This window comes from Nocardioides fonticola (assembly GCF_039536805.1).
Classification (GTDB): Bacteria; Actinomycetota; Actinomycetes; order Propionibacteriales; family Nocardioidaceae; genus Nocardioides; species Nocardioides fonticola.
Genome location: NZ_BAAAZH010000006.1, coordinates 1 through 51,004 on the forward strand (window position 1 = coordinate 1; position 51,004 = coordinate 51,004).

At 73.5% G+C, this 51,004-nt stretch carries 43 protein-coding genes; 12 read left to right on the plus strand and 31 right to left on the minus strand.

Annotated features, from left to right (window positions below):
* A partial coding sequence (locus ABD671_RS03260; RefSeq protein ID WP_486348164.1) for a coiled-coil domain-containing protein occupies positions 1-2,137 on the plus strand: 2,137 nt, incomplete at its 5' end.
* Here the strand turns inward: ABD671_RS03260 and ABD671_RS03265 are convergent.
* Positions 2,100-3,203: an alpha/beta hydrolase gene (locus tag ABD671_RS03265; RefSeq protein ID WP_344731789.1), complete on the minus strand. Its 1,104-nt coding sequence runs from the start codon at positions 3,201-3,203 to the stop codon at positions 2,100-2,102. The two genes, ABD671_RS03260 and ABD671_RS03265, sit on opposite strands and share 38 nt — an antisense overlap.
* A 74-nt stretch (positions 3,204-3,277) precedes the next feature.
* On the opposite strand from ABD671_RS03265, the gene ABD671_RS03270 reads away from it, so the two are divergent.
* From ABD671_RS03270 to ABD671_RS03280, 3 genes are all read left to right on the plus strand, one after another.
* Positions 3,278-5,434, plus strand: a complete 2,157-nt coding sequence (locus tag ABD671_RS03270; RefSeq protein ID WP_344731790.1) for an RNA degradosome polyphosphate kinase — start codon at positions 3,278-3,280, stop codon at positions 5,432-5,434.
* Between the two features lie 164 nt (positions 5,435-5,598).
* Positions 5,599-6,216: a DUF47 domain-containing protein gene (locus ABD671_RS03275; protein ID WP_344731791.1), complete on the plus strand. Its 618-nt coding sequence runs from the start codon at positions 5,599-5,601 to the stop codon at positions 6,214-6,216.
* A gap of 3 nt (positions 6,217-6,219) precedes the next feature.
* On the plus strand, positions 6,220-7,221 hold the full coding sequence (locus tag ABD671_RS03280; protein ID WP_344731792.1) for an inorganic phosphate transporter: 1,002 nt from the start codon (positions 6,220-6,222) through the stop codon (positions 7,219-7,221).
* A gap of 26 nt (positions 7,222-7,247) precedes the next feature.
* Here ABD671_RS03280 and ABD671_RS03285 read toward each other — a convergent pair whose 3' ends face one another.
* Together ABD671_RS03285 and ABD671_RS03290 are read right to left on the minus strand one after the other, a co-directional pair.
* The gene (locus ABD671_RS03285; protein ID WP_344731793.1) at positions 7,248-8,045 is read right to left on the minus strand and encodes a sugar phosphate isomerase/epimerase family protein; all 798 of its coding nucleotides are present in this window, start codon (positions 8,043-8,045) and stop codon (positions 7,248-7,250) included.
* A gap of 1 nt (position 8,046) precedes the next feature.
* Positions 8,047-8,982, minus strand: coding sequence for a Ppx/GppA family phosphatase (locus ABD671_RS03290; RefSeq protein WP_344731794.1), 936 nt, complete (start codon positions 8,980-8,982; stop codon positions 8,047-8,049).
* Between the two features lie 40 nt (positions 8,983-9,022).
* Between ABD671_RS03290 and ABD671_RS03295 the strand changes: the two genes are divergently transcribed.
* From ABD671_RS03295 to ABD671_RS03305, 3 genes are all read left to right on the plus strand, one after another.
* Complete coding sequence (locus tag ABD671_RS03295) at positions 9,023-9,790, plus strand: DUF3109 family protein (protein ID WP_344731795.1); 768 nt, start codon at positions 9,023-9,025, stop codon at positions 9,788-9,790.
* A 146-nt stretch (positions 9,791-9,936) separates the two neighbouring features.
* Positions 9,937-10,575 (plus strand): VOC family protein, encoded by a 639-nt coding sequence (locus ABD671_RS03300; RefSeq protein WP_344731796.1) that lies wholly within the window; start codon positions 9,937-9,939, stop codon positions 10,573-10,575.
* A 16-nt stretch (positions 10,576-10,591) separates the two neighbouring features.
* Positions 10,592-11,290 (plus strand): class I SAM-dependent methyltransferase, encoded by a 699-nt coding sequence (locus ABD671_RS03305; protein ID WP_344731797.1) that lies wholly within the window; start codon positions 10,592-10,594, stop codon positions 11,288-11,290.
* Positions 11,291-11,321: 31 nt separating this feature from the next.
* Here the strand turns inward: ABD671_RS03305 and ABD671_RS03310 are convergent, their stop codons facing one another.
* The gene (locus ABD671_RS03310) at positions 11,322-12,362 is read right to left on the minus strand and encodes a LacI family DNA-binding transcriptional regulator (protein WP_344731799.1); all 1,041 of its coding nucleotides are present in this window, start codon (positions 12,360-12,362) and stop codon (positions 11,322-11,324) included.
* Between the two features lie 295 nt (positions 12,363-12,657).
* On the opposite strand from ABD671_RS03310, the gene radA reads away from it, so the two are divergent.
* Together radA and disA are read left to right on the plus strand one after the other, a co-directional pair.
* A complete protein-coding gene (radA, locus tag ABD671_RS03315; RefSeq protein WP_344731800.1) occupies positions 12,658-14,139 on the plus strand; it encodes a DNA repair protein RadA in 1,482 nt (493 codons plus the stop codon).
* Positions 14,140-14,235: 96 nt separating this feature from the next.
* Entirely contained in the window at positions 14,236-15,321 is a 1,086-nt protein-coding gene (gene disA / locus ABD671_RS03320) for a DNA integrity scanning diadenylate cyclase DisA (RefSeq protein ID WP_344731801.1), read from the plus strand.
* 44 nt (positions 15,322-15,365) lie between these two features.
* On the opposite strand, the gene ABD671_RS03325 is transcribed toward disA, so the two are convergent.
* On the minus strand, positions 15,366-16,154 hold the full coding sequence (locus ABD671_RS03325; protein WP_344731802.1) for a hypothetical protein: 789 nt from the start codon (positions 16,152-16,154) through the stop codon (positions 15,366-15,368).
* 62 nt (positions 16,155-16,216) lie between these two features.
* Between ABD671_RS03325 and ABD671_RS03330 the strand changes: the two genes are divergently transcribed.
* Positions 16,217-17,119: an HhH-GPD family protein gene (locus ABD671_RS03330; RefSeq protein ID WP_425574875.1), complete on the plus strand. Its 903-nt coding sequence runs from the start codon at positions 16,217-16,219 to the stop codon at positions 17,117-17,119.
* A gap of 211 nt (positions 17,120-17,330) precedes the next feature.
* On the opposite strand, the gene ABD671_RS03335 is transcribed toward ABD671_RS03330, so the two are convergent.
* The 8 genes from ABD671_RS03335 to ABD671_RS03370 form a co-directional block, all read right to left on the minus strand.
* Positions 17,331-19,847, minus strand: coding sequence for an ATP-dependent Clp protease ATP-binding subunit (locus tag ABD671_RS03335; protein ID WP_344731805.1), 2,517 nt, complete (start codon positions 19,845-19,847; stop codon positions 17,331-17,333).
* Between the two features lie 307 nt (positions 19,848-20,154).
* Positions 20,155-20,493, minus strand: a complete 339-nt coding sequence (locus ABD671_RS03340; RefSeq protein WP_344731806.1) for a histone-like nucleoid-structuring protein Lsr2 — start codon at positions 20,491-20,493, stop codon at positions 20,155-20,157.
* A 126-nt stretch (positions 20,494-20,619) separates the two neighbouring features.
* Positions 20,620-21,396 carry a type III pantothenate kinase gene (locus ABD671_RS03345; protein WP_344731807.1) on the minus strand — a complete coding sequence of 259 codons (777 nt, stop codon included), beginning with the start codon at positions 21,394-21,396 and terminating at the stop codon, positions 20,620-20,622.
* Positions 21,396-22,301, minus strand: coding sequence for a carboxylating nicotinate-nucleotide diphosphorylase (gene nadC / locus ABD671_RS03350; protein WP_344731808.1), 906 nt, complete (start codon positions 22,299-22,301; stop codon positions 21,396-21,398). Before nadC ends, ABD671_RS03345 begins: the two co-directional genes overlap by 1 nt.
* On the minus strand, positions 22,298-23,953 hold the full coding sequence (locus ABD671_RS03355) for an L-aspartate oxidase (RefSeq protein WP_344731809.1): 1,656 nt from the start codon (positions 23,951-23,953) through the stop codon (positions 22,298-22,300). Before ABD671_RS03355 ends, nadC begins: the two co-directional genes overlap by 4 nt.
* Positions 23,954-23,962: 9 nt before the next feature.
* On the minus strand, positions 23,963-24,382 hold the full coding sequence (gene panD / locus ABD671_RS03360; protein ID WP_344731810.1) for an aspartate 1-decarboxylase: 420 nt from the start codon (positions 24,380-24,382) through the stop codon (positions 23,963-23,965).
* On the minus strand, positions 24,382-25,332 hold the full coding sequence (panC, locus tag ABD671_RS03365; protein ID WP_344731811.1) for a pantoate--beta-alanine ligase: 951 nt from the start codon (positions 25,330-25,332) through the stop codon (positions 24,382-24,384). Before panC ends, panD begins: the two co-directional genes overlap by 1 nt.
* Positions 25,333-25,337: 5 nt before the next feature.
* A complete protein-coding gene (locus ABD671_RS03370; RefSeq protein WP_344731812.1) occupies positions 25,338-26,267 on the minus strand; it encodes a Rossmann-like and DUF2520 domain-containing protein in 930 nt (309 codons plus the stop codon).
* Between the two features lie 372 nt (positions 26,268-26,639).
* On the opposite strand from ABD671_RS03370, the gene ispD reads away from it, so the two are divergent.
* Complete coding sequence (gene ispD, locus ABD671_RS03375; protein WP_344731813.1) at positions 26,640-28,067, plus strand: 2-C-methyl-D-erythritol 4-phosphate cytidylyltransferase; 1,428 nt, start codon at positions 26,640-26,642, stop codon at positions 28,065-28,067.
* A gap of 10 nt (positions 28,068-28,077) precedes the next feature.
* Here the strand turns inward: ispD and ABD671_RS03380 are convergent, their stop codons facing one another.
* The gene (locus tag ABD671_RS03380; RefSeq protein ID WP_344731814.1) at positions 28,078-29,217 is read right to left on the minus strand and encodes a hypothetical protein; all 1,140 of its coding nucleotides are present in this window, start codon (positions 29,215-29,217) and stop codon (positions 28,078-28,080) included.
* A gap of 189 nt (positions 29,218-29,406) precedes the next feature.
* Between ABD671_RS03380 and ABD671_RS03385 the strand changes: the two genes are divergently transcribed.
* Positions 29,407-30,321: a hypothetical protein gene (locus ABD671_RS03385; protein WP_344731815.1), complete on the plus strand. Its 915-nt coding sequence runs from the start codon at positions 29,407-29,409 to the stop codon at positions 30,319-30,321.
* A 37-nt stretch (positions 30,322-30,358) separates the two neighbouring features.
* Here ABD671_RS03385 and ABD671_RS03390 read toward each other — a convergent pair whose 3' ends face one another.
* The 17 genes from ABD671_RS03390 to dacB form a co-directional block, all read right to left on the minus strand.
* A complete protein-coding gene (locus ABD671_RS03390; RefSeq protein ID WP_344731816.1) occupies positions 30,359-31,372 on the minus strand; it encodes a sulfotransferase family protein in 1,014 nt (337 codons plus the stop codon).
* Positions 31,372-32,349, minus strand: a complete 978-nt coding sequence (locus tag ABD671_RS03395) for a sulfotransferase family protein (RefSeq protein WP_344731817.1) — start codon at positions 32,347-32,349, stop codon at positions 31,372-31,374. The genes ABD671_RS03390 and ABD671_RS03395 overlap by 1 nt, the downstream gene beginning before the upstream one ends.
* Positions 32,350-32,362: 13 nt before the next feature.
* The gene (locus ABD671_RS03400) at positions 32,363-35,917 is read right to left on the minus strand and encodes a bifunctional glycosyltransferase/CDP-glycerol:glycerophosphate glycerophosphotransferase (RefSeq protein ID WP_344731818.1); all 3,555 of its coding nucleotides are present in this window, start codon (positions 35,915-35,917) and stop codon (positions 32,363-32,365) included.
* A 158-nt stretch (positions 35,918-36,075) separates the two neighbouring features.
* Complete coding sequence (locus ABD671_RS03405) at positions 36,076-39,147, minus strand: CDP-glycerol glycerophosphotransferase family protein (protein ID WP_344731819.1); 3,072 nt, start codon at positions 39,145-39,147, stop codon at positions 36,076-36,078.
* 134 nt (positions 39,148-39,281) lie between these two features.
* Positions 39,282-40,373 carry a GNAT family N-acetyltransferase gene (locus tag ABD671_RS03410; protein WP_344731820.1) on the minus strand — a complete coding sequence of 364 codons (1,092 nt, stop codon included), beginning with the start codon at positions 40,371-40,373 and terminating at the stop codon, positions 39,282-39,284.
* Positions 40,374-40,559: 186 nt separating this feature from the next.
* Positions 40,560-41,213 (minus strand): hypothetical protein, encoded by a 654-nt coding sequence (locus ABD671_RS03415; protein WP_344731821.1) that lies wholly within the window; start codon positions 41,211-41,213, stop codon positions 40,560-40,562.
* A gap of 9 nt (positions 41,214-41,222) precedes the next feature.
* Entirely contained in the window at positions 41,223-41,729 is a 507-nt protein-coding gene (locus ABD671_RS03420) for a DUF3180 domain-containing protein (protein ID WP_344731822.1), read from the minus strand.
* Positions 41,730-41,736: 7 nt separating this feature from the next.
* Entirely contained in the window at positions 41,737-42,306 is a 570-nt protein-coding gene (gene folK / locus ABD671_RS03425) for a 2-amino-4-hydroxy-6-hydroxymethyldihydropteridine diphosphokinase (RefSeq protein ID WP_344731823.1), read from the minus strand.
* A 2-nt stretch (positions 42,307-42,308) separates the two neighbouring features.
* Complete coding sequence (gene folB, locus ABD671_RS03430) at positions 42,309-42,677, minus strand: dihydroneopterin aldolase (protein WP_344731824.1); 369 nt, start codon at positions 42,675-42,677, stop codon at positions 42,309-42,311.
* Positions 42,674-43,597 carry a dihydropteroate synthase gene (folP, locus tag ABD671_RS03435; RefSeq protein WP_344731959.1) on the minus strand — a complete coding sequence of 308 codons (924 nt, stop codon included), beginning with the start codon at positions 43,595-43,597 and terminating at the stop codon, positions 42,674-42,676. The genes folB and folP overlap by 4 nt, the downstream gene beginning before the upstream one ends.
* 90 nt (positions 43,598-43,687) lie before the next feature.
* Entirely contained in the window at positions 43,688-44,311 is a 624-nt protein-coding gene (folE, locus tag ABD671_RS03440) for a GTP cyclohydrolase I FolE (protein ID WP_344731825.1), read from the minus strand.
* Between the two features lie 173 nt (positions 44,312-44,484).
* Complete coding sequence (gene ftsH, locus ABD671_RS03445; RefSeq protein ID WP_344731826.1) at positions 44,485-46,557, minus strand: ATP-dependent zinc metalloprotease FtsH; 2,073 nt, start codon at positions 46,555-46,557, stop codon at positions 44,485-44,487.
* A gap of 198 nt (positions 46,558-46,755) precedes the next feature.
* Positions 46,756-47,307 (minus strand): hypoxanthine phosphoribosyltransferase, encoded by a 552-nt coding sequence (hpt, locus tag ABD671_RS03450; RefSeq protein WP_344731827.1) that lies wholly within the window; start codon positions 47,305-47,307, stop codon positions 46,756-46,758.
* Positions 47,308-47,325: 18 nt separating this feature from the next.
* Positions 47,326-48,126 carry an Ig-like domain repeat protein gene (locus ABD671_RS03455; RefSeq protein ID WP_344731828.1) on the minus strand — a complete coding sequence of 267 codons (801 nt, stop codon included), beginning with the start codon at positions 48,124-48,126 and terminating at the stop codon, positions 47,326-47,328.
* A 101-nt stretch (positions 48,127-48,227) separates the two neighbouring features.
* Positions 48,228-49,241 carry a tRNA lysidine(34) synthetase TilS gene (tilS, locus tag ABD671_RS03460; protein ID WP_344731829.1) on the minus strand — a complete coding sequence of 338 codons (1,014 nt, stop codon included), beginning with the start codon at positions 49,239-49,241 and terminating at the stop codon, positions 48,228-48,230.
* 7 nt (positions 49,242-49,248) lie between these two features.
* Complete coding sequence (locus tag ABD671_RS03465) at positions 49,249-50,307, minus strand: zinc-dependent metalloprotease (RefSeq protein ID WP_344731830.1); 1,059 nt, start codon at positions 50,305-50,307, stop codon at positions 49,249-49,251.
* A gap of 10 nt (positions 50,308-50,317) precedes the next feature.
* On the minus strand, positions 50,318-51,004 hold a 687-nt coding region (dacB, locus tag ABD671_RS03470; protein ID WP_344731831.1), incomplete at its 5' end, for a D-alanyl-D-alanine carboxypeptidase/D-alanyl-D-alanine endopeptidase.

Genomic DNA, 51,004 nt, shown 5'->3' on the forward strand with positions numbered 1-51,004 from the left:
CGAGCGCGCCGCCGAGGAGGCCATCGCCCGCGCCACCGCCGCCCACGCCTCCTACGCCGAGGCCAGCACCGCCGCCCTCGCCGCGGCCGTGGCCGCGCGCGCGGCCCACGAGGCGCGCCGCGACCTCGAGGAGGCCCTGCGCCAGCAGACCGCGGCCACCGAGGCCGCCACCCGGGCCCGCGAGGAGGCCGAGGCGGCCGGCATCCGGGCCCACGAGGCCGCCGCAGCCGCCCACGAGGGGCGGATGGTCGCCGAGGCCGCGGCCACCCAGGCCGCCGACGCCCGCGCCGAGGCCGAGCGCATCGCCGAGGAGCAGGCGGTCGCCCGACGACTCGCCGACGACCAGGCCTACGAGCGCACCGAGCAGGCCGCCCGGGCCGAGGAGGCGCGGGCCGCCGCCGAGGACGCCGTCCGCCAGGTCCGGGCCGAGCAGGCCCGCCAGCTGGAGGAGCACCGCTCGGCGCTGGCCGAGGCGCAGGCCGCCGTCGAGGCCCGCGTCGCCGAGCGCGCCGCCACCGAGGTCGAGGCCGCCGAGCTGGCGCGCCGCCTCACCGAGGCGCAGCAGGCCGCCGAGACCGCCCGACGCGAGGCCGAGGAGCAGGCCCGTGCCGCGGCCGCCGCCCACGGCGAGCGCGAGCAGGCCGAGCAGGCCGCCGCCGAGGCCCACCGCCTGCTCGCCGAGGCCGCCGACGAACGGCGCCGCACCGAGGAGTCCCTCGCCGGCGCCCTGGCCGCCCACCAGGAGGCCCAGACCGAGCTCGCCGCCCGCACCGCCGCCGTCGGCGCCGTCCAGACCGAACGCGAGGACGCCGAGCGGGCTGCCGCGGACGTCGTCCGCGAGCTCATCGCGGAGGTCGCTGCCCTGCGCGCGGAGACCGAGGCCGAGGACGCCCTGGCCGCCGAGCTCGCCGAGGCGCGCGCCGAGGCCGAGACCGCACGGCGCGAGACCGAGGAGCAGGCCCGCGCCGCGGCCGCCGCCCATGCCGCACGCGAGCAGGCCGAGCAGGCCGCCGCCGAGGCCCACCGCCTGCTCGCCGAGGCCGCCGACGAACGACGCCGCACCGAGGAGTCCCTCGCCGGCGCGCTCGCCGCCCATCAGGAGGCCCAGGCGAGCGTCACCGCGGCGGCCGCATCGGCAGCCGATGCCCACGGTGCCCGGGAGGCCGCCGAGGCCTCAGCGGCCGAGAAGGCCCGCGAACTCGCCGACGCCGTCGCCGCCCGCACCGCCACCGAGCAGGCGCTCGCCGAGGCGATCGAGGCCCGCCGCCAGGCCGAGGAGGCCGCCGAGCAGCGCGCCATCGACCGGCAGGGTGTCGAGGCGAGCGTGCGGCACGCCACCGAGCTCGTCGAACTCGCCACCCAGGAGCGGCTCGAGGCCGAGCAGCGGGCCGCCGATCTCGCCCACGAACTCGCGGCCCTGCGCGAGGGTCGCTTGGGCGAGGGTCGGTCGGGCGGGGAGATCCGCTCCGCCGACCGCGGGGTCGCCCCGGTCGCGCCGGCTCCGCTCACCCGGGCTCCCCTCGTGCCGGAGCCCGCGGACGCCGTCCCCGATGGGAGTGACGAGCCGGACCGGGCGCCGACGGTGCAGCCGGAGGAGCGTCCCCTGGCGGACGCCGTCCCGGCTCAGCGCGGCCCGGCTCAGCGCGGCCCGGCTCAGCGTGGCCCGGCGTCCGCGATCCCGGCCGCCCCCTCCACGGCCCGTTTCGAGTCCGCGGAGTACGCCGGCGGCGGAGGCCTGTGGGCCTCGACCGGCCGACTGCTGCTCGTGCTGGCCGCGCTCGTGCTCGTGGCCGGTGCGATCGGCTCGGTGGTGCGCACCGGTCCGGGCGTCGTCTCGGCCCTGCTCGGCGTCGCGGCGCTGGCTCTGCTGGTGGTGCTCGGCTTCACCGTGATGCGTCCGCGCACCCAGGTGCGCATCGACGACGCGGGCGTCGTCGAGATCGTCAGCGGCGACCACCGCCACCGCTTCGACCTCTACGCGCCGACCACCCAGATCGAGATCCGCGGGCACCCCGGGGACGCCGACTGGGCCGTGCTGTTCGTGCGGCGCAGCCTCCCGCCGGTGGTGGTCGACCGGCGGATGGTCGACCCCGAGGAGTTCACGCGGGAGTTGAGGCGGTGGCGTCCGGGCCCGTGACCCGGCCCGCCAGACCCCGCCGCAGCGCCGCGGCGATCTCCTCGACGGCCGACCGCGAGGTGCGGCCGACGCCGACGATGTTGAGGAACCCGTGGATCTGGTCGGGGAACCGCTTCATCTCCACCGGCACACCGGCGTCGGCGAGCTTGCGGGCGTAGGCCTCGCCCTCGTCGCGCAGCGGGTCGAACCCGGCGGTGCACAGGTAGGCCGGTGCCAGCCCGTCGGGCAGCTCGGCCAGGATCGGGGAGAGCCGCGGGTCGTCGAGGTCGGCGTCCGCGGGGATGTAGGTGTCGCTGGCCAGGTCCATGAACTGCTTGGTCAGGAAGAACCCCGCGGCGAACAGCCGCGCCGACTCGGTGGCGTGGTGGGCGTCGACCGTCGGATAGACCAGCAGCTGGAACGCGCAGGGCAGACCCTCGCGAGCCGCCTCGATCGCCACCCAGGCCGCCAGGTTGCCGCCCGCCGAGTCGCCGCCGACGGCGAGCCGGGCCGGATCGGCGTCCAGTTCGGCCGCATGCTCGACGGCCCAGCGGTAGGCCGCCACGCAGTCGTCGTGGGCGGCCGGGAAGACGTCCTCGGGAGCGAGGCGGTACTCGATCGAGAGCACCCGGACGCCGGCCCGCTCGGCCAGCAGCCGGCACGGTGCGTCGTGGGAGTCCAGATCGCCGTAGATGAACCCGCCGCCGTGCAGGAAGACCAGCAGCCCGGACGGCGTCCCGGGGCGCAGGCCGCGCGGGGTGTAGAGCCGCGCAGGCAGTCCGGCAGCCTCGAGGTCGCGGGTGGCGCCGATCGGCAGCGAGCCGCCGGCCAGCAGCGACTGGTGCAGCAGCGCGTCGCGGCCCTGGGGCACGATCGGCAGCGTCTCGACCGGCGGCAGTCCGCTGACCTTCTGCAGCCGCAGGGTCAGCTGGGTCTCGGTGGCCAGCGTCTGACCGTCGCGGACGACCGGCCGACCGGCCAGCATCCGCTGGATCCGCTCGGGCAGGGCGAGCAGACCGGTGAAGACGGCCTTCTCGGCGCGGGCGCGCACGGCGTCCACACGGGAGGTGCTCTGGGAGTGGCTCACGGTGCGCAACCTACGCCCTGACCCCCGGCCGCGAGATCACCTCTCGTTCACTGAGCGGTGGGAGGATGGGACCTATGTCCGCCGAACTGCACGCCGAGGCCGTCCACAACCCCGACGGGCCCCCGCACGAGAGCTTCGAGGTCGAGCCGCCTTACGAGCCCGACGTCGCCGCGGTGGAGGCCCTGGAGAAGTTCGACGACCGGTTCCTCGACCGCGAGCTCTCCTGGCTGCGCTTCAACGAGCGGGTGCTCGAACTGGCCGAGGACCCCGACCTCCCGCTGCTCGAACGCGCGCGCTTCCTGGCGATCTTCGCCAGCAACCTCGACGAGTTCTTCATGGTGCGGGTGGCCGGCCTCAAGCGGCGCATCGCCGCCGGCCTGGCGGTGCGGGCGGCGTCCGGGCTGATGCCGCGCGAGGTGCTCGACCGCATCTGGGAGACCGCCGGCGCGCTCAGCGCCCGGCATGCCCGGGTCTTCGGCGAGGCGATCGTGCCCGAGCTGGCCGAGCAGAACATCGAGCTGCTGCGCTGGAACGACCTGACCCCCGACGAGCAGCGCACCTGCAAGAAGCTCTTCAAGGAGCGCATCTTCCCGGTACTCACGCCGCTGGCGGTCGACCCCGCCCACCCCTTCCCCTACATCTCGGGGCTCTCGCTCAACCTCGCCGTCGTGCTGCGCAACCCGAAGTCGGGCAAAGACCACTTCGCCCGTGTGAAGGTGCCGCCGATCTTCAGTCGCTTCGTGCCGGTCGGCAACCAGCGCTTCGTGCCGCTCGAGGACGTCATCGCCGAGCACCTCAAGAAGCTGTTCCCCGGCATGGAGATCGTGGAGGTGCACACCTTCCGCGTGACCCGCAACGAGGACCTCGAGGTCGAGGAGGACGACGCCGAGAACCTCCTGGCCGCGCTGGAGAAGGAGCTGCTGCGTCGCCGCTTCGGCCCGCCGGTGCGCCTGGAGGTCGAGGAGTCGATCTCGGACGCCGTCCTCGAACTGCTGGTCTCCGAGCTCGGCGTCAGCGATGCCGAGGTGTTCCGCCTGCCCGGCCCGCTCGATCTGCGCGGGCTGCACGGCATCGCCGACCTCGACCGGCAGGAGCTGAAGTACGACGCGTTCGTGCCGACCACCCACCACCGGCTCGCCGACGTCGAGACCGCCAAGCCGGTCGACGTCTTCAAGGCCGCGCGCCGCCACGACGTCCTGCTGCACCACCCCTACGACTCCTTCGCCACCTCGGTGCAGCGCTTCCTCGAGCAGGCCGCCGCCGACCGGCACGTGCTGGCGATCAAGCAGACGCTCTACCGCACCTCCGGCGACTCCCCCATCATCGACGCCCTCATCGACGCCGCCGAGGCCGGCAAGCAGGTGCTGGTGATCGTGGAGATCAAGGCGCGCTTCGACGAGGAGGCCAACATCCGCTGGGCGCGCAAGCTCGAGCAGGCCGGCTGCCACGTCGTCTACGGCCTGGTGGGGCTCAAGACCCACTGCAAGCTGGCGATGGTGGTGCGCGAGGAGCCCGACGGCATCCGCCGCTACACCCACATCGGCACCGGCAACTACAACCCGAAGACCTCGCGCATGTACGAGGACCTCGGGCTGATCACCACGAACGAGCGCATCGGCGAGGACGTCGCCCACCTGTTCAACAACCTCTCCGGCTGGTCGCGCAACGCCTCCTACGACCAGCTGCTCGTGGCCCCGGACTCCGTGCGCACCGGGCTCGTCGAGCGGATCAACCGCGAGATCGCCCACCACCGGGCCGGGCGCCCGGCCCGCATCCGGATCAAGGCCAACAGCGTGGTCGACGAGGCCGTCATCGACGCCCTCTACCTGGCCTCCCAGGAGGGCGTGCCGGTCGAGCTGCTCGTGCGCGGCATCTGCGCGCTGCGCCCCGGCGTCCCGGGGCTCTCGGAGCAGGTGCGGGTGCGCTCGATCCTCGGGCGGTTCCTCGAGCACAGCCGGGTCTTCGACTTCGAGAACGGCGGCGAGCCGGAGGCCTGGATCGGGTCGGCCGACATGATGCACCGCAACCTCGACCGCCGGGTCGAGGTGCTGGTGCGCATGCCCGGCGCCTCCACGGTCGGTCCGGTGCGTGAGCTGCTCGACCTCGCCTTCGCCGAGGACACCCGCGCCTGGGAGCTCGACGCCGAGGGCGTGTGGACCCGCAACGCCGGCACCGTCGACCTCCAGACGGCGCTCATCGAGCAGCAGCGACGCCGGCGCGCCCAGGTCTGACGCGGGCGGCGTCCGGGGCCTCGACACGGCTCCCGGACGCCGTCCCGACCGCCCGCGTGGGGAGGATCACGGGGCCCTCGGATCTGCGGGTGACTGGTTGCGCTGGCAACAGGTTGTGCCCCTAGCATGAGCGCGGTCCGCGTCCCCCACCCCTGGAGTCAGCCGTGCGCTTGCGCTTCCGTCCCGTCGACGGGTCGTTCTACGACCTGCTGGCGCAGCTGGCCGCCCAGCTCGTCACGGGGGCCGCGCTGCTCGCCGAGGTGCTCGCCGAGGGGGCCGACCGCGAGGCGGTCGCCGAGCGCATGCGCGACGCCGAGCATGTGGCCGACGAGTTCGCCCACGCCCTGTTCAAGCAGGCCAACAGCACCTTCGTCACCCCCTTCGACCGCGAGGACATCTACGCCCTCGGCGGCGCGCTCGACGACGTCATGGACCTCATGGACGAGGTCGTCGACATGATCCACCTCTACGAGGTCAAGCAGCTCCCCGCGATGCTCTCCGAGCAGGTCGAGGTGCTCCAGCGCTGCGCCGACCTGACCGCCACCGCGATGCCGTCGCTGCGCAACCCGGGCTCCCTGGAGGAGTACTGGATCGAGATCAACCGCCTCGAGAACACCGGCGACCGCAACCACCGCCGCATCCTGGCCGACCTCTTCTCCGGCGAGTACAAGGCGATGGAGGTGCTCAAGCTCAAGGACATCGTCGAGTCGCTCGAGGGCGCCATCGACGCCTTCGAGCACATCGCCAACATCGTGGAGCAGATCGCGGTCAAGGAGACCTGAGGCGTGGACCTCGCCATCGTCGTCGCGGTCGTCGTCGTCGCCCTCGCCTTCGACTACACCAACGGCTTCCACGACGCCGCCAACGCCATCGCCACCTCCATCTCCACCCGGGCGCTCACCCCGCGGATCGCGCTCGGCATGGCCGCGGTGATGAACTTCGTCGGCGCCTTCCTCGGTCAGGAGATCGCCAACACGGTCGGCTCGGTGATCGACCCCGGCGCCGGCAACCACGGACTCGTCATCGTGCTCTCGGGGCTCGTCGGCGCCATCACCTGGAACCTCATCACCTGGTACTTCGGGCTGCCGTCGTCGTCGTCCCATGCCCTCATCGGCGGCCTCGTGGGGGCGGCGCTGGCCGCCGGCGCGAGCGTCGAGTGGTCGACCATCCTCGACAAGGTGGTCATCCCGATGATCGCCTCGCCGCTCGTCGGCTTCGCCGCCGCCTTCGCGCTGATGACCGCGCTCATGTGGATCTTCCGCGGCGTGAACGCCCACCGGGCCAACCGCGGCTTCCGGGTCGCCCAGACCGTCTCGGCCGCGGCGATGGCGCTCGGCCACGGCCTCCAGGACGCCCAGAAGACGATGGGCGTCATCTTCCTCGCCCTGCTCACCGGCGGCTACGCCGCCGCCGACGACGGCCTGCCGCTGTGGGTGATCCTCGCCGCGGCCACCGCGATCTCGGCCGGCACGTGGGCCGGAGGCTGGCGGATCATGCGCACCCTGGGCCGCAAGATCATCGACCTCGACCCCGCCCGCGGCTTCGCCGCCGAGACCGTCGCGGCCAGCGTCCTCTACACCGCCGCCTACGCGCTCCAGGCGCCGATCTCGACCACCCACACGATCACCTCGGCCGTGATGGGCGCCGGCGCGACCAAGCGGTTCTCCGCGGTGCGCTGGGGCGTCGCCCGCTCGATCGTCACCGCCTGGGTGCTGACCTTCCCCGCGGCCGGTCTCGTCGCGGCCGGCATGTACGCCGTCCTGAGGGTCGTCTTCCGGCTGCCGTAGGGCTGGCGAGGCCGGGTTGCGAGCCCTCAGGCCTCCCCCGGCTCCCCGCCCCCGAAGTGCTCACGCGCGAAGGCGAGCGACTCCCGCAGGTCGGCGATCCGCTCCTCGCGGTCGGCGCAGCGGCGGGTGTTGATCTCGAGCACGATGTCGCCGGCGAAGCCGGTGCCGGCGAGATGGCGCAGGAAGCCGGCGGCGTCCATCGAACCCCGACCGGGCACGAGGTGCTCGTCCTTGACCGAGCCGGTGCCGTCGGTGAGGTGGACGTGCCGCAGCCGCGGCCCGAGCCGCTCGGCCATCGCGACGACGTCGTCCCCGGCGATCGCGGCGTGCGAGAGGTCGATGGTGGTGTTGGCGTAGGGCTCGGTGGAGGGGTCCCATCCGGGCAGGTACATCTCCATGCCGCGCTTGGAGGAGGCCCGCCACGGATACATGTTCTCGACCGCGAAGGCGATGCCCGTGGACTCCTCCAGAGCCGCGATGCCCTCGACGAAGCCGCGTGCGTAGTCCTTCTGCCACCGGAACGGCGGATGGACGACGACGACCGGCGCCCCCAACGCGGCCGCCATCTCAGCCGATCGCTCCAACTTGCCCCACGGCTCGGTGCCCCAGACGCGCTGGGTGAACAGCAGGCAGGGGGCGTGCACGCTGCACACCGGGACGCCGTGGTGCGCCGAGAGCTTCTCGAGGGCCGAGGTGTCCTGGCTGAGCCGGTCGAGGGCGACCATCACCTCCACGCCGTCGTAGCCGAGCTGCGCGGCGTAGCCGAAGGCGTGGGCGGCCGACTCGGGGTAGACCGAGGAGGTGGACAGGCCGATGCGCGACATCTCAGCCCAGGACGCCGATCTGGTCGATGCGCTCGAGGATCACGCCCTCGCGCAGGGCCCACGGGCAGATCTCGAGGGCGGCGAGGTCGAAGATGTCCATGCAGGCCTCGGCCACCAGCGCGCCGGGCACGATCTGGTGGGCCCGCGAGGGCGAGACGCCGGGCAGCTCGGCGAGCTCGGCGAGGTTCATCGCGGCCAGCTTGGGGATCCACGCGGCCAGGTCGCGCTGGGTGAGCGCCCGCGGGGTGAGGATGCCCTCGGTGGACGGCGCCGCGCCGCAGATGCGCGCCAGCGACCGGAACGTCTTCGAGGTGGCCGCGGCGCGATGCGGCGTGCCGGCGCGCAGCAGCTGGCCGGCGTCGCGGGCGATCTGGGCGCGGATGGTGCGTCGCAGCTCGCGCAGCTGCTCCTCGCCGGGATTGTGGTCGGCGAAGTAGGCGCGGGCGAGACGGGCCGCACCCAACGGCAGCGACCATGCGACGTCCGGCGCCTCGTCGGCACCGGCCGCGATCTCCAGCGAGCCGCCGCCGATGTCGAAGACCGCGAGGCGTCCGGCCGACCAGCCGAACCAGCGGCGCACGGACAGGAACGTCAGCCGGGCCTCGTCCTCCCCGGAGAGCACCTGGATGCGGACGCCGGTGTGGGCCTCGACCTGCGCGAGCACGTCGTCGGAGTTCACCGCGTCGCGCACCGCCGAGGTGGCGAAGGAGAGCATCTCCTCGCAGCCCTTGTCCTCGGCCACCACCAGCGCGTCGGCGGTGAAGCGCACCAGCGCGTCGATGCCGAGCTGGGTGACGGCACCGGCGTCGTCGAGGTGCTCGGCCAGGCGCAAAGGCTCTTTGTAGGACGACGCCGCCAGCGGGGCCGCACCGCCGTGGGCGTCGACCACGAGCAGATGCCCGGTGTTGGAACCGATGTCGAGGACGCCCAGGCGCATGTCCCCAACCTACTCGGCCCGGCATCGTAGGGTTCGCTGCGTGCCCGAAGTGGACCTCGTCTTCCCCCGCGCCTACGTCGAGTTCGTCAACCCCGACGACGAATCGGAGGTGCTGCGCTGCGACCTCACCTGGCTGACGTCGTCCTACACCTGCATCTTCGGATCGGGGTGTCGCGGCATCTACGCCGACGCCCCCGACGTCGGCTGCTGCACGTTGGGCGCCCACTTCGCCGACAAGGCCGACGAGAAGCGCGTGGCCGCGTGGGTCGAGCGGCTCGACGCCGAGCTGTGGCAGCTGAAGCCGGCCGGACGCGAGGTGCGCACCAAGGACTGGGTCGAGAAGGACGACGAGGGCGCCCGCAAGACGCGCGTCGCCACCCACGACGGCCAGCAGGCCTGCGTGTTCCAGAACCGGCCAGATTTCGCGGGCGGCGCCGGCTGCGCCCTGCACGCGCTGGCGTTGCGCGACGGCGTCCACCCGCTGGAGGCCAAGCCCGACGTGTGCTGGCAGCTGCCGATCCGGCGCACCTTCCGCGACGTCGAGCGCCAGGACGGCACCACCTACACCGAGGTCTCGATCGGCGAGTACGACCGGCGCGGCTGGGGGCCTGGCGGCCACGACCTCGACTGGTACTGCTCGGGCAACACCGAGGCCCACGTGGCCGCCGAGCCCGTCTACCTCACCCACGCCGCCGAGCTGATCGCGCTGATGGGGCAGGGCGCCTACGACGAGCTGGCCCGACACTGCGAGGCCCATGTGCGTTCACGATCGCTGCTGGCCCTGCACCCCGCCGACCCGCGCCCCTGACCGCTGCCGCAGCTCGCGGACCCTCGCGGAACCCTCGGGGGCCCATCCCGGGCGGGGGATCCCCGTCCTCGGCCGCGGGATTCTCGACGTCAAGAGAAGTCGACCCCGATGCACGGGTTCTCTCAGAGTGTGTTCAGAATCTAGGCATGCGCCTGGACCACCTCTCCTACGCCGCAGGCCCCGACGGCCTCGCGAGCACCGCCGCCCGGATCGGCGGACTGCTCGGCTGCGAGTTCCACGACGGCGGTGTGCACCCCCGCTTCGGCACCCGCAACGTCATCCTGCCGCTGGCCGGCGACACCTACCTGGAGATCGTCGAGGTGCTCGACCACCCCGCCTCCGACAAGGCGCCCTTCGGGCAGGCCGTGCGCGCGCGCTCGGTGCTCGGCGGCGGCTGGCTCGGCTGGGCGGTCGCCGTCCAGGACATCTCCGCCCCCGAGTCGCGGCTGGGCCGCCCGGCCGCCCAGGGCAGCCGGCACCGCCCCGACGGCACCGAGCTGCGCTGGAAGCAGATCGGCATCAACGGCCTCATCGCCGACCCGCAGCTGCCCTTCTTCATCCAGTGGGAGGTGCCGGCCGACCTGCACCCCAGCGCCGGCGCCACCGGCGACTACTCCCTGGCCTGCCTGGAGATCGCCGGCGACCCGCAGCGCGTGAGCGAGTGGCTGGGCGAGTCCGTCGAGGCGCCGCTGGAGGACGTCAAGGTCGAGTGGGTCGCCCCGCACGGCACGCCCGGCATCATCGCCGTCCAGATCCAGACCCCGAACGGTCTCGTCCGGCTCTGAGCCGCCCGGCCCCGCCGTGATCAAGGGCGCGGTCGAGAGCCCCAACATCTGGGAGCATCCGGCCACCTACGAGCTGGAGAACCGAGCCGCCGACCCCGACGGCCGCATCGAGGCCGCCATGCGCGAGCTCGGCGACTGGTCGGGCCGCACCCTGCTCGACCTCGGCTGCGGCACCGGCTTCCACCTCCCCCGCTGGACGGCGCAGCCCGGTGCGGCAGCCCGGGTGATCGGTGTCGAGCCCCATCCCGATCTGCTCGCGCTCGCCCGGCGTCGTACCCGACGCCTCGCGGTCGACCTGCTCCAGGGCACCGCGCAGGCGATCCCGCTGCCCGACGCCAGCGTCGACGTCGTCCACGTGCGCTGGGCCTACTTCTTCGGTCCCGGGTGCGAGCCCGGGCTGCGCGAGCTCGATCGCGTGCTGCGGCGCGGCGGAGTCGCGTTCATCGTCGACAACGACGCGAGCCGCTCCACCTTCGGGCACTGGTTCCGGCGGGGCTTCCCGCACCTGCCGGCGCCGTCGGAGATCGAGCGGTTCTGGTCGACGCGCGGCTGGACCCGGCGTCCGCTCGACATCGGCTGGCGCTTCAGCGAACGCGCGGACTTCGAGGCCGTCGTCCGCATCGAGTTCCCGCCCGCCGAGGCCGAGCGGATCATCGCCGACCACACCGGGCTCGAGGTCGACTACGCCGTCAACCTGTGGTGGAAGCGGTTCTGAGCCGCTCGGGTATCCGGGGTATCGAGAAGCGTCAGGACGAGCCGCGCAGCGCGAGCGTCGGGGTGAGCATCACCTGACGCGGCGGCGACGGCGGGTGGCCGAGCAGGCCCCGCAACGCGGTGACGACCTCGACCGCCACCTGCTCGAGCGGCTGCCGCACCGAGGTCAGGCCGGGGTGCACGACCTGTGCCACCTGGGAGTCGTCGAAGCCGACCACGGCGATGTCGCGCCCGGGCGCGAGACCGCGCTCGGCCAGGGTCTGGAGCACCCCCATCGCGAGCGTGTCGGAGGCGCAGACGAACGCCGAGGGCTGGGCCTCGTCGAGCAGGACGGCGCTCGCGCTGCGGCCGCTGTGCACGGTGTCCTCGACGCGCGAGGCCAGGCCCGTGGTCGACAGACCCCGCGACTTCATCGCGCGATACCAGCCCGAACGGCGGTCCTCGCCGATCCAGGAGTCCTTGCGCCAGCCGATCCACGCGATGCGGTGGTGGCCCTTGTCGAGCAGATGGGTGGTCGCCAGGTCGCAGCCGGCGGCGCCGTCGACGTCGACCCAGGCGTGGGCGGCGTCCGGTTTGTCCCACGGGCGACCGAAGGCGACGAACGGCGCCCGCCGCTTCTCCAGCCACGTGGCCTGTGGGTTGCCCAGGTAGGTGTCGGTGACGACGAAGGCGTCGACGGCGGTGGCGCGCAGCAGGTCGTCGTACCCCGAGAGCGGGTCGAGCGGATCGCCGGGGAAGAGCAGCACGTGGTAGCCGGCCTCGGAGGAGGTCTCGACCAACGAATGCACGAACCGGTCCATCGTCGCGTTGGCGGTGCCCTCGGGGACCGGGTTGATGCGCAGGCCGATGAGGTGGGACGCGCGGGTGCGCAGGTTGCGGGCGGCGCGGTTCGGCAGGTAGCCGAGCTCGCTGATCGCCCGCTGCACCCGCTCGAGGGTGTCGGGGCGCAGGAGCTCGGGGTTGTTGACCGCGTTGGAGACCGTCTGCCGCGAGACGCCGGCGCGCTCGGCGACATCGGCGAGGGTGGGCGGCGCGGCGGGGACGCGCCCGGGGATCCGCGGCGTCTGCGTCACCCCCACCTCCAGCCGATCAGCGGGGCCCGACGGCCACCCGCGTTGGAACGATCCATCCGAGCATACCGATGCGGGGCGGGGGTTGGGGGGGCGGAGTCGCGGCCCACGTGGTCGGGGCGGGCCGCGCCGGTCGGGGCGACCAGGGTCTGACCGGGGCCGACGTGTCAGGGGAAACTCACGCTGGTCAGGGAATGCTTGCTGTGCCAAGAAGGAGTTTCCCCGGCTGACCGGGGAAACTCCCGCACCTCCCACCGGCCCGACCATCCTGTCGGCGCCGTGCCCTAGCCTCGGGCGCGTGGCGAAGGCGCGGTCGAAGTGGGTGTGCAGCTCCTGCGGTGCGGAGTACGGCACGTGGTACGGCCGCTGCTCCAAGTGCGGGGAGTTCTCGACCCTCACCGAGGTCGCCGTCCCGGTGGCCGGCAACGGCACCGCCGCCGGTCTGCGCTCCTCGGGCGGCGGCACCACGCCGACGCGTCCGGCGCGGCGGGTCTCGGAGATCAGCGAGGAGGAGGTCGGCGTCCGGTTGAGCACCGGGCTCTCGGAGTTCGACCGGGTGCTCGGCGGCGGTCTGGTCCGCGGCCAGGTGCTCCTCCTCTCGGGCGAACCCGGCGCCGGCAAGTCCACCCTCCTGCTGACCACGGCGCACGCGGTCGCGGCCGCCACGGGGCGTCCGGTGCTCTACGTCTCCGGCGAGGAGTCGGTGCACCAGATCGCCACCCGGGCCCGGCGCATCGGCGCCACCAGCGAGCACCTCTACCTCGCCGACGGCCACGACCTCGGCCACGCGATCGGGCACCTCGACGCCCTCGGCCCCCAGGTCGCCCTCGTCATCGTCGACTCCGTGCAGACGATCGCCAGCGCCGAGGTCGACGGCCGCGCGGGCGGCGTCGCACAGGTCATGGAGGTCGCCTCCACCCTCACCCGCCTGGCGAAGGCGCGCGGCATCCCGTTCTGCCTGGTCGGGCAGGTCACCAAGGAGTCCACCGTCGCCGGCCCCCGCGCGCTCGAGCACGTCGTCGACACCACGCTCGCGCTCGAGGGCGACCGGCAGACCACGCTGCGACTGCTGCGTGCGGTCAAGAACCGCTTCGGTCCCGCCGACGAGGTCGCGTGCTTCGAACAGGCCGACACCGGCCTGATCCAGGTCACCGATCCCAGCAGCCTGTTCCGCGGCGTCCGCGAGGAGCCGGTGGCCGGCACCTGCGTCACCGTCACCGTGGAGGGACGCCGTGCGCTGCTCTCGGAGATGCAGGCGCTGGTCTCGCCGTCCAACGCGCCCAACCCGCGCCGCGGCGTCACCGGCCTGGACTCCAGCCGGGTCGCGATGCTGATCGCCGTCACCGAACGGCTCGCGGGTGTCCGTCTCCACGACCGCGACGTCTACGCCGCCACCGTCGGCGGCATGCGCTCGAACGACCCCGGCAGCGACCTCGCGATCTGCCTGGCGATCGCCTCGGCCGCCTGGGGCACTCCCCTGCCGGCCGAGGTCGCGGCCATCGGGGAGGTCTCGCTGTCCGGCGACATCCGCCGGGTCGCGATGATCGGGCAGCGCGTCGCCGAGGCCGTCCGGCTCGGACACCGCCGCGTGCTGGTGCCCGTGGGCACCAAGGAGACCGTGCCGCTGGGGCGCAACGCCGCCCACGTCGTCGAGGTCGCCACGCTGGTGCAGGCCGTCAACGCCCTGCGCGGACGCCGCTCCGGTGCGGCCCGCGACTCCACCCCCGGCTCCGTCTCCGGCTCCGTCCGGGAGGACGCCGACGGCGCGCCCGGCCGATAACCCGGGCGGCACCGCACGGCGTCCCTCTAGAGTGAGCGCGTACGCCGGGCGACCGACCGGCACAGCGACCGCCTCGGGCGGTGGAGGGGGTGCCCGGTGGCCGCGACCGATCGCTCGGACGAGACCCTGCGCCTGCGCGCGACACTGGCCTCGATCGCTCCCGGCACCCCGCTGCGCGACGGCCTGGAGCGAATCCTGCGCGGCCGCACCGGCGCCCTGATCGTGCTCGGCCACGACCGCACGGTCGAGTCGATCTCCACCGGCGGCTTCCACCTCGACGTCCCGTTCACCGCCACCGGCCTGCGCGAGCTGGCCAAGATGGACGGCGCGATCATCGTCGACAAGGACCTCACCCGCATCATCCGGGCCGCGGTGCACCTCATGCCCGACCACACGATCCCGTCGGAGGAGACCGGCACGCGGCACCGCACCGCCGACCGCGTGGCCCGCCAGACCGGCTTCCCGGTCATCTCGGTGTCGCAGTCGATGCAGATCATCGCGGCCTACGTCGGCGAGATCCGGCACGTGCTGGAGGACTCCGGCCAGATCCTCTCCCGCGCCAACCAGGCGCTGGCCACCCTCGAGCGCTACAAGCAGCGCCTCGACGAGGTCTCCAGCACCCTCTCCGCGCTCGAGATCGAGGACCTCGTGACCGTCCGCGACGTCGCGGTGGTCGCCCAGCGCCTCGAGATGGTCACCCGCATCGCCCGCGAGATCGAGGACTACGTGCTCGAGCTCGGCACCGACGGCCGCCTGCTCTCCCTCCAGTTGGAGGAGCTCGTCTCCGGCGTCGACTCCGAGCGCGAGCTGGTCATCCGCGACTACCTGCCCTCGGGCCGGCGCACCAAGAGCCCCGACCAGCTGCTCGCCAAGCTCGGCGAGCTCAGCCCCGCCGAGCTGGTCGACCCCGGCGCCATGGCGCGGGTGCTCGGTCTCGGCGACGGCGAGCACCTCGACGGTGCCGTCGCGCCGCGCGGCTACCGGCTGCTCGCTAAGGTGCCGCGGCTGCCCTCGACGGTCGTCGACCGCCTCGTCGAGCATTTCGGCACCCTCCAGAAGCTGCTGGCCGCCGGCATCGACGACCTCCAGGCCGTCGACGGGGTCGGCGAGCTGCGCGCGCGCAGCGTGCGCGAGGGGCTCTCCCGGCTGGCGGAGTCCAGCATCCTCGAACGCTACGTCTGAGACCGTTCCGTCAGGGCCGGGCTCTGTGCGGGCTCGGCGCCGGCTCAGCGCGACCGGTTCTTCTTCTTGCCCTCTCCCCCGCCCTTCGTCGGCGAGGGGGACGGCGTGGGCTCGGCGGTGCGGGTGATGACCGCCGCGGCCGGGCGCACCAGCTCGAACTGGACGTCGGTGGGCTCGCCGCCGAGCGCTGCGACGTCGAGGTGGTAGAAGCCCGGCATCGCGTAGTCGGTGACCCGACTGCAGCGGGCGTCGGAGCGGCGTCCGCCCCATACGACCTCGATCTGGGAGGTCACGGCCTGGCGCACGACCACGGACTGCGGGGTGATGGCGCGCGGGCAGTCGAGGGTCGACCAGATGTCGTCGTCGCCCGAGGTGACCTTGAGGGTCAGGTGCTTGGAGGAGACTGCCCACGTACAGGCCGGGGTCTCGAGGGTGCGCAGGTCGAGGGTGAAGGTGATGTCGCGGCCGGCCTCGGCCTTCTCGATGGTCGGCGTGACGCTGATGTCCTCGTCGCGGCAGTTGCCGACCGGCTCGGCGAGCTCGGGGGTGGGCGAGGCGGTCTTGCCCTTCTTCCCGTTCTTGCCACGACCGGTGCCGTCGGCCGCGCCGTCGGGCGTCGCGGCGTCGGCGGAGGTCGGGCTCGGCGTGGTGCCGGCCAAGGCCGCCGCGTCGCCGTCGCCGGCCGCGGGGGCGCCGTCGGAGGCGTCGGAGCCGAGGCCCAGCAGACGGCCGATGCCGAAGACGAGGGTGAAGGCGACCAGGAGCACGATCGCGCGGCGTCGCCAGTACACCGAGGCCGGCAGGGGCCCGCGGGTCAGCCGGTTCGCGCTCATGGGCGTCACGCTAACCAGCCGACGCCGGGCCGCCCGGGTGCCACACCGGGGCACCCCGCACAATGGCCCCGATGCCCTCCCTCGACGATCAGCCGGCCGCCTCCGACCTGCACCACGCCGTCCTCGCCTGGTACGACATGCATGCCCGCGACCTGCCGTGGCGGCGTCCCGAAGCCTCGGCGTGGTCGGTGATGGTCTCGGAGTTCATGCTCCAGCAGACGCCGGTGGCGCGGGTGCTGCCCGTGCACGAGGCGTGGCTGGAGCGGTGGCCCACCCCGGCCGACCTCGCCGCCGAACCGACCGGTGAGGCCGTGCGCGCCTGGGGACGACTCGGCTACCCCCGCCGGGCGCTGCGGCTGCATGCCGCCGCGGTGGCGATCACCGAGCAGCACGACGGCGTCGTCCCCGACTCCTACGACGACCTGATCGCCCTGCCGGGCGTCGGCGACTACACCGCAGCCGCGATCGCCTCCTTCGCCTACGGACGCCGCCACGTCGTCCTCGACACCAACGTGCGGCGGGTCTTCGCCCGCGCGGTCGCCGGGGTCGAGTTCCCCGCGACCGCCGTCACCCGGGCCGAGCGCGACCTGGCCACCGGGCTGCTGCCCGACGAGGAGGCCACCGCGGCGACCTGGGCGGTCGCGGTGATGGAGCTCGGGGCGCTGGTCTGCACGGCGTCCTCGCCGCGCTGCGGGGCGTGCCCGATCGCCGACGTCTGCCGGTGGCGCCTCGCCGGGCATCCGGCCTACGACGGACCGCCGCGCAAGGCCCAGGCCTGGGCCGGCACCGACCGGCAGTGCCGCGGGCGGCTGATGGCCGTGCTGCGCGAGAGCGAGGGCCCGGTGCACGCCTCGGCCCTCGCCGCGGCCTGGGACGACGCCGTCCAGCGGGAACGGTGCCTGGTCGGGCTGATCGACGATGCGCTGGTGGTGCGGGTCGGGCCGGAGTCGTACGCGCTGCCGTAGGCGCCCCATCCGAAAGATTCGGCGGGTACCCGCTGAAACTTTCGGCCCGCGTCCGAAGGTTCGCACGGGAACCGAAAGATCTGGCGGGTACCCGCTGAAACTTTCGCGACCCTGAGCCGTGCACGCCCCCGAGACGCACCTCGGCCCCGGGACGACGTCCCGGGGCCGAGGCGGTGGTTCAGCGGCGCATCAGCGCCGGATCAGCTCAGGATCACTCCTCGCCGGTCTCGACCGTCTCCAGCGGAGGCAGATCAGGGAGCTCGGCGACCTTCTGGCCCTTGAAGGTGAAGGCGGCCTGCGGACCGGTGCCCTCGACGTCGACGAGCACGATCTGGCCGGGGCCGACCTCGCCGTAGAGCATCTTCTCGGCGAGGACGTCCTCGATCTCGCGCTGCACCGTGCGACGCAGGGGCCGCGCACCGAGGACCGGGTCGAAGCCCCGCTCGGCGAGCAGGTTCTTCGCGGCCTGGGTGAGCTCGATCTGCATGTCGCGGTCCTTCAGGCGGACCTCGACCGAGGCGATCATGTTGTCGACCATCGCGATGATCTGCTCCTGCGACAGCGGCGGGAACACGATGATCTCGTCGACACGGTTGAGGAACTCGGGGCGGAAGTGCTGCTTGAGCTCCTCCGAGACCTTGCCCTTCATCCGCTCGTAGGAGCCGGCGGCGTCACCGGACTGGTTGAAGCCGAGGTGGACGCCCTTGGCGATGTCGCGGGTACCGAGGTTCGTGGTCATGATGATGACGCAGTTCTTGAAGTCCACGACCCGGCCCTGGGAATCGGTCAGGCGACCTTCCTCCAGGATCTGCAGCAGGCTGTTGAAGATGTCGGGGTGAGCCTTCTCGACCTCGTCGAACAGGACGACGGAGAACGGCTTGCGGCGCACCTTCTCGGTGAGCTGACCGCCCTCTTCGTAACCGACGTATCCCGGCGGAGAACCGAACAGACGCGAGACGGTGTGCTTCTCACCGAATTCGCTCATGTCGAGCTGGATGAGGGCGTCCTCGTCACCGAAGAGGAATTCCGCGAGCGTCTTCGACAGCCACGTCTTACCCACACCGGACGGGCCGGCGAAGATGAACGAGCCGCCAGGACGCTTGGGGTCCTTCAGGCCGGCACGGGTACGGCGGATCGCCCGGGAGAGGGCCTTGACGGCCTCGTCCTGGCCGATGACGCGCTTGTGGAGCTCGTCCTCCATCTTGAGCAGACGGGTGGACTCCTCCTCCGAGAGCTTGACGATCGGGATGCCGGTGGCCACCGCCAGCACCTCGGCGATCAGCTCCTCGTCGACCTCGGCGACCTCGTCCATGTCGCCGGCGCGCCACTGCTTCTCACGCTCGGCCTTCTTGAGGATGAGCTGCTTCTCCTCATCGCGCAGACGCGCTGCGGCCTCGAAGTCCTGGCCGTCGATCGCGGCCTCCTTGCGCTGGCGCACCTCGGCGATCTGGTCGTCGTACTCGCGCAGGTCGGCGGGCGCGGTCATGCGGCGGATGCGCAGACGCGAGCCGGCCTCGTCGATGAGGTCGATGGCCTTGTCGGGCAGGAAGCGGTCGGAGATGTAGCGGTCGGCCAGGGTGGCCGCGGAGACCAGCGCCTCGTCGGTGATGGTGACGCGGTGGTGGGCCTCGTAGCGGTCGCGGATGCCCTTGAGCATCTCGATCGTGTCGGCGATCGAGGGCTCGGGCACCTGGATCGGCTGAAAGCGGCGCTCGAGCGCGGCGTCCTTCTCGAGGTACTTGCGGTACTCGTCGAGGGTCGTGGCGCCGATGGTCTGCAGCTCGCCGCGGGCCAGCATCGGCTTGAGGATGCTGGCGGCGTCGATGGCGCCCTCGGCCGCACCGGCACCGACGAGGGTGTGGATCTCGTCGATGAAGAGCACGATGTCGCCGCGGGTGCGGATCTCCTTGAGGACCTTCTTCAACCGCTCCTCGAAGTCACCGCGGTAGCGGGAACCGGCCACCAGGGCGCCGAGGTCGAGGGTGTAGATCTGCTTGTCCTTCAGCGTCTCGGGCACGTTGCCCTTGACGATGTCCTGGGCCAGGCCCTCGACGATGGAGGTCTTGCCGACGCCGGGCTCGCCGATGAGCACCGGGTTGTTCTTGGTGCGACGGCTGAGCACCTGCATGACGCGCTCGATCTGCGGCGCACGGCCGATGATCGGGTCGAGCTTGCCCTCGCGGGCGTCCTGGGTGAGGTTGCGGCCGAACTGGTCGAGCACCAGCGAGGACGACGGCGCGTCGGTGCCGGCGCCGGTGGCGGCCGCGGCCGACTGGGCCGACTCCTTGCCCTGGAAGCCCGAGAGCAGCTGGATGACCTGCTGGCGCACCCGGTTGAGGTCGGCGCCGAGCTTCTGCAGCACCTGGGCGGCGACGCCCTCGCCCTCGCGGATGAGGCCGAGGAGGATGTGCTCGGTGCCGATGTAGGAGTGGCCGAGCTGCAGCGCCTCGCGCAGGGACAGCTCGAGCACCTTCTTGGCGCGCGGCGTGAACGGGATGTGGCCGCTGGGCGCCTGCTGGCCCTGGCCGATGATCTCCTCGACCTGGGCGCGCACGGCCTCGAGCGAGATGTCGAGGGACTCCAGCGCCTTCGCGGCGACGCCTTCTCCCTCGTGGATGAGACCGAGCAGGATGTGCTCGGTGCCGATGTAGTTGTGCGAGAGCATGCGGGCCTCTTCCTGGGCCAGCACGACTACCCGCCGGGCTCGGTCGGTGAACCGCTCGAACATGCGCCACGCTCCTGATTCCTGTGGGGCGACTCGTCTGCCCCCGTGGACCCTGTCTGGCCCCCGGGGTACGAGTCTTCCAACCCCGCTGACACCCTACGCGTTCCCCGGAGCGACCGGTGATCCATCCGCTGAGAGCGAACACGGACCCAGCCGATCGCCTCCGGACCGTCCGCCGACAGCCCCGGCGGACCGGTGGATGAGCGGGAAACGACCATGAAACGACACGGTCGCCCGCCCCGCGGGGGGACGGGCGACCGTGGTGGTACCGGGCCGGCTGATCAGCTGCGGCCGATCAGCGAACGGCCGATCAGTGGGCGGCGTCGTACGCGGCCCGCACGTCGGCGGAGATGCGACCGCGGTCGGGCACCTCGTAGCCGTTCTCGGTCGCCCAGGCGCGGATGTCGGAGGCCGAGGGGCCACCGGCGGACGACGCGGCCGCGGCCTTGCGACCACCCCGACGCCCCGCGCTGCCGCTCACCTTGCGGGCGTGGCCGATGTAGCCCGCGAGGGCCTCGCGCAGTTCGTCGGCGTGCGCGTCGTTCAGGTCGATCTCGTAGGTCGTGCCGTCGAGGCCGAAGGTGACGGTCTGCGACGCCTCCGAGCCGTCGAGATCGTCTTCGAGCACGATCTGGATCTTCTGAGCCATGATTTCCTTTCCGAGGCCGGCGCATGGACCGGACACGAATATCGTTTCGACCTCATGCTGACATGCTTGAGGTGAATTCCCCAGAATGCCGTATCGGAAACCAGGATTCTTTACCTGAGAGTTTCTTCATGAATTGCGGCGGAAAACCATCTCCAGACCCTGGAGGGTCAGCCACGGGAGGTGGTCGGTGAAACAGCCGCACACGTCGAGGACGACGGGGGCCAGATATCCGGTCGCGATCACGGCGACATCGTCGGGCGCTACCCCGAGTTCGGTCACGATCCGCGCGACCATGCCCTCGACCTGGCTCGCCACGCCGAAGATCAGGCCCGACTGGAGCGCCTCGACGGTGTTCTTGGCGATCACCGAGCGCGGGGTGGCGATCTCGACGCTGCGCAATTGGGCGCCCCGGCGCCCCAAGGCATCGAGGGAGACCTCGATACCGGGCGCGATCGCGCCGCCGACGTACTGACCGGCAGCGCTGACGACGTCGAAGGTGGTGGCGGTGCCGCCGAAGTCGACGACGATCGCCGGCCCCCCGCGCAGGGTCGCGGCGGCCAACGCGTTGACGATGCGGTCGGAGCCGACCTCGCGCGGGTTGTCCATCAGCACCGGGACGCCGGTGCGCACGCCCGGCTCGACGACGACGGCCGGCAGGTCGCCGAAGTGCCGCGCGAGCATCTCGCGCCACTCCCCCAGCACCGAGGGCACCGTGGCGCACACCGCGATGCCCTCGACCTCGGCGGCCAGCGAGCGGCCGAGCAGGCCGCGCAGCAGCACCGACCACTCGTCGGCGGTGCGGCGGGCGTCGGTGGCGATGCGCCACTCGGCGCTCACCTCCGCGTCGGCGATGAGGCCGAGCACGGTGTGGGAGTTGCCGATGTCGGCCGCCAGCAGCGCCATCAGTGCTCCCGGAAGTCCAATCCGAGGTCGAAGACCCGCACCGAGTGGGTCAGCGCGCCGACGGAGATGAAGTCGACCCCGGTGGCGGCGACCTCGCGGGCACGGTCGAGGGTCAGGCCGCCGGAGGCCTCGAGGGAGGCGCGGCCCGCGGTGCGACGCACCGCCTCGGCCATCGTGGCCGTCGACATGTTGTCGAGCAGCACCTCGGTGCAGCCGGCGGCGAGGACGGCGTCGAGCTGGTCGAGATCGGTGACCTCGACCTCGACCCGGATGGTCGGGTCGAGGTCGACCACAGCGCGGTAGGCCTCGACGACGCCGCCGGCGGCGACCACGTGGTTGTCCTTGACCATCGCGCGGTCGACGAGGGAGAAGCGGTGGTTGACCCCGCCGCCGCACCGCACGGCGTACTTCTGCAGCGCGCGCCAGCCGGGCAGGGTCTTGCGGGTGTCGAGCACGCGGGCGCGGGTGCCCTCCAGCGCCTCGACCCAGGCCGCGGTGGCGGTGGCGACCCCCGAGAGGTGGGAGGCGAAGTTGAGCGCGGTGCGCTCGGCGGTCAGGACGCCGGCCACCGGGCCCTCGACGGTGAGGACGACGTCGCCCGGCTTCACCTCCGTGCCGTCGGGCACGCGGTGGGTGATCGTGACGGCGTCGCCGAGGGCGTAGCGGAACGCGAGCTCGGCGATCGCGAGACCCGCGACCACACCGTTCTCGCGGGAGGCGACGTCGGCCTCCGCGCGGCCCATCTCGGGCATCGCGGCGCTGGTGACGTCGTCCTGCCCGCCGGGGAGGTCCTCCTCGAAGGCGAGGACGACGTGGGCGTGGACCGCCGCCGGGTCGAGCCCCGCCTCGCGCAGCTCGTCGAGCAGGGCCTCGGGCAGCTCGGCCAGGGGCGTGCGGCGGATCATCGGGCGCCGTCCGTCGCGGGTGCCGGGGTGAAGGAGACCTGCGGCTGGCCATCGCGCAGCACGATGTCGACGTGCCCGGCGAACCGCTCGTCGTCGCGCTCGGGGAAGTCCTCGCGCCAGTGCGAGCCGCGGGTCTCCTGCCGCAGGGTCGCCGCCGCGGTGAGCGCGGTGCTGACGGTGAGGAGGTTCGCGGCCTCCCAGGCGCCGAGGTCGATCTCGTCGGCGGCGATGCCGGCGAGCTTGTCGAGCACGACCGCGGCCTCGTCGAGCCCGGCCTGGTGGCGCAGCACGCCGACCTTGGCGCTCATCGTGGCCTGGAGCTCGTCGCGGATGCCGGGGTCGACCAGTCCGGGGATGCGGGCGTCGGCCGCCGGCACCGACCAGGACCGCAGTTCGCCGGGCAGCACCTCGGCGATGCGGCGGGAGAAGACCAGACCCTCGAGCAGCGAGTTCGACGCCAGCCGGTTGGCGCCGTGCACGCCCGAGCAGGCGACCTCGCCGGTGGCGTAGAGGCCGGGGACGTCGCTGCGGCCCCACAGGTCGGTGCGCACGCCGCCGGAGGCGTAGTGGCAGGCCGGGGCGACCGGGATGAGGTCGGTGACGGGGTCGACGCCGTGCTCGCGCGCGGTCGCGAGGATCGTGGGGAACCGGCGCTGCCAGAACTCGGCGCCGAGGTGGCGCGCGTCGAGCCACATGTGGTCGTGGCCGGTCTCGATCATGCGGCGCATGATCGCCTTGGCCACGACGTCGCGCGGGGCGAGATCGGCCAGCTCGTGCACGCCCTGCATGAAGCGGTTGCCCTCGAAGTCGACGAGGAAGGCGCCCTCGCCACGCACCGCCTCGGAGATCAGCGGCTGCTGTCCGTGGGAGTCGGGGCCGAGGTACATGACGGTGGGGTGGAACTGCACGAACTCCAGGTCGCGCAGCGTGGCCCCGGCCCGCAGCGCGAGCGCCATGCCGTCGCCGGTGGAGACCGAGGGGTTCGTGGTCTGGCTGAACACCTGACCCAGGCCGCCGCTGGCCAGCACGACGGCCCGGCAGCGCACGGCGCCGACGCCGTCGCGTTGCCCTTCGCCCATCACGTGCAAGGTCAGGCCGGCGACGCCGCCGTCGTCGTCGAGCAGGAGGTCGACGGCCAGCGCGCGCTTGATGATCTCGATCTCGGGGGCACGGCCGACGGCCGCGATGAGGGCCCGCTGGATCTCCGCGCCGGTGGCGTCGCCGCCGGCGTGGGCGATGCGGTCGCGGTGATGTCCGCCCTCGCGGGTCAGCGACAGGACGCCGTCGGGGTCGTGGTCGAACATCGCGCCGAGCGCGATGAGCTCGCGGACGGCGTCCGGCCCCTCGGTGACCAGCGCACGCACGGCGTCGGCGTCGCAGGCGCCCGCCCCGGCGACGAGGGTGTCGAGTTCGTGCTCGGCCGGGGTGTCACCCGGCCCGAGGGCCGCGGCGATGCCGCCCTGCGCCCACTGGGTGGAGCCGGCCGCGAGGCGGTCCTTGGTGACGACGAGGACCTTGCCGACGTGGTCCTTCAACCGCAACGCGGCGGTGAGCCCGGCGATCCCGGAGCCGACGACGACGACGTCGGCCTCGATGGTCCAGCCGGGAGCGGGTGCGGTGAGACGACCGGGCAGGGCCGTGACGCGGGTCATCCCACGAGGCTATCGGGCGGCCAGAAGATCGCCCCGGACGAGACCGGAGCCCGGGACCGCCTCGGCCGGGTCGGCACCGAGGTGGGCGACGCGGTTGTCGGCGTCGACGAAGACCACGTGCGGCTTCAACTCGCGGGCCTCCTCGGTGGTCATCTGCGCGTAGGCGATGAGGATGACGAGGTCGCCGGGGTGCACGAGGTGGGCCGCGGCGCCGTTGATGCCGATGACGCCGGAGCCGCGCTCGCCGGCGATCGTGTAGGTCTCCAAGCGGGCGCCGTTGGTGATGTCGACGATGTGCACCAGCTCGCCGGGCAGGAGGTCGGCGGCGTCCAGGAGGTCCTCATCGACGGTGACCGAACCGACGTAGTGCAGGTCGGCCTGGGTGACCGTGGCCCGGTGGATCTTGCTCTTCATCATCGTGCGCAGCATCAGCGGGCTCCCGTGAGGTCGGTGGCGTCGGTGGCGTCGGGGACGGCGTCCGGAGCGGCGCCCAGGACGAGGGGCAGGTTGTCGATGAGCCGGGTGGTGCCGACCTTGGCGGCGATGAGCAGCCGCGCCTCGGTGCCCGGCGGCACGTCGGCGGGCAGCGCAGCGAGGTCGACGTCGGTCAGCTCGAGGTAGTCGAGGTCGACGCCCTCGGCGGCGCGCAGTTCGGCGCGGGCGGCGTGCAGCGCGGCGACCGGCCCCTCGACCGCGGCCGCGCGGGCCGCGAAGAGCGTGCGCGACAGCGCGCGGGCCTGCTCGCGCTGGACGGCGTCGAGGTAGCGGTTGCGGCTGGACAGCGAGAGTCCGTCGGCCTCGCGGACGGTCTCGGCGCCGACGATCTCGATGGGCAGGCACAGGTCGGCGACCATGCGCCGGATGAGCACGAGCTGCTGGTAGTCCTTCTGCCCGAACACGGCGACGTCGGGGCGAACGAGCCCGAAGAGCTTGGCCACGACGGTGAGCACACCGCGGAAGTGGCCCGGGCGGGTGCGGCCCTCGAGCACGGTCGCCAGCGAACCGGGCTCGACGGTGACGTCGGCGCCGGCCTCCCACGGGACCCCGCGCGGGTAGACCTCCTCGACGGCGGGCGCGAAGACGACGTCGACCCCCTCGGCACCGCAGACCTCGAGATCGGCGGGCAGGGTGCGCGGGTAGCGGTCGAGGTCTTCATGCGGGCCGAACTGGAGCGGGTTGACGAACACCGAGACCACGACGCGGCCCTCGGGCCCGACGCGGCGTCGGGCCTCGGCCATGAGGGCGGCGTGGCCCTCGTGCAGGGCGCCCATGGTCGGCACGAACCCGACCCGGGCGCCGGCGGCGCGGGCGGCGGCGAGCTCGTCCGCCAGCTCGGCGCGCGTGCCGACGAGCACCGGGGCGCTCCCCGGGACGGTCACGACGCTCAGCCGATCCGGAAGCGGTGGGCGGTGCGCACGTCGGCCCCGGCCACGCGACCGGTCTCGGCGACGGCGGCGTCCAGCAGCTCGCTGATGCGGGCGGCTCGCAGCGGCAGCAGGCGACCGTCGCCGACGGCGCGGTCGAGGGTGGCGCGGGCCATCGCGACATAGGACGGCAACGTGTGCGGCGCGTTGGCCAGGACGTCGTCGAGGTGGGCGCGCACGGTGTTGACGTCGCCGCGGACGATGGGGCCGGTCAGGGCGGCGTCGCCGTGGTTCAGCGCGTTGTCGAGGGCGGCGGTGAGCAGCGGGCGCAAGGTGCCGGCCGGGTCGGTGGCGCCGGCCGCCGCGAGGATCTCCATCGCCTCGCTCACCAGCGTGACCAGGTGGTTGGCGCCGTGCGCGAGGCCGGCGTGGTAGAGCGTGCGCATCTCCTCGGGTACCCACATCGGGCGCCCGCCGAGGGCGGCGACGAGCTCCTCGGCCATCGCCCGCTCGGCGACACCGGCGGTGAGGCCGAAGACGCAACCGCCGAGACGGTCGAGGTCGACGTCGGTGCCGGTGAAGGTCATGGCCGGGTGCATGGCGATGACGCGGGCGCCGATCGCGGCGGCCGGCTCGAGGACCGCCAGGCCGTGGCGACCCGAGGTGTGGACGACGTACTGACCCTCGCGCAGTGCTCCGCTGTCGGCCAGCACGCGCACCACGTTGCCCAGCATGTCGTCGGGCACCGTGAGCAGCAGGACGTCGCAGGAGCGCGCGACGGCGCTCGGCTTGAGGTTCGCGACCCCGGGAAGCAGGGCGTCGATGCGGGCGAGCGAGGCGTCGGAGTCGCCGGCGGCCGCGGTGATCTCGTGCCCGGCGTCGCGCAGCGCCGCGGCCAGGACGGCACCGACGCGACCCGCGCCGACGACGCCCACCTGGAAGGAGGACATGGGGACCCTTTCGTTCCAGTCCCTCCGACCACCCGTCGCCCGGAGGCGGCGGGCCGGTGTGGGTACCGGACTTCGCCCGTTGTGTCAGGAGTGTTGACCACGGTACGCCGACGGTTACGGCCGCGTCACCGGAAGCGGAGTGTGACCTGGGTCATCCGGGGTGGGGGGTGGGTGGGCCGGGGCCGGGGCCGGGGGCCAGTTTCCCCGGCCGGCCGGGGAAACTTGCCGTCGCAGGCTCGGATCCGGTCCGACACGGCCAGTTTCGCCTGTCCGACCCGGCCGTGCGCCGGCTCCGGCGTCCCGTCGGCCCGCATCGGGACGCCGTCCCGCCGGTGCGGGCGCCGCGGTGCCGGTCTGCCACAATCCCCACCCATGAGCGCCGAGGCCACACCCCCTGCCCGCCCCCTGCGCAATGTCGCGGTCCTGCTCGCGGGCGGCGTCGGCACCCGGGTCGGTCTCGACATCCCCAAGCAGCTCATCAAGGTCGCCGGCAAGACGCTGCTCGAGCACACCCTCGGCGTGCTCCACGACCACCCCGAGGTCGACGAGGTGCTCATCATGATGGCGCCGGGCCACCTCGACGCCGTCCGCGCGATCCTGCGCAGCGGCCAGTACCCGAAGGTCGTCGACGTGCTCGAGGGCGGCGAGACCCGCAACGACACCACGTTGAAGGCGCTCGAGCGCATCGGCGAGGAGGACTGCCACGTGCTCTTCCACGACGCCGTCCGCCCGCTCGTGACCGCGCGCATCGTCAGCGAGTGCTTCGAGGCGCTGCGCACCTACAGCGCCGTCGACGTGGCGATCCCCTCGGCCGACACGATCATCGAGGTCGCCGAGGACAACACGATCAAGGAGATCCCGCCGCGCGCGGCCCTGCGCCGCGGGCAGACCCCGCAGGCGTTCCGCGCGAGCGTCATCCGGGCCGCCTACGCGAAGGCCGTCGAGGACCCCGCCTTCGTCGCCACCGACGACTGCACCGTGGTGCTGCGCTACCTGCCCGAGGAGCCGATCTGGGTGGTGCAGGGCGACGAGCGCAACATGAAGGTCACCGAGCCGATCGACGTCTACCTGGCCGACAAGCTCTTCCAGCTCACCAGCAACGACGCGCCCGCCCCCTCCACCGAGGAGGAGTACCGCGCCGCCCTCGCCGGCCGCACGATGGTCGTCTTCGGCGGCAGCTACGGCATCGGCGCCGACATCGTCGAGCTCGCCCGCGAGCTGGGCGCCGAGGTCTTCAGCTTCAGCCGCTCGGCCACCGGCACCCACGTCGAGAAGCGGGCCGACGTCGAGGCCGCCGCCAAGCAGGCGCTGGCCGCGACGGGGCGCATCGACTACGTGGTCAACACCGCCGGCGTGCTGCCGCGCGGCGACCTGCTGGAGACCAGCGAGGAGACCATCTACGCGGCCACCGAGATCAACTACCTCGCGCCGGTCTTCATCGCCCAGGTCTTCTTCCCCCACCTCAAGGCCACCGGCGGCTCGCTGCTGCTGTTCACCTCCAGCAGCTACACCCGCGGCCGCAAGGGCTACAGCCTCTACTCCTCGGCGAAGGCGGCCACGGTCAACCTCACCCAGGCCCTGGCCGACGAGTGGGCCGAGGACGCCGTCCGGGTCAACTGCATCAACCCCGAGCGCACCGCCACGCCGATGCGCACCAAGGCGTTCGGCCAGGAGCCCGCCGGGTCGCTGCTGGAGTCCGAGCTGGTCGCCCGCACGTCGCTGGACGTGCTGATCTCCACCCACACCGGCCACGTCGTCGACGTCCGCAAGGACGACCCGCTGGCCCTCGTGGAGTCCTGAGCCGGGCCGGTCAGTCCTCGTCGTCGGCGTCGGCGTCCCCGGCGGCGTCGGGGTCGGCGGGGTCGTCGGCCTCGGACGGCGTCCCGAGCCCGGGCACCGCGTCGACGGTGGCCCGCACCATCGCCTCGAGGGCGAGTGCGGCCTCGGCCATGCTCAACGGCGGCAGCTGCTCGGGATCGCCCTGCGCGATCTCGGCCCGCGGCATGAGGTGCACCGGATCGCCCAGCACGTTCACCCCCGCCTCGGCGACGGCGGCGGCGAAGGCGGTGCTCAGCTCCGCGACCTTCTCGGCCGCCCAGGCCGGGAAGGGCGGCACCTTGGGTCCGGACGGGCCGGTCTCGCGGAAGCCCCGGATCAGACCGCGCTGGATCCACGGGTCGCGCTCGCGGCGGTCGACACCGCGGCGCTCGAAGGCGAGGTGCGCGGCACGGACAGCCTCGACCTGGGCCCAGGAGAGGCTCTCGTTGGAGCCGCCGGCAGGCGCCTGGAGCAGTCCCTCGGGGAGTTCGAGGAGCCGCTCGAAGACCCGCAGCACGTAGTCGCGCGATCCGTCGCCGACGATGAGGGTGAACCGCTCGGACGGCACCACCTCGGCCCAGTTGGGCAGGTAGCGACGCGGGTCGTGGGCACGCCAGACGTTGATCCACTCGAACCCGTGTCCGTCGGGACCCTCGGGCCGCTCGTCGGCGAGCACCACCTCGAGCCAGTCGGGCCAGGAGAGCGTGACGCCGGCCTTGACCCGCTCCTGCCACTGCGAGGGCAGGTAGGAGGCGAGCGGTCGGGCCACGGCCACGAGGTGGACGGCGTCGCCGCCGAGGTCGTCGACGATGCGGCGACGCTGCTCGCGGTTCGCGCGACCGAAGTCCTCGTTGGAGACGACGACGCGGCCCTCGGCCGCGGCGACCTCGGCCGCCAACCGGCGCCAGAGCTTCTCGTCGGGACGCGCGACGCCGTACCGCTTGCCCGGCAGGCCGATCGACCAGCCGGCGAACTTCGGCCGCCGGTTGCGGCCCGCGTAGTGGACGCCGTGCTCGGCGAGCGCCGGCCGCACCTGGTGGAAGGCCACCTGCACGGCGGTGCTGCCGGTCTTGTGCGGGCCGATGTGGAGGAGGCGACCACCGGACGGGATCGGGCGGACGGCGTCGCTCATGGGTCGGGACCGTAGCAGAGCAGCCGACCCCCTCCGACGTTCGGAGGGACGGTCCCCGAGCGCTGCTCCGATACGATGCGGCCCGACCGGGCTCCCCACGTCGCCGCCCCCACCCGGGCGCCGGGGCCGCGGTCCTCGCGGCCGGACGACCGACTCGTCCGGACACCGCCGACCAGGAGCACAGGAGCCATGACGCGCAGCCCGCAGCACCTCATCCGCACCCGCATGGAGCGGCGCCTCGCCGCCCTGGAGGAGGCGGAGCACACCACCCCGATCACCTTCTCGATCGTCGGGGTGCAGAAGGGCGCGACGAGCACCGTCTTCCGCATGCTCGCTCGGCACCGGCTCATCGCAGCCGGGCCAGAGAAAGAGATGCGGCACTTCATGAACGAGAAGCAGGACTGGAGCGCACCCGACCTCTCCGACTACCGGCGTCCGGCCCGGCATCCGCGCCAGCGGGTGGCCGGCGACGCCACCCCCGAGTACGTCTTCTGGCCCCACGCCCTGGAGCGGATGGCCGCCTACGACGCCTCGATGCCGATCATCGCCAGCTTCCGCGACCCGATCGAGCGGGCCTTCTCCCAGTGGTCGATGGAGCGTTCGCGCGACGTGGACTTCCCCGACCTGCCGGTCACCATCGAGGAATGGGCCTCGGCCGAGCTCCCCGCCGAGATCCCCGCGGGCCTCTCGCCCTACGAGTACCGCCGCCGATCGCTGTACGTGCGCGGCCTCTACGGCCAGCAGCTCGAGCGCGGCTACCGCTCGTTCCCGCGCGAGCAGTGGCTCTCCCTCGACTTCCGCGAGGTCACCGGCAAGCCGGAGGCGACCCTCGATCGGCTCACCGACCACCTCGGACTCCCGCGGTTCAAGGCCTATCCCGAGGCGCTGCACCGCAACCAGACGCCGACCGTCAACACCGGCGCGAGCCCGACCGTCGAGCACATCGAGGCCCTCGTGCGCACCTTCGCCGACGACCTGCGGCTCTTCGCCGAGCTGTCCGGCGTCGACGTCAGCGGCTGGCCGACGGTGCGCGCGGCGGCGGGCGAGCTCGACCTGCGGGAGTTCCGCGACCGGCTCGTCGGCAAGCTCGGCCTGCCGCTCTGATCGAGCCCGACCGGACCGTCGGTCCGGTCGATACCGCTCAGCGGCGTCCGAACCAGCCGCGCTTGGCGGGAGCGTCCGCTGCGGCCGCGGCCGCTGCCTCCTCCGCGGCGGCACGGGCCTGGGCGGCGCCCTCCTCCTGACCGGTGCGGCGGGCCTCCTCGATGGCGTCGTGGCTGACCGCCGCCGCCTCGCGCAGCAGCTGCTCGTAGCGGACGGCGGCGTCGTCCATCGCCGCGGACGCCGCAGCGTCGACGCCGTGCCCGTCGGCGAGCACCTGGAGCCGCCCCCAGACCTCCTCGGCGAGCTCGACGATCGCCGGCGGCACGTCGAGGTCGTCCCACCGCACGCGGTGGCGGCGCAGGTCGGGGTCGATGAACTCGTCGACCGCCGCCCCGCCGGCGCCGTCGATCGGGGCGCCGTAGCGCAGGCCGAGGTCGTGCTCGAGACCGGTGAGCACGGGGCGCCAGTCCTCGAGGAGGTCCTCGTAGCGTACGAACGCGCGGCCGAAGGGCCGCGTCTCCCGCTCGTTGACCAGCGAGTTGTTGATCCACCGGGTCACCGAGAAGATCTCGTACCGCCGCCGGGCGTGCTCGTCGGCGTTCTCGGAGGTGTAGTAGGTGGCACGGCTGCCGACGACCTCGGCGGGGTGGCGCAGCATCGAGACGCAGCGCATCTCCAGGTCGAACTCGGCGGCCACCTCGGCCCACAGTGCCTGGGTCCAGACGGTGCGGGGGTCCTTGACGACGATCTGGTCGCTCTGCGCGACCTGCTCGGCCAGGAAGGCGCGCAGCTCGGCGCGGTCGGCGTCGGTGATCGCGGCGCGCACGCGGCCGAGCGCGGCCGGGCGGGAGTCGAACTCGTTGATGCCGGCGGCGCGGGTGATGCGTTTGTGGAAGCGCACCGCCCACTTCGACTCGTAGAAGCCCTTGGGGTTCGACTCGTTGGCGCCCAGGTAGGGCCCCGGCACGAAGAGACCGAGGTGGTGGAAGGTGCCCGACATCGTGCTGGTGCCGCTGCGGCCGGTGCCGGTGATCAGGACGAGGGTGCCCATCAGCCGATCACCCCGGTGGCGGTCTCGGTGGCGGTCTCGGTGCCAGTCCCGGTGGTGAGGTCGGCGGCAGCGGTGCGACCGGCCCGGCGCGCGTCCCGGACGCGGCGCTTGATGTGCGCGGAGGCGATGGCGAGGGCGTCGTCGTGCGCCCGCTGGTAGTCGGACCGGATCACGGTCAGCAGCTCCTCGAGGTCGGGACCGGCGGTGCCGTCGGCGAGCGAGCCGAGGGCGTCGTACGTGCGATCGCCGAGGTCGGCGAGGAGGGCGGGCACCGGCAGGTCCCGCCATCCGGCCTCCCGGCGGCGCAGGCTGGGGTCGATGAAGTCGTCGATGGGGTGCGGATCGGCGGTGGGCTCGGGGTCGAGGGCCAGGCCCAGCTCGTCGCGCACCCGCGCGATCTGCGGTCGCCACTCGGCGGTGAGGTCGGGGTAGCGGACGAACGCCCGCGGGGAGCCCTGGGTGAGCTGCTCGGTGATCAGGGCGGTGTTGATCCAGCCCGCGACAGCGCTCACCTGCTGGGAGTCGTAGAACTCGGCCCGACTGGAGGAGACCTCCGAGGGGTGGCGCAGCATGACGACGAAGCCGGGGTCCTCCCCCAGGTCGTGGGCGACCTCGCGCCACAGCCGCGTGAACCACACCAGCCGCGGGTCCTTCACGACGATCCGCTCGTGCCGCGCCAACTGCCGGCCGAGCCAGGTGCGCAGCCGGGTGCGGACGCCGTCCGCGCTCGTCACGCGCTCCATCGCCTCCAGCACCGCCGGATCGCCGTCCAGGGTGCGCACCCCCGCCTTGCGGAGCAGGCGGGTGTGCAGGTCGACGACCCACTGCGGTTCGAAGAAGCCGAGCGGGTTGGTGGCATCGCCCTCGATCGCACGCGGCACGTGGTAGCCGCACTGGGCCAGCGCACCGGCCATCGTGCTGGTGCCGCTGCGCCCCGGGCCGACGACGACGGCGATGCGACGCTCTGCACCAGGCACGGCGCTCACCCTCTCACGCGTCGCCGCGCGGCACGAACACCGCGTCGACGAACCGCTCGGCGGCGCGACCGTCGTCGAGGTCGAGGAAGTCGGCGCGGAAACGCTCGTACGGCTCGGCGTAGGTGCGGGCGAGGACGTCGAGGTCGCGCAGCGCGTCGACGACCTGCTCGGTCGTGTCGAGCAGGGGCCCGGGCGCGGTCGGCTCGAAGTCGAAGAGCCAGCCGCGGGTGTCCTTGTAGCGCTGGAGGTCGGGCACGTGGAAGACCATCGGTTTGCCCGTGACGCCGTAGTCGAACCGCAGCGAGGAGTAGTCGACGATCGCGGCGTCCGAGGCGAGGTAGAGGTCGGAGACCTCGGGGTAGTCGGTGACCTCGATGCAGCGCGGGACGCCGGCCACCCGCTGGTCGGTGCGCGCGTTGAAGGCGTGCCCGCGGACGAGGAAGACGTACTCCTCGCCGAGGGCCTCGGTGGCGAGACGGAAGTCGAAGAACTCCGGCATGATCGCGCGGGTGTCGGCCTCGGCGAGGTAGTCGCGGAAGGTCGGCGCGTAGAGCACGGCCTTCTGGTCGGGGCGGATGCCGAGCACCTCGCGGACCGTCTCGCGCAGCTGCGGTGCCTCGGCGGAGTTCAGGACGTCGTTGCGCGGGTAGCCGATCTCGAGCACCGTGCCCGGGTAGTTGAACTCGGTGGTCAGCAGCGGGGTCGCGTACCGGGCTGGCGAGACCAGGTAGTCCCAGTCGGCCGCGCGGGCGTCGTAGGCGTCGATGCGGGCCTGGGAGAACTGGATGTTGCGCCAGTGCCGGTGACCCATGAGCTTGAACGGGTAGCCGTGGAAGGTCTGGATGAGCACCTGGCCGGGCGCCTTCACGTGGTACTCCGGCTGGTACATGTTGTCGAGGTAGTACTGCGCGGAGAAGAGCAGCTCGAACCACCGCGGGCTGTTGACGATGACCGGGATGCCGCCGTCGGGCAGCGGGATCGAGTGGTCCTGCACGGCCCAGTAGACCGGCAGGTCGGAGCCCCGACGGGCGAGCTCCTTCTGGATCGAGACACCGGAGTCGGTGGCGCTCTCCCCGAAGTAGGAGCGCACCAGGAGACCCCGCTCGAGACCGCTGCGCACCGGGCCGCGGCGACGCATGAGGTGCTGCTGGTACTGGCCGCGGCCCTCACCCAGCGGTCGCAGGATCGTGAGCCGGACGCCGGAGCCGGGACCGCGCACCACCCGGCCCTCCAACTCGCCGGTGGCGATCGGCAACGGCAGGGAGTCGCCGAGCTCCTGGGAGGTCAGCAGCGGGACGACGTGCGAGGTGTCGCCCTGCGGCCCCGCGAGCGAGAGGCGGACGTCGTGGTCGCCGGTGGACAGCGGCAGCGCCCCGAAGCGGTAGCGGGCGTGCCGCAGCGCGAGCCGCGCCTCGAAGCGCCCGTCGACGACCGGCACCTCCTCGCCCTCGACCGACATCCGCTTGTTCGTGGTGACCAGGCGCAGCCGGGTCGCGTTCGCGCCGTGCACCCGACCGCGCACCGTCAGCACGCCGTCCGCGCCGATCTCGACGTGGTCGGCGTGGGCGCCCCACGACCAGCGGGTCACCTGGGTGCCGCCGGTGCGGGCGGTTCCCACCGCCAGGGTGCCCCCGGTGTGCGGCGGGACGGCGTCGGGCAGCGGCAGCAGTTCGAGGCGCTGTCCGCGACCGGTCCAGCCCTGGAGCTGCCAGGTGACGTGGCGGCCCGGCTCGGGGGTGTCGTCGGGGACGACGACGGTGAAGGTGCGGCCCTCGGCGTCGGCAGCGCCCCAGCGGGCCTCGACGACACGGCGGCCGGCGGCGAGGGTGACCCGGCCGACCCGAGCCAGGTCGGCGGCCGCCACGGTGCCGCTCAGGGTGTCGCCGTCCAGGCCGAGCCGGACGAGGGCCGCGCCGCTGCTGTCGGAGCGCAGGCGCAGCACCTGCTGGTAGGACCATTCGGCGAGCACCCGGCGTCCGCGGCCCAGCGTGAGCGCGGGGATGTGGCCCGCGGCGCCCGAGCGCACGAGCCGGGTCACCGGCCGCTCGGCCATCAGCCCGGCGGACTCGACCCGCAGCCAGACCTCCCACGCGGCGTCACCGGCCTCGATCAGGCCGGTGAGGTCGATCTCGACCCCGAAGCGTCCGGGGCGGTAGTCGCACCACAGGTCGTCGCGCGGCGGAGGGTAGGACGACTCGGGACGATGGGCCGCGACGAACCCGTGCTCGGCGCCCGTGGCCGGATCGCGCAGCAGCACCGTGACGGTCTGCTCGCGCTGGGAGAGGTCGACCTTGCGCAGGTAGGCCCAGCCGGCCAGGTAGCAGGCCAGGCCGCCGTCCTCGCGGCGCACCCAGTGCACGTTCTCGACGGCGTGGGAGACGCGGACGTGCTCGGGGTGGATGACGAACAGGTCGGGGTCGAGCTCGGGGTCGTCGTGGAAGGGGATCTCGAGGCGGATGCCCTCGGGCCCGGCCACCGCCGGCCAGTTCTCCGACTTCACGCCGTCGCGGCGCACGAGCTCCTGCGCCTCGGCGCGGCGTCCGTCGAGGGCGAGGCGCACCAGCACGCGCTGGGCGACCGAGGTGCCCCGCCACACCTCGGGCGAGGCGTCGACCGCGAGTTCGCGGATGGCGTCGGTGAGCTCGGTCCAGTAGGTGTCGTCGACGGTGCCGGTGCTCTGGAGGTACCACTGGAAGTGGGCCTCGAAGAGGGTCGCGAGCCAGCCGTCGTAGCCGGCCGGGGAGAGCACGCGCCGGAACGACTCGGCGGAGAGCCGCCAGGCCTCGATGCGATCGCGCAGGTCCTTCAGGGACGCCGTCTGCTGGCTGATGGAGCTCTTGTCGTCGCGCTGGCGGTACCGGTAGACGATGTCGGGCAGGACGTCGATCGAACGGGCCGCGGCGAACAGCTCGGTGATGATCGGCTGGTCCTCGTAGGCCACGCCCTCGCGGAACTCCAGGCCCTGCGCCGTGTAGAAGTCGCGCCGGAACAGCTTGTTCCACGTGTAGAGGTTGCGCAGCAGCGGCAGGAAGTCGTCGAGCACGATGCCGGTGCGTCGCACGCGATGCACCTCGTCGACCCAGCTCGGCGCCCAGCTGTTGCGGCTGTCGAAGCGCTCGACCGAGCCGCACACGATGTCGGCGCCGCTCTGCCGGGCGCTGCCGACCAGGACGGAGAGCGCGTGCGAGGGCAGGACGTCGTCGGAGTCGACGAATGTGAGGTAGCGGCCCGTGGCCTCGCGCACGCCGGTGTTGCGGGCCGCGCCGAGGCCGCCGTTCGGGCGCTCGACGACCCGCAGCCGCGGGTCGCGGGCGGCGTACTCGTCGGCGATGCGCCGCGAGCCGTCGAGCGAGCCGTCGTCGACGAGGATCGCCTCGAAGTCGACGAAGCTCTGCGCCAGCACGGAGTCCAGACACTCCGCGAGGTACTTCTCCACGCCGTAGAACGGGATGATCACGCTGATCTCGGGTCCGCGTCGCGACACCCGACGGGCCCGGTCGCGGGCAGCACGCGCGCCGCGCCAGGCCACCGCCGTCGCCCGCTGCCGCAGGTGGGCGGCCCGACTCACGAGCAGGCTCCGGTCGGCCGCGGAGCCGGGAGGGCCATGGCGACGGGCACGGAGGGATGGGCGGGCCCGGGGCGGCGGTGGTCGTCGGACGGGCGGCGCATGGCCGACATGCTACGAGTCGGTAGCCCTCGGGCTCACCACGGTCCGCGTGGAGCCGATCACGCGCCGGCGTCCGGCAGCATCGCGAGCAGGCCGTCGACCACGCGCGCGGTCGCGGCGCCGTCCTGGTAGGGGTGGTAACGGGCGTTGAAGGCCTCGATCGCCGGCGTCCACGCGGCGCGCAGCGCGGGGAGGTCGCGCAGGTGCGCGACGACCTCGCCGGTCGACGCCACGAGCGGACCGGGGGCGGAGTCCTCGAAGGGGTAGAGGAACTGGCGGGTGCCGCGGGCGTACTCCTCCAGGTCGGGCACCAGGAAGACCGAGGGCACGCCGGCCAGCGCGACGTCGAAGCGCAGCGAGGAGTAGTCGAGCACGGCGGCGTCGGCGGCCAGCACGAGGTCGTTGATCTCCGGGTAGGCCGTCACGTCGACCACGCGGGCCCCCGCGGGTCCGCGGACGCCGGCGGGGCGGTGGAACCGGTGGCCGCGCAGCAGGAGCACGTAGCGCTCCCCCAGCGCCTGCGCGGCAGCGGCGACGTCGAGGTGGTCGGCGAACTCGGCGCGGCGGGCGCGGACGGCGAGCTGCTCGCGCCAGGTGGGGGCGTAGAGCACCGCCACGCGGTCGTCGTCGATGCCGAGCAGGGCCCGGGTGCGGGAGCGGGTCAGCGGCGCGTCGGGGGCGGTGAGCGCGTCGTCGCGCGGGTAGCCGTGCTCGAACGCCGGCCCGTCGTAGTCGTACTGCTCGCGGTAGTGGCGGGTCATCTCGGGGGTGGGGGTGAGGATGACGCCCCAGGTGTCGACGCCGCGGGCCCGCAGGTCGGCGATGCGGCTCGGCGGATGGTCCTTCGCCTCCCACTGGCCGCGTCCCATGCCCTTGCTGGGGTAGCCGTGGAAGGTCTGGAGCACCACCTGGCCCTCCCGGCGGCGGAACCACAGCTCGACGTCGGTGTTGAGCACGAGGGCCCCGGCGGTCGCGATCGTGTCGTACCAGTCGGCCGAGCGCAGCAGCACGCGCTCGGCGCCCGGCGGCGTCCAGCGGCTGTGGTCGGCGATCCCCCAGACGGTGCGCAGGTCGGGACGGCGCCGGCGCAGCTCGTCGTGCACCGGGAGGGCGCTGTCGGTGGCCGAGGCGCCGACGTAGGTCTCGAAGTAGACGGTGCGCCGGTCGAGGGGGCGCTCGACCAGCCGGTAGCGGTCGACGAGCCGCTGCTGGTGGTACGGCCCGAGCTCGTCGGCGGCCAGGGGCGCGGCGACCTGCACCTGGAGGCCGCCGTAGGGCCCGCGGCGCAGGGTGAGGCGATGGTGCGGGGTACGCAGCTCGAGCGGCAGGCGCGCCTCCAGCTCGGGCGTGAGCAGCGGGGTTCCGGCCGCGGCCTGGAGGCGCTGGACGCCGTCGGGCAGCGGCTGTTCGCGACCGAACAGGGTGGTGCGCAGCGGCAGGCACGCCCCGTTCGAGGCCGGGCCGGCGCTCGCGAGCGGCACGTCGCGGTCATCGAGGAGCCGCAGCGTCGTGAGGTCGCCGGTGCCGCCGACCATCAGCGCGTCGCCCTCGACGGCGACGGTGGCCAGGGTGACGCCGGCGTCGATGCGCGGGGGCTCGGGGGCGGGGCTCGGTGTCAGGTCGAGGACCGCGACCCGGCGCACCCCGCCGACCCGGACGCCGACTCCGATCGTCGAGCGGTCGGCCGGCACCCGGGCCTGCACCCGCAGCGCCGCCTGGCGGCGGGCGGACTCCGGGCTCACCTCGGCACCGAGCACCTCGGCGCCGGGGTCGTCGAGATCGAGCTCGGCGGGGCGGTCGTCGGCCGCGAGATCGAGGTGCTCGACGGCGACATCGAGGTCGACCAGGTCGCCGACCCGGCGCAGCAGCCGGGCACGCGCCGGCGTCTCGGCGTCGTCCAGCACCAGGAGCGGGTGGTCGCGCAGGTCGTCGGGCAGCTCGGGCCAGGCCGCGATCACCCGATCGCCGTCGACGCGGGTCGGTACCACGCCCTCCTCACGACGATGTGCGATCGCGAGACTCTCGGCATCGGGACGGCGTCCGGTGGCCGTGAGCAGCGCGACCAGACGCGTCGCGACGTCACGCGAGCGGCCCGGCGGCAGCAGGCGGCGCGCGGCCTCCGGTCGCAGCGAGGCCCAGGAGTCGGCGTCGACGCGCTCGAGGTCGGCCAGGAACGCCGCGAGCGCCTCGTCGGCCACGTGGCGTGCCCAGGCGTCGGCGAGCGGACCGGCGGGCCAGGTCGCGTCGAGCGCGGCCCAGCGGGCCAACGCGGGCGCCCACGCGGGCCAGACGCTCGGGGTCGCCCCGAACGCCCGGTGCCCGTGCTCGGGGGCGATCTCGACCACCGGCCGGTCGACGACCGCGCTGGCCGGGTCGGCCGCGAGCAGCCGGGCGAGGGCGGGCGCCACCAGCCACGGATCGGCGGGCGTGGACGACGGATCGCAGGCGGGCCGGGGAAGGTGGGTCTCGGCCTCGACGAAGGAGCACCGACGCCCGCGCCACAACGCGGTCTCGACCAGGGTGGCGGGGACGGCGAGATCGCCGACGGTCCAGGGACGCTCCGAGACCGGCCGGATGCCGGTGTCGTCGGAGGGGTGGGCCCGCTCCTGCGCCTGCGCGAGCCACCGCACGGGTTCGCCGCGTTGCTGCCAGCGTGCGCGCACGACGCGGGCGCCGCCGGCGGAGGCCGCGACGAGCGCCTCGATGGCCTCGGGCGCCGGCACGTCGCAGGCTCGCCACCAGCAGATCCAGTGGCCGTGGGCGGTCCGCGCGGCGCGGTCGGCGGCCTCGACCCAGGTCGGTGCGGCGGGGAGCAGGCGCCAGCGCGGATCGTCGTCGGCCACCTCGCTGCGCAGCGCCACGCCGACCCCGGCGCCCACGGGGGCGATCAGCACCTCGCGCAGCGGCCACGTCTGCGCCGCCACCGCGGCGCGGGCGCGTTCCCACCAGGGGAGGTCGCGGTCCTCGACGAGCAGGACGATCGTGACCAGCGGCGGCACCCGGCGTCCGGACGCCGCGGCGGCGTCGCGGCCCGCCGGGGTACCGCGCAGGGCGGCGGTGTACGCGCGCCACCAGACCGCCGGCGGGAGGGCCCGCGCACCGACGCGGGCGAGGCGGGGCCGGGGTCGCACGCGGGTCAGCCTAACGACGCCGTCGCCGGCGTCCGGCCGACCACCCGGTGGGGCGGGGCTCAGCCTGGATCCACCGGTGCGCCGCGTAGCGAGCGGCGCTGTCGCGCAGTAGCGGAGAACCGGTGGATGCAGGCTCAGCCGGGCAGGAGGTCGCCGACGACGACGTGCCGGTGCCAGGACTCGGTGACGTAGCGGGTGCGCCAGCCGAGGTCGAGGTAGAGCCGGTCGGCCCCGGTCGAGGAGTCGGCGTCGACCTCCAGGCCGACCCGGTCGTGGCCGCGGCGGGAGGCGTCGGCCACGATCGTGGCGAGCAGGCCGCGGGCGACGCCGCGACCTCGTGCCGCGGAGCGGACGCCGAGGTAGGAGACGTAGGAGCCGCCCGGGCCGGTGCCGCCCTCGCTGAGGGTGCCGACCAGGGCTCCGACGGGCTCGGGGTGCTCGCCGTCGACGATCTCCGCGAGCCACCACTGGTGCCACGCGTGCCCGGGATCCTCCTCGAGACGGTGCACGAACTCCTCGAAGGTCTCCTCGCGGCCGTTGAAGTGGTCGCGGAACGCCTCCTCCAGCACGAGATGGACGGCGCGCAGATCGGCCTCGGCGGGACGCTCGCCGTCCGAGAGCCGGCGGAAGCGGACGCCGCGGTCGGACCAGGCGTCGGGGTCGGGGACGAGCTCGGTCTCGCCGGCCTCGACCGGGCGGCTCATCTGCCACCAGCGACGGACGCGCTCGAACCCGGCGCCGCGCAGCCAGTGCTCCTGGCGTCGGTCGCCCTCGAAGGCGCCGGTGTCGATCTGCTGGACGGCGAGACCGCGGGCCTCGCCGACGCTGCGGGCCTGGGCCTCGGCCCACACCAGGAGCAGGTCGGAGCACGCGTCGGCCAGCGCCCCCTCCAGGGAGCGGTCGACGATGTGGACGAACAGCATGCGCCCGCCGGCCCGGTCGTGGACGCTGCCCCAGGCGCGGATGTCGCCGGCGGCGTCGCGGACGACGAGGTTCTCGCGCATGCGCAGCCCGTGCTCGGAGACCTCGACCAGGACGTCGTCGACGCCCGAGCCCGGCCAGCCGCGGCCGTGTCGCTCGTGGTCGCGCAGCAACCGGGTCAGCGCGGCGACGTCGAAGCGGTCGGCGGGGTCGGGGGCACCGACCTGCCAGCCCGCCGGGAGCCCCGGGACCTCGGGCAGCAGCTCGGCGGGATCGGACGCGAAACGGGACTCCTCGGGGATCACGTCGGGTCAGCCTCCCCGGGCCGACGGGCCCGACAAACCCCCTGTGACGCGTCACTCCTGGGGGTGAGGGCCGGGGCCGAGGCGTCCCACCCGTCACAGGCGACGGGCGAAGCCGGATGTTGTGGGGCGAAACTTCGCCCATCAACATCAGGTTTCCCCGGCTGACCGGGGAAACCTGCCGCCGGCTCAGGCGTGCTTGCGCTGCCCCAGCCGCGCCTCGGCGGCGTGCCAGGCGGCGGTGACGGTGTCGAGCTCGGCGCGCAGGACGTCGAGCTCCTGCTCGAGCTCGGCCAGGCGCACGATCGCGGTGGAGGCGCGCTCCTCGGCGGCGTCGAGGGAGGCCACCAGGATGCGGCCCTCGGCCTCGAGCTCGTCGGCACGCCGGTTGGCCGCGGTGAGCCCGCGCTGGGCGTCGGCCGCCTGACGCTGGACGGTCGCCAGCGCACCTTCGAGGTCGCGCAGCGACTGCTCGCGCTCGGCGATCTCGACGGAGAGCCGCGCGACGGCGCGGTCGAGGTCGTCGGCGTGCTCGGACGAGCGGGTCTCGGCGAGACGGCGGTAGGCCTGCGCCTGCTCGGCCCGGTCGCGGTTGGCGTCGCGCCGCGACTGCACGAGCTCGGCGTAGGTGATGCGGGTGGCCGCGGCCCCCAGGACGACGGCGGCGGCGCCGGCCAGGACGAGCGGGAGCACCGCGCCGGCGGCCGCGGCCCCGGCGACGACGAGCACGGCGAGACCCAGGAGGGCCGTGGCGACGCTCAGGCGTGCACTGCGCTGGCGGCGGCGGGAGCGCTCGCTCGCGTCAGTGACGGGTGTGACGGGAGTGACCCCTGGGGAAGACATGCTGCGACATTACGACTCCTCGTCGTCCCCGCGGACGCGACACGCACGCTCGAGGAAGAACCCGGCCACCACGATCCCGAGCGCGGCCAGCGCCGCGAGGCCCGAGCGGATGGCCCGCTGGTCGGCCAGTTCGGCCGAGAGGCCGAGCCAGCTGACCGCGTACCCGCCGTAGGCGCCGCCGATGAGCGAGCCGACGTAGACCGCCGCCCGGCCCAGGGCGAGCCGGTTGACGGCCCGGTGGGCCTCCATCGGCTCGCGGTGCACCTGCAGCCACCGGTGGGTCTGCCGGGCGGTCAGGGCGATCGCGACGGCGAAGAACGCCAGCGTCACCGGCTGGGCCCACGACGGCACCGGTGCGGTGGTGTCGGTGGCCTCGGCGATCCGGCCGTACCCCCAGCCGGCCACCAGCCCGAGGACGACGCAGAGCGTCGCCCCCCACGGCGAGGCGGGCCGGATGGTGCCCTCGGGGTCCTCCCCGGACGGTTCCGGGGTCGGAGGGGGCAGCTCCCCCCTCACCGGGCGCTCACCCGCGGTCGAGCACCAGGTCGGTGCGCGGCTCGACCCCGTCGAGGCCGATCCGGGCGAGCAGGTCGGCGATCGGGCCGTGATCGGGCAGCTCGGCGTCGGGCTCGAGGTCGAACCACGGCTTGAGGACGAAGGCGCGCTCGGCGGCCCGCGGGTGCGGGAGGCGCAGCGCCGGGTCGTCGCTGCGCCGGTCGCCGACGACGATGAGGTCGACGTCGAGGGTGCGCGGGGCGTTGGCGACCTCGCCGCGCTCGCGGTCGTAGGCGTCCTCGATGGCCTGGGCGCGGTCGAGCAGACGCGCGGCCGACAGCGTGGTGTCGACGAGGACGACGGCGTTGAGGAAGGCCTCCGAGCCCGGCGGGCAGTTCAGCGGCTGGGTCTCGTAGACCGGGGACACGCCGGTGACCCACACGTCGGGGGTGTCGGCGATCGCGTCGACGGCGCCCTGGAGGGCCGCGAGCCGGTCGCCGAGGTTCGACCCGAGGGAGAGCACCGCCCGGCGGATCGGCCGCATCTCCCCGGTCAGGGTGTCTGCGTCGATGATGTGCGGGTTGGGGGTCTCGGTCACGTCTAGCCCTCGCGTCGTCGTGTGATCGTCAAGGCGACGTCACGGAACGTCGTCTCGATGGGTGCCTCCGGCTTGTGGACCGTGACCCGGGCCCATTCAACACGTGGCGCCAAGAGGCAGACCTCCGCGATGCGCTGGGCCAGGGTCTCGATCAGGTCGACCGGATCGTTCTCCACGGCGGCCTTCACCGCCATCACGAGACTCCCGTAGTCGGCAGTGTCGTGCAAGTCGTCGGACGCCGCCGCGGGACGGGTGTCGGTGCCGAGCACGAGGTCGATCACGAAGGTCTGGCCCTCGCGCTTCTCGAACTCGAAGACGCCGTGGTGACCCCGGCATTCGATGCCGTAGACCGCCAGTTCGTCGAGACTCACCGCTCGTTCTCCTTCGTCGGTGTCGGTGACGGCGCAGGAGCCCGGGCGGCCCCCTCGCCGATCGCATCATGCCCTGCCCCGCCGACAGCGGCGGCAGGGGGTGGGACGGCGGCCTCGGGCGCACCGCCGAGCCGTTCCCAGGCGGCGAGGGCGTCGCAGGTGGCGCGGACGTCGTGCACCCGCACCCCCCACACCCCGGCCGCCGCGAGGTGCAGCACGAGCGCCAGATGCGCCGCCTCGCGCCCCGCCGGCGGTCGCGGGACGCCGTCCGGACCGGCCAGCAGCGCCCCGAGGAACGACTTGCGGCTGGCGCCGATCAGCAACGGGCGCCCGAGGCCGGCGAGCCGGTCGAGCGCGCGCAGCAGCTCCCAGTTCTGCTCCCCCGTCTTGGCGAACCCGAGGCCAGGGTCGAGCACGAGCCGATCGGGGTGCACGCCGGCGTCGAGCACCGCCTCGACCCGGGCACCGAGCTCGTCGAGCACGCCGCCGACGACGCCGTCGGGGCCGTCGTAGACGGCGAAGTCGGCCATCCGCTCGGCGTGCGCGCGCCAGTGCATCGCGATGTAGCCGGCGTCGGCCTCGGCCACGACCCGCAGGATCGCGGGGTCGGCCAGACCGCCGGACACGTCGTTGACGATGCGGGCTCCGGCCGCGAGCGCCGCCTCGGCGACCTCGGCCCGCATCGTGTCGACCGAGACCACCGCGCCGTGCTCGGCGAGCGCGGTGATGACCGGCACCACCCGGGCCAGCTCCTCGGCCACCACCGGACGGGTGGCACCGGGACGCGTCGACTCCCCGCCGATGTCGAGCACGTCGGCCCCGTCGGCGAGGAGCTCGAGACCGTGCCGGATGGCCTCATCGGTCTCGAGGTAGCGCCCGCCGTCGGAGAAGGAGTCCGGGGTGACGTTGACGACGCCCATGACGAGGGGGCGTCGACGTCCGGCGTGCGTCACCTGCGGCGTTCCTCGTCGTGCGGGGTCGGGCGGGGGTCGTGCGTCGGCCGGCGCAGGTCAGTGCGTGCCGCGGATGAGCGCCATCGCCTCGCCCCGGGTCGCGGCGTTGTGCAGGATGCCACGGACGGCGGAGGTGATGGTGCGGGCGCCGGCCTTGCGGACGCCGCGCATCGTCATGCACAGGTGCTCGGCCTCGATGACCACGATGACGCCGCGCGCCTCGAGGATCTCCATCAGCGCGTCGGCGACCTGGGTGGTGAGCCGCTCCTGCACCTGCGGGCGCTTGGCGTAGACGTCGACGAGCCGGGCGAGCTTGGAGAGCCCGGTGATCTTGCCGGAGGCCGCCGGGATGTAGCCGACGTGCGCGACGCCGGTGAAGGGCACCAGGTGGTGCTCGCACATCGACCACAGCTCGATGTCGCGCACCAGCACCATCTCGTCGTGGCCGAGGTCGAAGGTGGTCGAGAGGACCTCCTCCGGGGTCTGGCGCAGCCCCTGGGTGAGCTCGGCGTAGGCCCGCGCCACGCGGGCGGGGGTGTCGAGGAGACCCTCGCGGGTGGGGTCCTCACCGATCGCGTACAGCAGCTCGCGCACGGCGGCCTCGGCACGCTCGTGGTCGAACTCGCGGATGATCTGGGGCTCCGCCTCGGGGCGGAGGGGGCGGATGGGGGACGTCGTCATCGTGGACATTCCTCGCTGCCGGGCTCGTCGCTGAGCCGTGGGTGGTGGGTGTGGCGGCGGGCGACGCCGACCGGTGGCCGACGGCGATGGTGCTGTGACGCGGTCGTGCTGTGGATCGTTGGAGCAGTGACGCGATGGAGCAGTGACGCTGGTCGGGACGGTCGCGGGTCGGATCAGTCGTGGGTCGGGGTGCCCGGCGCCGGCGGTGCGGGCGGGTTCGGGTAGGTCGGCGGGGTGACGCCGCCGTGGACGTCGCCGCCCGGGCCCGGCGGGGTCACGACCGCGCCGGCACCGGTCTGCGGGGCGACGCCGTTGGCGTGGGCCCGCTCGCGGATGAACGCCGGGATCTCGACCGCGGGACGGTCGGAGGGACGGCGGTTCGGCGAGCCGGTCCAGGCCGGGCGCTCGGGACGCCGCTTGAGCGGCTCGAAGATCCGGGCGATCTGGGCCTTGTCGAGGGTCTCCTTGTCGAGCAGCTCGAGCACGAGCGCGTCGAGCACCTCGCGGTTCTCCTCCAGGATGTCGAAGGCCTCCTGGTGGGCGGCGGCGAGGAGCTGCTTGGTCTCCTCGTCGACGATCGCGGCGACGTCCTCGGAGTAGTTGCGCGAGTGGCCGAGGTCGCGACCCAGGAACGGCTCGGAGTTGGAGTCGCCGAGCTTGATCGCGCCCAGGCGCTCGGTCATGCCGTACTGGGTGACCATCGCGCGGGCCAGGTTGGTGGCCTTCTCGATGTCGTTGCCGGCGCCGGTGGTGGGGTCGTGGAAGATCATCTCCTCCGCGGCCCGGCCGCCCAGCATGTAGGCGAGGGAGTCGAGCATCTGCGAGCGCGTCTGGGAGTACTTGTCCTCGTCGGGCAGCACCATCGTGTAGCCGAGGGCGCGACCACGCGGCAGGATCGTGATCTTGTGCACCGGGTCGGTGCCGGGCAGGGCCGCGGCCACCAGGGCGTGCCCGCCCTCGTGGTAGGCCGTGATGAGCTTCTCCTTCTCGCTCATCAGGCGGGTGCGCCGCTGCGGGCCGGCGATGACGCGGTCGATGGCCTCGTCGAGAGCCGGGTTGGTGATCAGCTTCTGGCTCGAGCGGGCGGTGAGCAGCGCCGCCTCGTTGAGCACGTTGGCCAGGTCGGCACCGGTGAAGCCGGGCGTGCGCCGTGCCACCGACATGAGGTCGATGTCGGGCGACATCGGCTTGCCGCGCGAGTGCACCTGCAGGATCTTGTGGCGTCCGGCGAGGTCGGGGGCGTCGACCTGGATCTGGCGGTCGAAGCGGCCCGGGCGCAGCAGCGCCGGGTCGAGGACGTCGGGACGGTTGGTCGCGGCGATGAGGATGACGCCGCCGCGCACGTCGAAGCCGTCCATCTCGACCAGCAGCTGGTTGAGGGTCTGCTCGCGCTCGTCGTGACCGCCGCCCATGCCGGCGCCGCGGTGGCGGCCGACGGCGTCGATCTCGTCGATGAAGACGATCGCCGGAGCGTTCTCCTTCGCCTGCTCGAACAGGTCGCGCACCCGGCTGGCACCGACGCCGACGAACATCTCGACGAAGTCCGAACCGGAGATCGAGTAGAACGGGACGCCCGCCTCGCCGGCGACGGCGCGCGCGAGCAGGGTCTTGCCGGTTCCCGGCGGACCGTAGAGCAGCACGCCCTTGGGGATCTTCGCGCCGACGGCCTGGAACTTGGCGGGCTCCTGGAGGAACTCCTTGATCTCGCCGAGCTCCTCGATGGCCTCCTCGCAGCCGGCGACGTCGGAGAACGTCGTCTTCGGCATGTCCTTGGAGATGAGCTTGGCGCGGGACTTCGCGAACTGCATGACGCCGCGTCCGCCGCCGCCCTGCATGTTGTTCAGCAGCCAGAGGAAGACGATGAAGATGATGACGATCGGCAGGACCGAGAACAGGAAGCTGCCCAGCAGGCTCGGCTTCGCGATGTCGGTCTTGACCTCATCGATCGTGCCCTTGTCGTACTGCTGGATCGCCGCGCTGTAGATCGCGGACTGGGTGCCGGGGATCCACTGCGTGGTGACGTCGGCGCCCTCGGAGCGGACGCCGTCGTCGAGGACCGCCTTGATGCGCTGGTCGCCCGCGACGAACGTGATGTCCTTGACCTGGCCCTTGACGATGTAGTCGTTCATCTGGGAGGCGGGGATCTCGTCGCCACCGCTGTTGGGCGTCAGGTACTGCAGGGCGAGCAGCACGCCCACCACGGCCAGGACGATCCACAACCAGGGACCCTTGACGATGCGCTTCACAGTCTTCTCTCGACGGGTACGACGCTCGGACACCGGACAGTGCCGGCACCACGACGGTACAGGCGGGCGACAACGGAGCACCATTCCGGTGACCGTCGGGGGCCGGCCGGGAGCCTTGCTCCCGCGGCGGGCGCGCAGGCCGCTCGGACCCCGGGACGGGTCACCGGTCGGACCTTCGGACGGACCTGCGGACGGGCCTCAGGAGTAGACGTGCGGGGCGAGCGTGGCGATGTCGCGCAGGTTGCGGTAGCGCTCGCGGAAGTCCAGGCCGTAGCCCACCACGAAGTGGTTGGGGATGTCCCACCCGACGTACTTCACCTCGACCGGCATCGTCAGCGCCTCGGGCTTGCGCAGCAGGGTGCAGATCTCCACGCTCGCGGGGTTGCGCGAGCCGAGGTTGGAGGTCAGCCACGACAGCGTGAGCCCGGTGTCGATGATCTCGTCGACGATGACGACGTGCCGCCCCGAGATGTCGGCGTCGAGGTCCTTGAGGATGCGGACGACGCCGCTGGACTTGGTGCCCGACCCGTAGGAGGAGACCGCCATCCAGTCCATCTCGACGTGCCGGTCGAGGGCCCGCGCGAGGTCGGCCATGACCATGACCGCCCCGCGCAGGATCCCGACGATGACGAGATCCTTGCCCTCGTAGTCCTGCTCGATCTCGCGGGCGAGCTCGGCCAGGCGGGCCTGGATCTGGGCCTCGGTGAAGAGCACCGAGACGAGGTCGCTCTCGACGTGGTCGACGTCCATGGGCGAGACCCTAGGTCATCACCAGGCGGAGGTGACCACCCGGGCGGCCTGCGCGGTGACCCGGCCGCGGTGGTAGCGGCTCACGACCAGCATCAGCCGCTGCGAGGCCGAGCCGAGCACGAGGTCGTCGCCGGTGTAGCGCACCTGGAGCAGGTGGACGCCGCGGCGCAGCTGGCCGAGGGAGAGCACGGCACGGCCGTGACGGTTCGGACGCAGGGCGGTCGAGGCCACGGTGCGGCCGGCGTCGACGACCGAGAGGGTGCCGGTGGGCCGGTCGGTGGCGCTGGAGGTCACCGCGACCCGCACCAGCACGTCGTCCGCGGTGCTGACCCGGTCGTCGACGAGGCTGGCGGTGGTGCGGCTCACCGCCGGACGGCGCTTGATCACCAGGTCGCCGAGCGCGGCGCCGTGACGCCGGGTGACGACGACGTCCTCGACCGTGCCCGAGCGGTAGCCCGCCTTGGAGAGGCGGATCGTGTAGTCGCCGGGGCCGACCTCGAGGAAGAAGTAGCCGTGCTGCGGGCCGCTGTCCCACGCCGAGGCGTAGGTGAAGGCGCTCGCGGCGACGTCGCCGTCGGCGTCGACGGCCTCGACCAGGACGTCGTCGATCGCCCGTCCGCTCTGGTCCCACACCACGCCCTGGATGAGGCGGGTCGCCGCGGCGTCGGCGGGTGCGGCCACGAGGCCGACGGCGCCGAAGAGCACCGCAAGCGCCAGCAGCGGCGCCATCAGGGCGATCGAGAGGGTGGCGACCACGGTCGTGGCCGCGGACAGGACGGCGGACGCGACGGTGGTGAGAGCGCGCGGAAGACGGACCACGGGTGGCTCCTCGGGGGGTGATCGAGCACGAACGGGGGTTCTGCCCTCATCGGCCCTGCCGGAGCCGACCTGACCGATCCGCCGCACCGCGGCCGGGCGGTCTAGTCCGCTGCAGGCTCGCCGGGCTCCCCCGACGCCGCGATCACCCGGACGACGCCGTCCGTGCGCACACCGCGCCGATGACCGGGCAGGTCGATCCACTTCTGGCCCCGCCACCCCAGCACGAGGGAGTCGAGGGCGACGACGTGCTCGTGGAACAGCTCCGAGGCCGGCGACCCGGCCTCGAGCGCGAGGCGGCGCAGCACGCGGCGCCGCAGGGCGGTCGGCTCGGCCGCGAGCGCCTCGGCCGCGATGCCGCCGTCGGGCCCGAGGAGTCGGGCGTAGGCGGCGTCGGCGAGGTCGTCGAGGAGGTCGGCGTCCGCGCGCAGCTGCTCGGCCGTGCGGGCCAACGCGGCGGCGACCCCGGGGCCGATCTGCTCCTCGAGCACGGGCAGCACCCGGGTGCGCACCCGGACCCGGGCGTACCCGGGGTCGGCGTTGTGGGGGTCGTCCCACACCTCGAGGCCCTCGACCTGGCAGGCGGTGACGGTGTCGTCGCGGGCCACCCCGAGGAGCGGACGCCGGAAGACCTCGAACGAGGCGCGCATGCCGGCCAGCGACCTGGCCCCCGACCCGCGGGCCAGGCCGAGGAGCACGGTCTCCGCCTGGTCGTCGCGGGTGTGCCCGAGCAGGACGGCGGAGGCCCCGAAGTGCGCGGCCATCTGCTCGAGGACGGCGTAGCGCGCCCGCCGGGCGGCGTCCTCGGGGCCGGTGCCGCGGTGCTCGACCACCACGCGCGAGGACACGGTCTCGTCGACGCCGAGGGACGCCATGAGCGCGACGGTGCGGGCGGCCTGCTCGGCCGAGCCCTCCTGGAGACCGTGGTCGACGGTGGCGCCGACGACGCGCATACCGGCCCCGCCGGCGCGGCGCGCCTCGGCGACGGTCGCGCTCAGCAGGGCGACGGAGTCGGGCCCGCCGGAACAGGCGACGAGCACGGTCGCGCCGGGCGGGAGGTCGGCGAGGCCGCGGCGCACCGCCGTCCGGACCGCCGCGACCGAGGGATGCAGGGCCACGGCGACCTCAGCCGTGGACGCGGGCGACCCAGGCGGTGGGGTCGGCGATCTCGTCGCGGGTGGGCAGCAGGGCCGGCTCGGAGAAGACGGCGTTGAAGTCGTCCATGCCGACGGTCTCGACGACGCCGCGCACGAAGCGGGCGCCGTCGCGGTACTGGGCCATCTTGGCGTCGAGGCCGAGCAGGCGGCGCAGCAGCCGGTCGAGCGCCCCGACGCCCTTGCGGCGCTGGTCGAAGCGCGAGCGGATGTGGCCGACGCTCGGGATCACCTCGGGCCCCACCTCGTCCATCACGAAGTCGGCATGACCCTCCAGCAGCGACATCACCGCGGTGACGCGGTCGAGGAGCTCGCGCTGCGCGGGCGAGGAGAACATCTCCATGAGGCTGCCGGTGCCGCGGCGCTGCGGGTCGGCGAGCAGCTCGCGCAGGCGGGTGAGACCGCCCTCGAGGACGGTGCCGGCGTCGCCCTCCATCGTGCCGGCGACCTCGCTGATCAGGCCGAAGAGGTGCTCGCGCATCCAGGGGACGGCGGTGAACTGCACCCGGTGGGTCTCCTCGTGCAGGCAGACCCACAGCCGGAAGTCGTGCGGGTCGACGCCCAGCTCGCGCTCGACGTGGACGATGTTGGGTGCGACCAGCAGGAGCCGGCCCGCGGGGTCGTGGAAGGGGTCGAACTGGCCGAGCACCCGGCTGGCGAGGAAGCCGAGCAGGCCGCCCACCTCGGCGCCGGTGATGCGCGAGCCGACCTTGAGGGTGAGCCCGGAGGGCGGCCTCTTCTCCGTCAGCCGCCCCACGACCGGGGTCAGGATGGTGCGGAACGCGTCGGCGTTGGCCTGCACCCACCCCGCCCGGTCGACGACGAGCACCGGAGCGGTGTTCGCGCCGGCCTCCAGGCCGGTGCAGCCGTGCACGAGCCCGGTGGAGCGGTCGGCGGCGGCACGCAGTTCGGCGACGGCGGCGTCGGCCTCCGCACGGGTGACCACCGGCCCCTGGCCGGCGATGCGGGCGCCCAGCGAGGTCGCCAGACCCCAGTCGATCATGTCGGCGGGGTCGAAGGGCGCAGCCATGGGCTCGAACCTACCCGGCGGCCGCACTCCCGCAGCGACAGGTGGCGAGGGCGGCGGCCGCCCGGTCGAGCGCGGCCCGCGCCTCCAACGTGCCCGGTCCGTCGGTGCGCACCCGGTCGGCGATGATCACGAAGACGAAGGGGACGCCGTCGGCGTCGGCGCCCACCCCGGCGTAGCCGGAGACGCCGGTGAGCGTGCCGGTCTTCGCCCGGATCACGCCGCGCCCGGCGGGCGCCACCTGGTCGAAGCGGGCCGCCAGCGAGCCGGAGAAGCCGGCGACGGGCAGCCCGTCGAGCAGCGAGCGCAGCGGCGAGTCGGCGGACGCCGTCGCCACCGCGCGCAGCAGCGCGACGAAGGTGTCGGCGCCGATGAGGTCGCGCCGCGACAGCCCGCTGCCGTCGAGCTGGCGTTCGGGCAGGGGCACGTCGAGGCGCCGCAGCACGCTCGCGACCCCGGCCAGCCCGGCGGCGGTCGAGCCCTCGCGCGAGGCCGCGAGTCCGACCTGGCGCAGCATCGCCTCGGCGGCCTCGTTGTCGCTGTACTCCAGCAGGTGCTCGACCTGCTCGCCGACCGGCGCGCTCTCGACCGCGGCCACCGGGACGGCGTCCTCGGCTGCCCGGCCGGCGGCGACCGTGCCGCTCACCCGGACGCCCGCCACCTTCAACGCCGCCGCGAAGCGGTCGGGGGGCGGCGCGGG

Excerpts from the sequence above, each read along its gene's own strand:
- ABD671_RS03290 (WP_344731794.1), bottom strand. The coding sequence starts at position 8,982 with ATGCGCCTGGGCGTCCTCGACATCGGTTCCAACACCGGGCATCTGCTC.
- ABD671_RS03465 (WP_344731830.1), bottom strand. The coding sequence starts at position 50,307 with ATGGCTGCGCCCTTCGACCCCGCCGACATGATCGACTGGGGTCTGGCG.
- folE (WP_344731825.1), bottom strand. The coding sequence starts at position 44,311 with ATGACGACGTCCCCCATCCGCCCCCTCCGCCCCGAGGCGGAGCCCCAG.
- ABD671_RS03355 (WP_344731809.1), bottom strand. The coding sequence starts at position 23,953 with ATGACCCGCGTCACGGCCCTGCCCGGTCGTCTCACCGCACCCGCTCCC.
- ABD671_RS03300 (WP_344731796.1), top strand. The coding sequence starts at position 9,937 with ATGCGCCTGGACCACCTCTCCTACGCCGCAGGCCCCGACGGCCTCGCG.
- ABD671_RS03330 (WP_425574875.1), top strand. The coding sequence starts at position 16,217 with ATGGCCCCGATGCCCTCCCTCGACGATCAGCCGGCCGCCTCCGACCTG.
- hpt (WP_344731827.1), bottom strand. The coding sequence starts at position 47,307 with ATGGACGTCGACCACGTCGAGAGCGACCTCGTCTCGGTGCTCTTCACC.
- ABD671_RS03325 (WP_344731802.1), bottom strand. The coding sequence starts at position 16,154 with ATGAGCGCGAACCGGCTGACCCGCGGGCCCCTGCCGGCCTCGGTGTAC.
- ABD671_RS03340 (WP_344731806.1), bottom strand. The coding sequence starts at position 20,493 with ATGGCTCAGAAGATCCAGATCGTGCTCGAAGACGATCTCGACGGCTCG.
- ABD671_RS03285 (WP_344731793.1), bottom strand. The coding sequence starts at position 8,045 with ATGTCGCGCATCGGCCTGTCCACCTCCTCGGTCTACCCCGAGTCGGCC.
- ABD671_RS03385 (WP_344731815.1), top strand. The coding sequence starts at position 29,407 with ATGACGCGCAGCCCGCAGCACCTCATCCGCACCCGCATGGAGCGGCGC.
- folP (WP_344731959.1), bottom strand. The coding sequence starts at position 43,597 with ATGGGCGTCGTCAACGTCACCCCGGACTCCTTCTCCGACGGCGGGCGC.
- panD (WP_344731810.1), bottom strand. The coding sequence starts at position 24,382 with ATGCTGCGCACGATGATGAAGAGCAAGATCCACCGGGCCACGGTCACC.
- ABD671_RS03370 (WP_344731812.1), bottom strand. The coding sequence starts at position 26,267 with ATGTCCTCCTTCCAGGTGGGCGTCGTCGGCGCGGGTCGCGTCGGTGCC.
- ispD (WP_344731813.1), top strand. The coding sequence starts at position 26,640 with ATGAGCGCCGAGGCCACACCCCCTGCCCGCCCCCTGCGCAATGTCGCG.
- ABD671_RS03390 (WP_344731816.1), bottom strand. The coding sequence starts at position 31,372 with ATGGGCACCCTCGTCCTGATCACCGGCACCGGCCGCAGCGGCACCAGC.
- ABD671_RS03345 (WP_344731807.1), bottom strand. The coding sequence starts at position 21,396 with ATGGCGCTGCTGGCGGCCGACATCGGCAACTCCCACACCGTGCTCGGC.
- ABD671_RS03270 (WP_344731790.1), top strand. The coding sequence starts at position 3,278 with ATGTCCGCCGAACTGCACGCCGAGGCCGTCCACAACCCCGACGGGCCC.
- ABD671_RS03335 (WP_344731805.1), bottom strand. The coding sequence starts at position 19,847 with ATGTTCGAGCGGTTCACCGACCGAGCCCGGCGGGTAGTCGTGCTGGCC.
- nadC (WP_344731808.1), bottom strand. The coding sequence starts at position 22,301 with ATGATCCGCCGCACGCCCCTGGCCGAGCTGCCCGAGGCCCTGCTCGAC.
- ABD671_RS03415 (WP_344731821.1), bottom strand. The coding sequence starts at position 41,213 with ATGTCTTCCCCAGGGGTCACTCCCGTCACACCCGTCACTGACGCGAGC.
- ABD671_RS03380 (WP_344731814.1), bottom strand. The coding sequence starts at position 29,217 with ATGAGCGACGCCGTCCGCCCGATCCCGTCCGGTGGTCGCCTCCTCCAC.